The sequence below is a fragment of the Flavobacterium gelidicaeli genome, from assembly GCF_013294005.1.
Taxonomy (GTDB): domain Bacteria; phylum Bacteroidota; class Bacteroidia; order Flavobacteriales; family Flavobacteriaceae; genus Flavobacterium.
Genome location: NZ_JABSNK010000004.1, coordinates 173,015 through 230,685, shown reverse-complemented (window position 1 = coordinate 230,685; position 57,671 = coordinate 173,015). Strand labels below are relative to the sequence as shown.

General features: G+C 32.8%; 47 protein-coding genes and 2 tRNA genes (2 of these 49 running past the window's edge). 26 read left to right on the top strand and 23 right to left on the bottom strand.

Translation table 11 applies throughout. The features are described 5' to 3' along the window. Window positions 1-761: the 3' portion of a 2-hydroxyacid dehydrogenase gene (locus HNP99_RS07740; RefSeq protein WP_173852804.1), read on the top strand. It extends 265 nt beyond the left edge of the window; 761 of the gene's 1,026 nt are visible here — the last part of the coding sequence; the start codon falls outside the window, past its left edge; it ends in the stop codon at window positions 759-761. Between the two features lie 98 nt (window positions 762-859). Here the strand turns inward: HNP99_RS07740 and HNP99_RS07735 are convergent, their stop codons facing one another. From HNP99_RS07735 to lysS, 3 genes are all read right to left on the bottom strand, one after another. Then, a complete protein-coding gene (locus HNP99_RS07735) occupies window positions 860-1,375 on the bottom strand; it encodes a hypothetical protein (RefSeq protein WP_173852803.1) in 516 nt (171 codons plus the stop codon). Between the two features lie 248 nt (window positions 1,376-1,623). After that, window positions 1,624-2,568, bottom strand: coding sequence for a hypothetical protein (locus HNP99_RS07730; RefSeq protein WP_173852802.1), 945 nt, complete (start codon window positions 2,566-2,568; stop codon window positions 1,624-1,626). Window positions 2,569-2,916: 348 nt separating this feature from the next. Beyond that, a complete protein-coding gene (lysS, locus tag HNP99_RS07725) occupies window positions 2,917-4,620 on the bottom strand; it encodes a lysine--tRNA ligase (RefSeq protein ID WP_173852801.1) in 1,704 nt (567 codons plus the stop codon). Window positions 4,621-4,910: 290 nt separating this feature from the next. On the opposite strand from lysS, the gene HNP99_RS07720 reads away from it, so the two are divergent. From HNP99_RS07720 to HNP99_RS07700, 5 genes are all read left to right on the top strand, one after another. Next, complete coding sequence (locus HNP99_RS07720) at window positions 4,911-5,639, top strand: hypothetical protein (RefSeq protein ID WP_173852800.1); 729 nt, start codon at window positions 4,911-4,913, stop codon at window positions 5,637-5,639. A 53-nt stretch (window positions 5,640-5,692) separates the two neighbouring features. Continuing rightward, on the top strand, window positions 5,693-6,466 hold the full coding sequence (locus tag HNP99_RS07715) for a hypothetical protein (protein ID WP_173852799.1): 774 nt from the start codon (window positions 5,693-5,695) through the stop codon (window positions 6,464-6,466). A 1-nt stretch (window position 6,467) separates the two neighbouring features. Further along, window positions 6,468-7,166 carry a lipoyl(octanoyl) transferase LipB gene (gene lipB, locus HNP99_RS07710; protein WP_173852798.1) on the top strand — a complete coding sequence of 233 codons (699 nt, stop codon included), beginning with the start codon at window positions 6,468-6,470 and terminating at the stop codon, window positions 7,164-7,166. Window positions 7,167-7,756: 590 nt separating this feature from the next. Further along, window positions 7,757-10,825 (top strand): SusC/RagA family TonB-linked outer membrane protein, encoded by a 3,069-nt coding sequence (locus tag HNP99_RS07705; RefSeq protein WP_173852797.1) that lies wholly within the window; start codon window positions 7,757-7,759, stop codon window positions 10,823-10,825. A gap of 3 nt (window positions 10,826-10,828) precedes the next feature. After that, window positions 10,829-12,229 (top strand): RagB/SusD family nutrient uptake outer membrane protein, encoded by a 1,401-nt coding sequence (locus tag HNP99_RS07700; protein WP_173852796.1) that lies wholly within the window; start codon window positions 10,829-10,831, stop codon window positions 12,227-12,229. A 118-nt stretch (window positions 12,230-12,347) separates the two neighbouring features. Here HNP99_RS07700 and HNP99_RS07695 read toward each other — a convergent pair whose 3' ends face one another. The 6 genes from HNP99_RS07695 to HNP99_RS07670 all read right to left on the bottom strand — a co-directional run bounded on the left by HNP99_RS07695 (window position 12,348) and on the right by HNP99_RS07670 (window position 19,756). Next, entirely contained in the window at window positions 12,348-13,274 is a 927-nt protein-coding gene (locus HNP99_RS07695; protein WP_173852795.1) for a magnesium transporter CorA family protein, read from the bottom strand. A gap of 218 nt (window positions 13,275-13,492) precedes the next feature. Further along, window positions 13,493-14,377, bottom strand: a complete 885-nt coding sequence (locus HNP99_RS07690; RefSeq protein ID WP_173836869.1) for a bifunctional 5,10-methylenetetrahydrofolate dehydrogenase/5,10-methenyltetrahydrofolate cyclohydrolase — start codon at window positions 14,375-14,377, stop codon at window positions 13,493-13,495. 144 nt (window positions 14,378-14,521) lie between these two features. Next, complete coding sequence (ffh, locus tag HNP99_RS07685) at window positions 14,522-15,877, bottom strand: signal recognition particle protein (protein ID WP_173852794.1); 1,356 nt, start codon at window positions 15,875-15,877, stop codon at window positions 14,522-14,524. Between the two features lie 196 nt (window positions 15,878-16,073). Then, complete coding sequence (locus tag HNP99_RS07680) at window positions 16,074-16,538, bottom strand: DoxX family membrane protein (RefSeq protein ID WP_173852793.1); 465 nt, start codon at window positions 16,536-16,538, stop codon at window positions 16,074-16,076. A 4-nt stretch (window positions 16,539-16,542) separates the two neighbouring features. Next, window positions 16,543-17,625 carry an HmuY family protein gene (locus HNP99_RS07675; RefSeq protein ID WP_173852792.1) on the bottom strand — a complete coding sequence of 361 codons (1,083 nt, stop codon included), beginning with the start codon at window positions 17,623-17,625 and terminating at the stop codon, window positions 16,543-16,545. Between the two features lie 16 nt (window positions 17,626-17,641). Continuing rightward, window positions 17,642-19,756 (bottom strand): TonB-dependent receptor plug domain-containing protein, encoded by a 2,115-nt coding sequence (locus tag HNP99_RS07670; protein WP_173852791.1) that lies wholly within the window; start codon window positions 19,754-19,756, stop codon window positions 17,642-17,644. A 108-nt stretch (window positions 19,757-19,864) separates the two neighbouring features. Between HNP99_RS07670 and HNP99_RS07665 the strand changes: the two genes are divergently transcribed. Beyond that, window positions 19,865-20,776, top strand: a complete 912-nt coding sequence (locus HNP99_RS07665; RefSeq protein WP_173852790.1) for a DUF6607 family protein — start codon at window positions 19,865-19,867, stop codon at window positions 20,774-20,776. A 78-nt stretch (window positions 20,777-20,854) separates the two neighbouring features. Here the strand turns inward: HNP99_RS07665 and HNP99_RS07660 are convergent, their stop codons facing one another. The 4 genes from HNP99_RS07660 to argS are packed head-to-tail and all read right to left on the bottom strand — an operon-like array spanning window position 20,855 to window position 27,304. After that, the gene (locus tag HNP99_RS07660; RefSeq protein ID WP_173852988.1) at window positions 20,855-22,519 is read right to left on the bottom strand and encodes an MBOAT family O-acyltransferase; all 1,665 of its coding nucleotides are present in this window, start codon (window positions 22,517-22,519) and stop codon (window positions 20,855-20,857) included. Between the two features lie 39 nt (window positions 22,520-22,558). Beyond that, complete coding sequence (locus HNP99_RS07655; protein ID WP_173852789.1) at window positions 22,559-23,983, bottom strand: LysM peptidoglycan-binding domain-containing protein; 1,425 nt, start codon at window positions 23,981-23,983, stop codon at window positions 22,559-22,561. Continuing rightward, window positions 23,973-25,490 (bottom strand): SGNH/GDSL hydrolase family protein, encoded by a 1,518-nt coding sequence (locus HNP99_RS07650; RefSeq protein ID WP_173852788.1) that lies wholly within the window; start codon window positions 25,488-25,490, stop codon window positions 23,973-23,975. Before HNP99_RS07650 ends, HNP99_RS07655 begins: the two co-directional genes overlap by 11 nt. A 35-nt stretch (window positions 25,491-25,525) precedes the next feature. Next, on the bottom strand, window positions 25,526-27,304 hold the full coding sequence (gene argS / locus HNP99_RS07645) for an arginine--tRNA ligase (RefSeq protein ID WP_173852787.1): 1,779 nt from the start codon (window positions 27,302-27,304) through the stop codon (window positions 25,526-25,528). 445 nt (window positions 27,305-27,749) lie between these two features. On the opposite strand from argS, the gene HNP99_RS07640 reads away from it, so the two are divergent. Then, window positions 27,750-30,164, top strand: a complete 2,415-nt coding sequence (locus tag HNP99_RS07640; protein WP_173852786.1) for a TonB-dependent receptor — start codon at window positions 27,750-27,752, stop codon at window positions 30,162-30,164. 97 nt (window positions 30,165-30,261) lie between these two features. Here HNP99_RS07640 and HNP99_RS07635 read toward each other — a convergent pair whose 3' ends face one another. The 4 genes from HNP99_RS07635 to HNP99_RS07620 all read right to left on the bottom strand — a co-directional run bounded on the left by HNP99_RS07635 (window position 30,262) and on the right by HNP99_RS07620 (window position 33,870). After that, a complete protein-coding gene (locus HNP99_RS07635; protein ID WP_173852785.1) occupies window positions 30,262-31,269 on the bottom strand; it encodes a 3-oxoacyl-ACP synthase III family protein in 1,008 nt (335 codons plus the stop codon). 323 nt (window positions 31,270-31,592) lie between these two features. Next, window positions 31,593-32,537, bottom strand: a complete 945-nt coding sequence (locus tag HNP99_RS07630) for an ABC transporter ATP-binding protein (protein WP_173852784.1) — start codon at window positions 32,535-32,537, stop codon at window positions 31,593-31,595. A gap of 142 nt (window positions 32,538-32,679) precedes the next feature. Further along, the gene (locus tag HNP99_RS07625) at window positions 32,680-33,375 is read right to left on the bottom strand and encodes a YiaD family glycine zipper/OmpA-like lipoprotein (RefSeq protein ID WP_173852783.1); all 696 of its coding nucleotides are present in this window, start codon (window positions 33,373-33,375) and stop codon (window positions 32,680-32,682) included. Window positions 33,376-33,393: 18 nt separating this feature from the next. Continuing rightward, window positions 33,394-33,870 carry a lipocalin family protein gene (locus HNP99_RS07620; RefSeq protein WP_173852782.1) on the bottom strand — a complete coding sequence of 159 codons (477 nt, stop codon included), beginning with the start codon at window positions 33,868-33,870 and terminating at the stop codon, window positions 33,394-33,396. A 180-nt stretch (window positions 33,871-34,050) separates the two neighbouring features. Between HNP99_RS07620 and htpG the strand changes: the two genes are divergently transcribed. The 8 genes from htpG to HNP99_RS07580 all read left to right on the top strand — a co-directional run bounded on the left by htpG (window position 34,051) and on the right by HNP99_RS07580 (window position 44,483). Beyond that, window positions 34,051-35,940 carry a molecular chaperone HtpG gene (htpG, locus tag HNP99_RS07615; protein ID WP_173852781.1) on the top strand — a complete coding sequence of 630 codons (1,890 nt, stop codon included), beginning with the start codon at window positions 34,051-34,053 and terminating at the stop codon, window positions 35,938-35,940. Window positions 35,941-36,308: 368 nt separating this feature from the next. Next, entirely contained in the window at window positions 36,309-36,923 is a 615-nt protein-coding gene (locus HNP99_RS07610; protein ID WP_173852780.1) for an AbiV family abortive infection protein, read from the top strand. 406 nt (window positions 36,924-37,329) lie between these two features. Further along, window positions 37,330-37,980: a peroxiredoxin-like family protein gene (locus tag HNP99_RS07605; protein WP_173852779.1), complete on the top strand. Its 651-nt coding sequence runs from the start codon at window positions 37,330-37,332 to the stop codon at window positions 37,978-37,980. A 308-nt stretch (window positions 37,981-38,288) separates the two neighbouring features. After that, window positions 38,289-38,882 carry a hypothetical protein gene (locus HNP99_RS07600; RefSeq protein ID WP_173852778.1) on the top strand — a complete coding sequence of 198 codons (594 nt, stop codon included), beginning with the start codon at window positions 38,289-38,291 and terminating at the stop codon, window positions 38,880-38,882. Between the two features lie 638 nt (window positions 38,883-39,520). Next, window positions 39,521-40,198, top strand: coding sequence for a hypothetical protein (locus tag HNP99_RS07595; RefSeq protein ID WP_173852777.1), 678 nt, complete (start codon window positions 39,521-39,523; stop codon window positions 40,196-40,198). 288 nt (window positions 40,199-40,486) lie between these two features. Then, window positions 40,487-41,107 carry a hypothetical protein gene (locus HNP99_RS07590; protein WP_173852776.1) on the top strand — a complete coding sequence of 207 codons (621 nt, stop codon included), beginning with the start codon at window positions 40,487-40,489 and terminating at the stop codon, window positions 41,105-41,107. A gap of 126 nt (window positions 41,108-41,233) precedes the next feature. Then, complete coding sequence (locus tag HNP99_RS07585; protein WP_173852775.1) at window positions 41,234-41,773, top strand: hypothetical protein; 540 nt, start codon at window positions 41,234-41,236, stop codon at window positions 41,771-41,773. Between the two features lie 64 nt (window positions 41,774-41,837). After that, window positions 41,838-44,483 carry a toxin-antitoxin system YwqK family antitoxin gene (locus HNP99_RS07580; protein WP_173852774.1) on the top strand — a complete coding sequence of 882 codons (2,646 nt, stop codon included), beginning with the start codon at window positions 41,838-41,840 and terminating at the stop codon, window positions 44,481-44,483. Window positions 44,484-44,545: 62 nt separating this feature from the next. Here the strand turns inward: HNP99_RS07580 and HNP99_RS07575 are convergent, their stop codons facing one another. Then, the gene (locus tag HNP99_RS07575) at window positions 44,546-44,869 is read right to left on the bottom strand and encodes a winged helix-turn-helix transcriptional regulator (protein ID WP_173852773.1); all 324 of its coding nucleotides are present in this window, start codon (window positions 44,867-44,869) and stop codon (window positions 44,546-44,548) included. Between the two features lie 112 nt (window positions 44,870-44,981). Here HNP99_RS07575 and HNP99_RS07570 point away from each other — a divergent pair, with 112 nt between their 5' ends. Beyond that, window positions 44,982-45,494: a VOC family protein gene (locus HNP99_RS07570; RefSeq protein ID WP_173852772.1), complete on the top strand. Its 513-nt coding sequence runs from the start codon at window positions 44,982-44,984 to the stop codon at window positions 45,492-45,494. Window positions 45,495-45,585: 91 nt separating this feature from the next. Then, complete coding sequence (locus tag HNP99_RS07565) at window positions 45,586-45,975, top strand: DUF2721 domain-containing protein (RefSeq protein ID WP_173852771.1); 390 nt, start codon at window positions 45,586-45,588, stop codon at window positions 45,973-45,975. A gap of 97 nt (window positions 45,976-46,072) precedes the next feature. Here HNP99_RS07565 and HNP99_RS07560 read toward each other — a convergent pair whose 3' ends face one another. Beyond that, window positions 46,073-48,187: an outer membrane beta-barrel family protein gene (locus tag HNP99_RS07560; protein WP_173852770.1), complete on the bottom strand. Its 2,115-nt coding sequence runs from the start codon at window positions 48,185-48,187 to the stop codon at window positions 46,073-46,075. A 262-nt stretch (window positions 48,188-48,449) separates the two neighbouring features. On the opposite strand from HNP99_RS07560, the gene HNP99_RS07555 reads away from it, so the two are divergent. The 8 genes from HNP99_RS07555 (at window position 48,450) to HNP99_RS07520 (ending at window position 56,630) form a co-directional block, all read left to right on the top strand. Further along, window positions 48,450-49,250, top strand: coding sequence for a hypothetical protein (locus tag HNP99_RS07555; RefSeq protein ID WP_173852769.1), 801 nt, complete (start codon window positions 48,450-48,452; stop codon window positions 49,248-49,250). Between the two features lie 15 nt (window positions 49,251-49,265). Beyond that, window positions 49,266-50,675 carry a DUF1800 domain-containing protein gene (locus HNP99_RS07550; RefSeq protein ID WP_173852768.1) on the top strand — a complete coding sequence of 470 codons (1,410 nt, stop codon included), beginning with the start codon at window positions 49,266-49,268 and terminating at the stop codon, window positions 50,673-50,675. A gap of 24 nt (window positions 50,676-50,699) precedes the next feature. Beyond that, on the top strand, window positions 50,700-51,866 hold the full coding sequence (locus HNP99_RS07545) for a DUF1501 domain-containing protein (protein ID WP_173852767.1): 1,167 nt from the start codon (window positions 50,700-50,702) through the stop codon (window positions 51,864-51,866). Between the two features lie 67 nt (window positions 51,867-51,933). Beyond that, a complete protein-coding gene (locus tag HNP99_RS07540) occupies window positions 51,934-52,854 on the top strand; it encodes an EamA family transporter (protein ID WP_173852766.1) in 921 nt (306 codons plus the stop codon). Window positions 52,855-52,910: 56 nt separating this feature from the next. Then, window positions 52,911-53,264, top strand: a complete 354-nt coding sequence (locus HNP99_RS07535; protein WP_173852765.1) for a DoxX family protein — start codon at window positions 52,911-52,913, stop codon at window positions 53,262-53,264. Between the two features lie 281 nt (window positions 53,265-53,545). Next, on the top strand, window positions 53,546-53,824 hold the full coding sequence (locus tag HNP99_RS07530) for a DUF2805 domain-containing protein (RefSeq protein ID WP_173852764.1): 279 nt from the start codon (window positions 53,546-53,548) through the stop codon (window positions 53,822-53,824). A gap of 113 nt (window positions 53,825-53,937) precedes the next feature. After that, window positions 53,938-55,800: a M61 family metallopeptidase gene (locus tag HNP99_RS07525; RefSeq protein WP_173852763.1), complete on the top strand. Its 1,863-nt coding sequence runs from the start codon at window positions 53,938-53,940 to the stop codon at window positions 55,798-55,800. Between the two features lie 122 nt (window positions 55,801-55,922). Then, on the top strand, window positions 55,923-56,630 hold the full coding sequence (locus tag HNP99_RS07520; RefSeq protein ID WP_173852762.1) for a DUF4369 domain-containing protein: 708 nt from the start codon (window positions 55,923-55,925) through the stop codon (window positions 56,628-56,630). A gap of 117 nt (window positions 56,631-56,747) precedes the next feature. On the opposite strand, the gene HNP99_RS07515 is transcribed toward HNP99_RS07520, so the two are convergent. The 4 genes from HNP99_RS07515 to HNP99_RS07500 form a co-directional block, all read right to left on the bottom strand. Beyond that, window positions 56,748-56,821 (bottom strand) — tRNA-Thr (locus HNP99_RS07515). Window positions 56,822-56,970: 149 nt separating this feature from the next. Further along, a tRNA-Thr gene (locus HNP99_RS07510) sits at window positions 56,971-57,044 on the bottom strand. A gap of 78 nt (window positions 57,045-57,122) precedes the next feature. Continuing rightward, window positions 57,123-57,389 (bottom strand): hypothetical protein, encoded by a 267-nt coding sequence (locus HNP99_RS07505; protein WP_173852761.1) that lies wholly within the window; start codon window positions 57,387-57,389, stop codon window positions 57,123-57,125. 55 nt (window positions 57,390-57,444) lie between these two features. Beyond that, a protein-coding gene (locus HNP99_RS07500; protein ID WP_173852760.1) for a type I phosphomannose isomerase catalytic subunit crosses the window boundary here: on the bottom strand, window positions 57,445-57,671 show its 3' end. The gene runs 742 nt beyond the window's last position; only the last 227 of its 969 coding nucleotides appear in the window; the start codon falls outside the window, past its right edge; its stop codon occupies window positions 57,445-57,447.

The following is a 57,671-nucleotide window of genomic DNA, read 5'->3' as shown; positions in this document are numbered from 1 at the left end:
ACAACGTAGATTTAGATGCTGCTAAGAAGCTCGGAATTCACGTTTGTCGCGTTCCCTCCTATTCTCCTGAGGCCGTCGCTGAACATGCTATGGCAATGATTTTGACTTTAAATAGAAAAACTCACAAAGCTTACAACAGAGTTCGAGAGCAAAATTTTTCTTTAAACGGATTGTTAGGTTTTGATTTGCACGGTAAAACCATTGGTATAATAGGAACAGGAAATATTGGAAAAGCATTTGCTAAAATCGCAAAAGGTTTTGGCTGCAAGGTCTTAGCGTTTGATGTGGTTGTTGATCCAGAAATGGAAAAAGACGGTGTTATCTTCACCAACCTCAACTCCCTCTTTCAAGAAGCTGATATTATTTCATTACATTGCCCGTTGAACGAAAAAACAAAACACCTTATTAATGAAAATTCTCTCTCCCTAATGAAAGAAAATATCATGATAATTAATACCAGTCGTGGCGGATTAATTCAAACTTCGGATGTGATCGAAGCCTTAAAAAAAGGAAAAGTAGGTTATTTAGGTATTGATGTCTACGAACAAGAGGAAAAACTATTTTTCAAAGACCTCTCAGATGATATTATTCAGGATGATGAAATTCAGCGATTGATGAGTTTTCCAAATGTTCTTGTAACAGCACACCAAGCTTTTTTTACTAAAGAAGCATTGACACAAATTGCTCTGACAACTTTAGGAAATATAGAAACCCTATTGCGCAATAATGAATTAGAAAACAAAATGGCTTTTTTAGCTTAAGCTTTAAAAAGTTCAACAGTAAATCAAACACTATAAGTAATCTAAAAAAAAATCGGTTTAAAAATTTCAAACCGATTTTTTTTTAAATAGTTCTACTATTAAAAATGTAATGCAAAACCAACATTCAATTGGAATTTATCATCGTAATATTGATCATTAATTGCTTTATTATATCGTAATCCTGGCTCAATACTTACATTTTTACCTATAAACCATGCGTAACCTGCTTGTAAACCTAAATACGTTGGATTTGCATCTGCATCTCCAAAACCTACTCCATTATAAGAAAGTTCGATTGGGATCATTTTTTTCAGATAGTACTTTGCACCAATTTTATAAGCAATAGGGTCTCCTTGACCGTCTACTTCGCCATAACCCAAACCTAACTTTAAAGCTAAGTTATCTTTGATAAAATAACCACCTTCGGCACCAATGTTGTACGAAGTCACGCCATCAGATGAATTAAAATACAATGCTGTTGATCCTACATTAGAACCAAAACCAGTATTAACTTCTACAAGCCATTTTCCTTTTGAAACTTGACCCTCAGTAGCTTGAGCACTGGCAAATACAAAAGCAAATAGCGCAACCGCCGATAAAATAATTTTTTTCATGATTTTTGTTTTAGTATCTCAAAAATAGCAGTTTAAATTAATTAAATAAGAATTTTAGGACTTATTTAACGAAAGAAAATAGGTACAAGGAAATGTTGAATAATTTTTTAAGCAAAAAAAAAGGAACATCTTATTGAAGTTCCTTTCCAAAAATATTGAATTGAATTTTTTAAGTTTTCACCTTTTTATACATTGAAATTGTGTTTGCCCTTCCAAACAGATACAACAATTGCTTATTTCATTATGGATTACCTTACGAGGTTTGGATTTAAAAAGTTTATTTGTTCCAGATTTACTATCGAATACTCTTTTTCGGAGTCTTCATCAAATAAAATCTTTATTTCTTGGTCAGATACAAAAGTTACTATTTTATTACATCCTGTCGCACAGCTTTCTATATGAATAGGAAAGTACAATTGTTTGCGTTTATCAAATCCTAAAACATTGTTACGAGAAAAATTGACTATTTTATAATACTCATTTTCGATAGTTTCTCGACCATCTAGATCACCTGTAAAGTCAAAAATATTTTCTTTATAATAAGTGCTATATATAGTATCATTAATGCCCGAATAGCCATTAGCCAGATCATTGTCTGTTTTATTGTCAATATACCATTTTGAGTCGTAATTTTTATAATAGGAAATATCCAATTCTTTTTTTGAAGGATGGTATATAAATTTACTATTATTAGCTACCTCGTATAGAGATTTTTTTATTTCTGGTTTAGCATCTAATTCTTTATTTGAAGATAACTCTCCATCTATACAGTCGTCACAATGCGTTGCTCTTACAGTGCCGGAACCACTACATACAAGAGTATACACTTTAAAATTTTCTAAAGAAACCATATAAAAAATCACATTCCTTTCAGTAACGGCTGTCCCTTTATATTCTTGTTTTATAACTAGGGATACATAGTCTTTATTTCCAATTTTCTTTTTACTTAAGCTGGCAGAATCTATGTGAGCATAAGTATATTCGTTGGTAAGCAAAGTGTCTTTTTTAGAAAGAATAAATTTTTCATTCCTTTTTAAGTATTTAGAAATAAGGACATAATTGGTATCGGCAACAAGAAGAAACTTATCATATTCACTTGATTGATAGGCTGAAATTCGAATCTCTTCGGACTTATCGTCATTCTGAACGCTGAACAATGTAGTTAAACTATTGTTGTCGTCATCTACTGCCACGAAGTCGTTTGTACTCTTAGCTATGACTTGCTTTGAAGTTTTGTCGAGAAATACTTTTTTGGGTCCTTTTTTTTCACAGGAATAAAGCACTATCAACAGTAAAATAGTAATAAGTATAGTTTTTTTCATTTCGTAAAATGTATAATTTTTCTAAAATTCGCCAAATCTTGAACTAATATACTTTTTTTACTACAAAAAGATCCTATTTATTTTTAAAATACAATCAACCATTTCTGTTGCTTTTCGAAATAAACACCTATTTAGTCTTTATAAAAAATTACTCTAAAATAAAAAACCCTCAAAAAGTTTAAAACTTTTTGAGGGTTGCTCAATACTATAATTTAATTTTTATCCTTTCAATCTACAAGCCTTCACATCGCCTTCAACAACAACTTCTGTCATTCCAAGAGCTGATAAATTCTTCATGGCTTTGTCCCATTTTTTACCGCTTAATTCTGATTTTATTTTCAGTAAACCAAAATCCATTTGGTTCTCATTCGCTTGTAAAATAGCCACAATTGTTTTCTCGTCTGCTTCTAGTTCTACTGTGATTTGTTTTTTCTCCGGTCTCATTTGCGGGAAGAACAATACTTCTTGAATAGAGGCATTGTTTGTCAAGAACATCATTAAACGGTCCATTCCTATTCCTAATCCAGAGGTAGGTGGCATCCCGTATTCTAATGCTCTTAAGAAATCTTCATCAATAATTCCCGTTGCTTCATCATCTCCTTTTTCAGCCAAACGCATTTGATCTTCAAAACGTGCTCTTTGATCAATTGGGTCATTTAATTCAGAGTATGCATTGGCAACCTCTTTACCACAAACCATTAATTCAAAACGCTCTGTTAACTCCGGATTGTCACGGTGCTCTTTACAAAGTGGCGACATTTCCTTAGGATAATCAGTAATAAATGTTGGTTGAATATAATTTCCTTCACATTTTGCTCCAAAAATCTCATCAATCAATTTTCCTTTACCCATTGTAGCATCTACTTCGATACCCATTCCTTTTGCAGCTTCAAAAAGCTCTGCTTCTGTTTTACCAGAGATATCAAATCCTGTAAAATGCTTGATAGAATCAGTCATCGTTACACGAGCATAAGGTGCTTTAAAGTTGATTTTATTCTCACCAAAAATCGCTTCACTAGTCCCATTAACACTCACAGCGCAATGTTCTAATAAGTTTTCAGTGAATTCCATCATCCAGTTGTAGTCTTTGTAGGCTACATATATTTCCATGGCAGTAAACTCAGGATTGTGCGTTCTATCCATTCCTTCATTTCTGAAGTTTTTAGAGAACTCATAGACTCCGTCAAAGCCACCTACAATTAATCTTTTTAAGTACAACTCATTAGCGATACGCATGTACAATGGCATATCTAGCGAGTTGTGGTGTGTAATAAATGGTCTTGCCGCAGCACCACCAGGAATCGATTGTAAAACCGGAGTTTCAACCTCTAGATATCCTGCATCGTTAAAGAAACCACGCATGGCGTTGAACAATTTTGTTCTCTTAATAAAAGTCTCTTTTACGTTTTGGTTTACCGTTAAATCCACATAACGCATTCTATAACGCAATTCAGCATCATTAAAAGCATCGTGCACTTTTCCGTCTTCATCTACCTTTGGTAAAGGCAACGGACGTAATGTTTTACTTAAAAAAGTAAATTGATCTACACGTATACATTGCGCACCTACTTTTGTAGTAAATAATTCCCCTTCGATACCTATAAAATCACCTAAATCGGTTAATTTTTTAAATACTTGGTTGTACAACGTTTTATCATCACCTTCACAAAGTACATCGCGATTCACATACAATTGAATACGGCCTTCGCTATCTTGAAGCTCAGCAAAACAAGCTTTTCCTTGATCACGCACACTCATCAAACGTCCGGCTACAATAACCTTCTTACCTTCTTCAAAGCTTTCTTTTATCTGTTTCGAAGTATGATTTACAGGGAAAAGATTTGCTGGATAAGGGTTAATACCCAAATTACGTAAGGACTGTAGTTTTTCTCTACGGATGATTTCTTGTTCTGATAATGCCATTTTACTCTAATTTTAAGAGCGCAAAGATAGTCTTTATGTGTTAAAATAACAAAGTGAACAATTGCTAAAATAATGTATCGATAAAGTAGCATTACAGGAGCACAACTATTCCGTTTTCAATAGCAATCTCTCCCGCTTTCCGCTTTATCCACGCCAAAAAAAGGCGCGGGATACCGCATACAATCGGGGCTAGGCCTGAACGAACTGCTATCTGTAAGAATATTTTGTTAAAAAACAACAAGCATTATAAAAGTCTTGTATATTTAAACCTTAAAAAACAAACTTAAAACATGAGAAAAATTTTCCTTTTATTATTTGCACTATCCTTGTTCACAAGTTGTGAGATAACTGAAACGGTACATATCAATCCCGATAATTCAGGAACAATTGAGTACGACAGTCACAGAAACGAAAATAGTTATATGCAAATTGCAAAAGAAGAGTACTCTAAAGAAACAGTTTTTAAAGATACTACCTATGTTTTTCAGGGCTATATAGATAAATATAATGCCAATTTTGTTAAATATACACCACAAGAACAAGAGCTTTTTAATAGGTTCAAAAATGTAAAAGTACACATCAAGAAAAGTGCTTTTGATAAAGAATTCAGAAATACTATTACACAAGAATTTAGTAATGTCGAGGACATTGCCGATTTGACTAAAACAGAACACTATGTTGATGATATTATCCATAATTATGCTTTAACTGCCGAAGAACATTATTACAACATTCGTTTTACATTAAAAGACAATACGTTCAACCGAATTGTAACTATTACTGACGAAGCAATTTATAAAACCGAAAAAGAAAAATTACAGAACTTCAAAAAACAGTTAGCCAACTTTAATTTAGTTCAGAGTTACATTATAAAGTATCATTTTCCTCGAAAAATAAAAACCGTTTCAAATCCCAATGCCGTTATTAGTGCTGATAAGAAATCATTAGAATTAAATCTAAAAATAATTGATTTCCTGGAAAATCCCACAAGTACAAATCTTGAAGTAACCTTAGAGTAATCCAAAGAACCAACCAATCGTTTCAACTAGAGTTTGTATCTTTGTAAAAAAAGATGAAGAAATTCTATCCTCTATTACTATTAATTTTTGTTTTTACAAGTTGTACAATTAAAGAGAAAATGGTCTTAAATGAAGACGGATCAGGTACGTTTTCTTATGGATTTGATGTTTCTGCTTTAATGAAAATGGGTAAATCTACTGACTCTACTAAAGTCCCTAAAGTAATGGATTCTACTTTTACTTTTAAAGAACTCCTTGCTCCAATGAAAGACAGTATTGCTCAATTATCGGATGTTGAGCAAGCACAATTCAAATTGTTAGAGAATTTTCGAATCAGAATGAAAATCGATGAAATCGATAAGGAATTTAGCTATGATATGGCCTTTGATTTCCCTGTAACAGATAGTTTGTCTAATATGGTTTCACCCACTAAAGCAGCTTCTTTATTAGCATTGACTGATAAAAAAACAGCTTCAAAAAAAGTCTCAGCAGAAAAAGAAAAGAGTAATAGTAGCTTTAGTTACGACGGAAAGTATTTTATTAAAACTGTAACTTTAAATAAAGAACTTAAAAAATCTAAAAACAAAGAAAAAGTAAAACCTAAAAAAAATAAAGACGAAGAACCAGAGGATGATTTGTCTAAAAAATTAGATGATTTATTTAAACAATGCAAATACACTATAGAATACCACTTCCCTAAAAAAATAAAATCACTTTCTTTAGATGGTGCAACGATAGCAGAGGATAAAAAAAGTTTTGTTTTGGATATTCCAATGGAAAACTTACAAGAAAACATGGATTTAAGCTTTAAAGTAGAATTTGAATAAAATGAATAAAAAAATACAGCTTCAGGATCTTGGAAATAAAGATTACCAAGCAACTTGGGAATACCAAGAAGAATTATTTAAAGGTATTGTAGATATCAAAATAAGAAACCGCAGAGAAGAACTAGAACTAGAAACTCCTAATTACTTTCTTTTTGTAGAACATCCACATGTATACACTTTAGGAAAAAGCGGCGATTTAAGTAACTTACTTTTATCTGAAAAGCAACTAGCTGAAAAAGGAGCTACTTTTCATAAAATAAACCGTGGAGGAGATATTACCTATCACGGACCAGGACAAATTGTAGGGTATCCTATTTTAGATTTAGAGAACTTCTTTACTGATATTCATAAATACCTGCGTTTCCTTGAAGAGTCAATTATTTTAACCTTGCAAGAATATGGATTAGAATGCGGTCGTAGCGAAGGTGAAACAGGTGTCTGGTTAGGCGTAGGAACACCATTTGCTAGAAAAATATGTGCTCTAGGTGTTCGTGCTTCACGCTGGGTTACTATGCACGGTTTTGCTTTGAATGTAAATGCTGACTTAGGTTATTTTGACAATATCATACCCTGCGGAATTCGCGGAAAAGCAGTAACCTCATTAAACGTAGAGTTAGGTATCGAAAAAGTAGACGAAGAAGAAATAAAAATGAAAATCAGAAATCATTTCTCTAAACTTTTTGAAAGCGAATTTATATAATAAGATAGATTATAAACTAAAAAAATAGATTGCGACGGAAACGTTTCAATCTATTTTTTTTTGTGAAAATCTTAAATTTCAACTAAATAATTTCTAAAATTACTACAATAAAGACCAACCTAATTTATATCAAATCAAGAACTGTTTAAATACAATACTTGTTCTACAATCCGTTTGAATTGATAATTGGACTACTGTATAAATTGTATTGGTAAATAAAAACTTTAAATCCTGTATTACATAATATTATTATGCTTAAAATAGGATTAAAAAATCAGTTTAAAACTCTTAATTTAATATTATAATTTAACAGGTAACGACTATTTCATAACTTAATAATATAAGTTAGTTAACAATAACTTAACATTAAAACCTCGTCAGCAAGTGCAAATACAAGGCTTTTGCTAAAAACATAATTTCATTTTAATTCAGTTTTATTATAAAAAAATAATTTTTAAATTCTTTTTTAACCTTTTTAACGTTTAATATTTACACGAATGTTAAACTTCATTTTTTAACACCTACCTGGGGAGTAAAATTCAACGTTTTATTGTGATTTTTGTATTCAAATTAATTCAAAAATCAGAATAATGAGATTAAAATTCAAATGGATTTATGCGCTTTTGATGGCGTTATCTATTCAGTTTGCTTTTGCACAAGAGCAAACAATTAAGGGTGTTGTTTCGGATGCTATAGGGTCTATACCTGGAGTTAATGTACTCGTAAAAGGAACAAAAAAAAGTGCACAAACAGACTTTGACGGTGGTTATGTTATTAAAGCAAAACCAGGTGATGTAATTGTATTTTCATTTGTTGGAATGCAAGATTTCACTGCTACTGTAGGAACTTCTTCAACTATCAATGTAAAAATGAAAGAGGAAGGTAAAGTTCTAGAAGAAGTAGTAATATTAGGATATGTATCCAGAGGTAAAAACGAAGTAACAGGAAGTGTGAAACAAATATCTGGAGATATCTTAAAAGGAGTTCCAGTAGTTTCTGTAGATCAAGCTTTACAAGGTAAGGTTGCTGGTTTACAAATTTCGCAATCATCTGGAACACCGGGATCTGTACAAGATATCCGTATTAGAGGTGTGGGTTCTGTATCTGCAAGTAACCAACCTTTATATGTGATTGATGGTGTACCCGTTATTAACGATGCTTTTGCAGCTAGTGATAACGTATCTACATTATCTCCGCTTGCGTCTATCGCGAGTAGCGATATTGAAAGCATGACAGTACTTAAAGATGCTTCTGCAACTTCAGCATATGGAGCTAGAGGATCTAATGGTGTAATCATTATTACAACTAAAAAAGGAAAATCAGGAAAAACAGTATTCAACTTGAATACGTCTATTGGTTTCCAAAACAATGCCGTTAAAGGGCAAACTCCTTTAACAGGAGAACAAAGAAAAGAACTATATCTTGACGCTGTATACAATACTTATGGTGCAGATAACGGTTTTACAAGAGCAAATGCTGAAACATTTTTATTAGGTACTGCTCAAGGATTAAATATTGACAATAACTTTGCTGGATTACAGTATTGGGATGGTAAAGAAGGAAACTGGCCTGAATTGTTACAAAACAAAGACGCTATTTTAAGATCTTATGATATCTCTGCTAGTGGTGGTGACGAAAAATCAACTTTCAACGTGTCGTTAGGATACAACAAGACAGAAGGTACCGTAATTGGATCAGAGTTTAGACGTCTTACAGCTAAGATTGGTATGTCAAGAAAATTAACTGAAAACGTGAAATTTTCGACAAATAATAGTTTTGCAGACTCAAAACAAAATGGTGTACTTGAAGGTGGTGGATTCTTTTCTAACCCACATTTAGCGCGCTATTTCATGACTCCATGGGCTAACCCATACAATGCTGATGGTTCATTAAACATTACCGATATTCAAGACTATACAGGGGTGCCAAATACACTGTATGTTGTTAAAAACAATTTAATCGAAAATGATCTAGCTAGAATTATCTCTAACAATACATTAGAATGGAGAATTTCAGATAGATTTAAATACAAGTCAGTTTTTGGAATTGATTACAACTTAGCAACATTTCACCAATATGATAATCCAATTCATGGTGATGGAGCAAACGTAAATGGTGATGCACAACAAACGGTATCTCGTAACTTAAATTTAGTAGCTCAAAACTCTTTGAACTATAACTATAGATATAAATTACATAGTTTTGACGCAACGGCATTATTCGAATACCAAAAAAATACCTTTAGTCAATTAGGCGCTTACGGAGAAAATTTTGCTTCGGAAGGATTACAATATGTTGACAACGTGGTTAGAAACATTAGTGTAAACGGAAGCTATGACGACTGGTTAAACGTTTCTTACTTAGCGTTACTTAACTACAACTACAACGGTAAATATGTACTTGACTTTACCTATAGAAAAGAGGGATCTTCTCGTTTTGCTCCAGGAAAACGTTTTGGTGATTTCTGGTCTGTTGGTACTGCTTGGAACATCAACAAAGAGGAGTTCATGAATGACGGAATCTTTAGCGAATTAAAACTAAGAGGTTCTGTAGGTTCTTCTGGAAACAACGCTATTGACTTGAATCAATACCAAACATTGCTTGCATACAATACAAATTATGCTGGAGACCCTACGATCTATCCTTCTACATACGGTAACTTAGACTTACAGTGGGAGAAAAACAGAACAATCGACTTAGGAGTTGATTTTGCTATATTAAACAACCGTATTTCTGGTAGTTTAGGTGTATACAATAAAAAAACATCTGACTTATTGCAAGACGTTCCTTTATCTAGAACAAGTGGTTTTACAACAGTATCTTCTAATGTAGGTGAAATTGTGAACAAAGGAGTTGAAGCTGATTTAACTTTCAACGTGATTCAATCTAAAGACTTCAATTGGAACGTATCTACAAACTACGCTTTCAATGACAACGAAGTAACTAAACTTGCAAAAGATCCAGCCGGAAACGATATTAATATCGCTACAGGAACAAAAATCACTAAAGTAGGTGAAGCTGTTGGAACTTGGAATATGAGAAAATGGGCTGGTGTAGATTCAGCAAACGGTAACCCACTATGGTTTGTAAATGGTAAAGATGGCGCAACTACAAGCAACTATAACGAGGCTCAAATTGCTATTCAAGGTAAATCATTACCTACTTACACAGGTGGAGTTAGTACGCATTTAGATTTCAAAGGAGTGTTTTTTGACGCAAGTGTATACTTTGCAGGTGGAAACAAAGTTTTTGAAGACTGGGCTTCTTACACACAAAGTTCTGGAACAAGAACTACAGTAAACTACAATGGAGTTGAAGCTTTATTAAACAGATGGCAAAATCCTGGAGACATCACTGATGTTCCTAAAATGGATCTAACATCTACAGGAAATAACTCTGCTGCTACTTCTACACGTTTTTTATATGACGGAGATTATATCAGAATTAAAGATTTAACTCTTGGTTACTCTTTCAACAAAGAGGTATTAGAAAAAATTAGTTTAGATGGATTAACATTATCTGTAAGAGGAACTAACTTGTTCACTTTTGTTAAAGATGGTCGTCTTAAATATGACCCAGAGGTAAGAGCTGACGGTTTTACTCGTTTGTCTACTCCTCCTGTTAAATCAGTAACTTTTGCAATGAACTTTAAATTTTAAGAAATGAAAATAATAACAAAAAGCATATTAGCATTGTCCCTACTGCTTACAGTAGCTTCATGCGATGATTCAGATTTAGACCCAACATTGACAGTTAATAAAGAGGTAACAACAATTAAATCTGCTAACGACTTGAGATTAGTACTTTCTGGAGCTTACAATAGAATGACTAGTGAGTTTTACTATGGTCGTGACATGTTAGTCTTTGGTGACGTACGCTCTGATAATGCCTTTTCAACTGGAAACTCTGGACGTTTTGTAACTCCAGGATCTATGGATATGGTAAACTCTGACGGCTACGCTAGAGATACTTTTACTCAAATATATGCCGTAGTATCAAGTACTAATCTTGTAATTAACACAACTATTACAGGAGCAAATGCGGAGGAAACTGCTCAAATCAACTATTACAAAGGGCAAGCTTTAATGTTAAGAGCTTTAGCTCATTATGATTTACTTCGCTTATATGGTCAGCAAAACGTAAACGGTGGCGGATTATCTGCTGATGGTGTTGCGTACATTACTGAGTTTAAAAGCGCTAATTTAAGTCCGGCTAGAAATACGGTAGGAGAAGTTAAAAACTTCATCTATACTGATTTAGACAAAGCCTTAACTTTGATGGATGCAGAACTAGATGACTCTACAGAAACGGTGACAACACCAGCTGTAAATGGTCTTAAAGCGAGAGTAGCATTGTATTTTGAGGATTGGGCAATTGCTAAACAAGCATCAAGCGATGCAATGAAGCAAGCAACAATAAACGGTAAACGTATTGCACAAGCTAGTGAGTTTGTAAATACCTACACTATCCCTAAGCCTATCAACACTATTTTTGAATTGGCATTTAGAGATAACGATAACAATTCTATCGATGGGTTGTACAACATCTACGCATCGACTACTTACGGAGACATTGTTGTTTTAGACAACTTCAAGAATCTTTTCAGTAAAACTGACGTTAGAGGAACTACAGCAATGTTAGCTATTGATGGCAAAAACAGATTAAGAAACGTGGGTAAATTTATCGCTTTCGAATCAAATGTTCCTTTAATTCGTTTTGAAGAAATGGTATTAGTTAATGCTGAAGCTTCTTTCATGATTAACAATGCAGATGCAACCGTTTTAACTTCGATCAACTCAATTGCTACTAATAGAGGTGCTGCTGCTTACACTACAGTGACTCGTAATGACATTTTAAATGAGCGTCGCAAAGAGTTAGCTTTTGAAGGGTTTAGATTTGATGATATCGCTAGAACAAAGCAAAACATGCCTATTGTTGATGCGTTAAAGCAAACCTATGATGACAAAGGGGCAATTCTTTACGGAAGTTATAAATATGCTTTCCCTATTCCATTAGTGGAAACTAATGCTAATGCAAACACAAAACAAAATGCAGGATACTAATTTAAAAAAGTAGTTTCTGTTTTAAATACAAAGAGAGGATATAGCAATATATCCTCTCTTTTATTTTATATTAATTTTTATTTTTTATTTTTCGAAAACAAAGCTAAAGTTCCACCTTTTAAAACCATCTTCTTCTCTTAAAAAGAAACACACCCACAGCAGATAACAAAATCGAAATCAACACCAGAATCCATAAACCCATAGGATTATCTTGTAAAGCATTAGGAACGTTCATACCGTAAAAACTAGCGATAACTGTAGGAATCATTAGTATGATCGAAATCGACGTCATCTGCTTCATTATGTTATTCATATTATTAGAAATCACAGACGCGTAAGCATCCATGGTTCCTGTCAAAATATCACTATAAATATTAGTAGTTTCTTGTGCTTGTCGCAATTCGATTTCGACATCTTCTAATAAATCAGAATCGTACGTTTCTCTCTGTGATTTTATATTTTTTATGCGGTGTAGTAAAATATCATTCCCTTTTAAAGAAGTCATAAAAAATACCAAGCATTTCTCAATTTGCAGTAAAGCTTGTAATTCTTGATTTTTTATGGATTTCTCTAAGTTGTCTTCGGCTAGCCTAATCTTCTGGTTGACTAATTTTAAATATTTCAAGTACCAGACGCTAGAGGATAATAAAAGACGTAGAACCAAATCAAAATTATCTTTTAAATCAATGTTTTTTCTCTTAGTATAAGCGACAAAGTCAGTGAGCATTTCCGTTTTATAAAAGCTAATTGTCACGCATACCTCTCCTTTAAAAACCACGCCTACTGGAATGGTATGAAAAGGTAATTTTATATCATTACTTTTCACTGGTATACGCATAATAATAAGCGTCCAGCCGTTTTCAACCTCAATACGTGGTCTTTCGTCTATGTCTTCAATATCGTTGTAAAAAGCTTCTGGAATTTGTAGTTCTTCCAGTAAATATCGTTTTTCATCAGGAGATGGACACTCAATATTTATCCAGCTGTTAGGAAACCAGTCAGCCACCTCAATTAATCCATTGTTGTTTTTGTAAAAAGCTCTCATTTCAAAATTCTATAGTATTAGTATAGCCTCTTGAAATTGATCAAGGGCCACATTTAGTTAAACATTTCCGAATAATAATCGTCCATTAGGTAAGTCTCTTTTTTTAAGTGGCACAAAAGTATTGTTTATTTCTAAGGCCAACTCTGTACTGTTGGTTTTTTATGTTTTATTTAATACCAAAAAAAAAACCTACTCGTTTGAGTAGGTTTAGGTATTTCTTATAATTTAGCCATTTTCATTTCTCTAGCTAATAAAGTATTTTTCATTAACATCGCAATGGTCATTGGTCCTACACCTCCAGGAACTGGTGTGATAAAACTCGCTTTTTTACTTACATTTTCAAAGTCAACATCACCAGTAATAACATATCCTTTTGCATTTGTATCATCACTTACACGTGTAATACCCACATCAATTACGACAGCACCATCTTTAACCATTTCTGCTTTAAGATAATTAGGAACCCCTAACGCTGTGATGATGATGTCTGCTTGTGTGGTAATTTGAGCAATATTCTTTGTATAACTATGTGTTAATGTCACTGTAGAGTTTCCAGGAAAACCCTTTCTACCCATTAAGATACTCATTGGTCGTCCTACAATATGGCTACGCCCTATAACAACAGTGTGCTTTCCTTGAGTTTCTACACCATAACGTTCTAATAATTCTAAAATTCCAAAAGGTGTTGCAGGAATAAATGTACTCATATCTAAGGCCATTTTCCCAAAGTTCTCTGGGTGAAAACCATCAACATCTTTGCTTGGATCAACTGCCATCAATACCTTTTGCTCATCAATTTGAACAGGTAAAGGCAATTGAACAATGAATCCATCGATATTATCATCTTCGTTTAATTCCTTAATTTTTTTAAGCAATTCTGTTTCAGATGTTGTGCTAGGCATTTTTACTAAAGTAGATTCAAACCCTACTCTTTCGCAGGCCTTCACTTTACTTCCTACGTAAGTTAAACTTGCGCCATCATTCCCCACAATAACTGCGGCAAGATGAGGCACTTTTTCCCCGTTTTTAATCATTTTTTGTACCTCAATAGCAATTTCGCCTTTGATGTCTTCTGCAGTTTTTTTTCCGTCTAGTAGTTGCATTTTTTAATGTAGTTTAAAATTTTAGAAATTTAAAAGTCCTCCCTCATAAGTACCTAAAAATTGTAAAACCGAATAGTAGTTGTTGTAATTTGTAGCAAAAATTTAAGGTTTAAAATTCCGTACAGAATCTTAAACCTTAAAATATTATTTTGGCATTCCTCCAGGCATACCGCCTTTCATTCCGCCCATCATTTTCATTAAATTTTTTCCTCCCGGACCTTGCATCATTTTCATCATTTTGCTCATTTGCTCAAACTGTTTCATCAACTGATTAACTTGCTCGATTTTTGTCCCAGAACCTTTTGAAATTCTCGCTTTCCTTTTCACATCAATAAGCGAAGGCTTGCTTCTTTCTGTGGGAGTCATCGAGTGGATAATTGCTTCAATGTGTTTGAAAGCATCATCTTCTATTTCTACATCTTTCATGGCTTTAGAAGCACCTGGTATCATTCCGACCAAGTCTTTCATATTACCCATTTTTTTCACTTGTTGAATTTGTGATAAGAAATCATCAAAACCAAATTCGTTTTTAGCAATTTTCTTTTGAATCTTTCTTGCCTCGTCTTCGTCAAATTGCTCTTGTGCTCTTTCAACTAAAGACACCACATCTCCCATTCCCAGGATACGTTCAGCCATACGTACAGGATAGAATACATCAATTGCATCCATTTTTTCACCCGTACCTACGAATTTAATTGGTTTATTAACTACAGTTTTGATCGAAAGCGCTGCTCCACCACGTGTATCTCCATCTAATTTAGTCAAGATTACTCCATCAAAATTCAAAATATCGTTGAACGCTTTTGCTGTATTTACCGCGTCCTGACCTGTCATAGCATCCACAACAAATAAAGTTTCTTGTGGTTGTATTGCTTTGTGAACGAGTGCAATCTCGTCCATCATTTGTTTATCTACTGCTAAACGACCTGCGGTATCGACAATAACAACATTAAAACCGTTTGCTTTTGCGTGTTTGATTGCATTTTGAGCAATTTCAACTGGATTTTTATTCTCTGGTTCTGAATAAACTTCAACACCTATAGAATCTCCTACAACGTATAACTGCTGGATAGCCGCCGGACGATAAATATCACAAGCAACTAAAAGTGGTTTCTTAGCTTTTTTTGTCTGAAGGTAATTAGCTAATTTCCCAGAAAAAGTTGTCTTACCTGATCCTTGTAAACCCGACATCAAGATAACAGTAGGTGTACCAGAAAGGTTAATTCCCGCAACATCACCACCCATCAACTCTGTTAATTCATCTTTTACAAGCTTCACTAACAATTGCCCCGGTTGCAAAGTAGTCAATACGTCTTGTCCAATTGCTTTTTCTTTCACTCTTGTAGTAAAATCTTTGGCAATTTTAAAATTCACATCGGCGTCAAGTAAGGCGCGACGTACTTCTTTCAAAGTTTCGGCTACGTTTACTTCAGTTATTTTTCCGTGCCCTTTTAATATATGAAAGGCTTTATCTAGTTTATCGCTTAAATTATCGAACATGTAATTGTTGTTTTAGGAATTGCAAATATAATACAAACTTCTGTAGGTACAAAGAGTCAAAGTAGCAAAGAAACAAAGTTTTACCCACTTAAATTCTCTTAAAAACAAGCTTAAATAATAATTGACTGACTATCCAAACCAAAAAAAGGCTAGACGAATCTAACCTTTTCAAAAATAAAAATAAAAAACACTGAAACTAACTCAATCGTAATATGTTCCTATTAATCAAAATAGGTTTCCATAATTTATAACTAAAGCCTATTATTGCTAAGTTTATGATTAACAATCCTAACATCTGGAATAACTCTCCAATTTCATTAGGTTCTAGAAACAAATGAAATAAGAATATATTAATGGTTACAGGTAACGCCACTATTGCCCCCAATAAAGAGAAAAACTGACTTATTAATAATACCCCAGCTAGGATTTCTACAAAACCTAAAAATTCCCAGAAGTAATTAGTTTGTTTCATCCCGAAAACGTAATTTTTAATCTTTAGGATCTCGGTATTAGGAGCTACTTCTTCTCCTTTCTTTACAGTCTCAATAATTTCGGTAGGTGATGGAGCTGGTTTATCAAATTTCTTGATTCCTCCAAAAATCATCATCCCTCCTAATATCAGGCTAAATAGTACTTTAAGTACAGGTAGTATCTTTTTCATAATTTTAATTTAAAATTGCATATTCTAAAATAGGATTTCCTCTTTCTCCAGCATCATTGGTCATGCTTAGAAATTTTATTTTATAATAATTATCAGCAGCATCTTTTACCACATAAAAACGATCTGTTTTAATACTTGGTAAAGTTCCCGGTCCGCCACCGCTCCTCCAACTAGAACCAATTACTCTTTGATCAGTACTTGAAAAAACAAAATTATCTTCAACTACATTTGCTTTGGCGAAAGCCAAATAAGATCCCCCATCAGCTTCTAGCACTTGGTACACTTTTGTACCTCCATTGGTATTTGAAACAATAAAATCAGAATAACCATAAGTCACTTCTGAACCAAAGTTCACATAATTTGTAAAAATGGTAAAGTTCAAATCCCATTTTGTTTTTAATGGCTCAACTGCAACATTTTTTTCAGTAATTAAACTAAAAAATGAAAAATTGAAATTCGCATCTTTAGCAATTATTTTTTCTTCAAAAGTTGTAGCTGTTAAATCTGCATACTGAATTTTATAACCTGTACCGTTTCTTAAAATTCTAACTTTTTTCCAACCTCTTGCAATCCCATCAACACTAACAGAACCTACAACTGGAGTTTCTGTTGAAACTGCGTATCCTAGATTAACTAAATACACTTTATTGTCAGCTTCTGTAGCTGAAATTTCAGCAATAGCAGTTCCAAGTCCTGCTCCATCTCCTTGTAAAACTCCTGTCGGGTTGTCTACATATCCGTTTGAAGAAGCGGTAGTTCCTGCCCCTACTGTTACTGCACTGTTTATTTCTTGTGGCAAACTAATATCTGAAGTAGCTAGTTGTTTTACGGCCATTTTAAGGGCACCATTAATGACTACTCTAAAATCAGAACCGCTTGAAAACCCGAAATCCCATGATGCTCTATCAACAACATCCATTTTTGCTGTGCTTAAATCTAAATAAACTTGATTGGGTTCGTTAGGACCGCCCACATTGGGTTGTAAAGTCTCCCCAACGGTAGCTATCTCGATAGGGTCTGCTTCATTATTTGAGCACGAAGCAAGTGTTAATAAGGCGAATGTCAAAGAAAAAATTGTCTTTTTCATAGTATTAAAATATATATTAAAAATTAAGGTTATACGTAAATTTGATAAAATAAGAGCGCCCATAAGCAAGCATTACATTAGAGGATGTTGCATGACCAGCTGCTAAATTTGCACCTGACTGATTAACATTACCAACATTAAATAAATTTCTAGATCCTATGATGGTGACTATTTTTTCATTGAAAAAACTTTTTTGAATAGAGGCGTCCAACCAGTTGCTGTCATCAATTTCAGACACCACGTACGTTGAATTACCTTCTATAAACTGTTGCGTTTTTCCGTTATATTTATAATATGTCGCTACTGTAGTTTCCCATTTTGGAATTGTGTAAGAAAGGCTACTATTGATATTAAATGAATATAAAAAACGATCATCTGAACTATAAACTTGATTGTCTATTTCCTGTGAGATCCCAATAAAAGAAGCGCCTACATTAAAATTGAAACTTCCTTTTTTAAACTGATTCATCGTTGAAACATTCCACATTTTATACGTACTGATATTAATGTATTGGTACATGGGATTGCCAGTGTCTTCATTAAAGCCAATTAATGCCATATCAATTCGATCCTTAACATTTAAAAAACTAGCAGTTACTGTATTTGAAAGTTGCACACCTGAATACAAATTAGTAGTTTTCTTAAGACTCGTTTCATAAGAAGTACTTTGCTCAGGAACTAGACTCTCGTTACCTGTAAAGAAATGACCGTCAAAAATTTGTTTGGAATAAAGCTCGTTAAAAGTAGGTGTGCGAAATGATTTCCCGTATGACATTCGAAAATCAATTCCTTTTTCAAAAGAATAGCGCAATCCTAATGAAGATGCATATTGATTTTCAAATTGTGATTGAGATGATATTCGGATACCTGGTCGTATAGCCATTTTTTCAAAAATATTGATCTCTGAAGAGACAAAGAAATCATAATTATTTAGTCTTTTTCGAATAGGAACAATGCTATTATTTGCTTCTTGTATCAGTGAAAAGCCATTGTTATTAACTATTTCATAACCTAATTGTAGATCAATAATTTTACTATTGAAAATATTACTTAATGTTCCCGTAGAATACAATACTTCCATGGATTGATCTTTAATACTACTATTATCCGCTTCCGTTTGAGAAAATAAATAATACTTAAAATCAGCAACTTCTCTTTGTTGTTTTTGATGAGAGAGTGACACGTTATAATTCAATTTAGAAAATATTTTCCCTGTAGCATTCACATTATGAAAATACCTATTTGTCATATACCTTTTATCATTCGTATACCGATAGGATCCCAATTGAGCATTGTATCCTGATTGTACGGTGCTATTGTAATACGCTACTGTTTCGTCTAAAAATTCAAATTTGTAAAAAATTCTGAAAGCATCTTTTTTATATGCAACAAGTGCTGTTCCATTCAATTGTTCTTTAGGAAGCCAACTGTATCCACGGTTAAAATCAGTCTCAGAATAATCTTTACCTTTTTTATTGTCTAAAAATCCCTGAAAATCATTCCGATTAAGTGCAGCACTTGCAAACCAATATTTATCAATAGAATGATTTATACTTAATGATTGTATGTGCCTGCCTTTATCAAATAAAGCAAATTCATTCCCTACAGTTTCTTCCTGAACAGCTGCAGATATATTCCATTTGTTAATTGCTGATTTCTTGGTTATAATATTCAATACACCGCTTACTGCATTTGCCCCATAGGCAACTCCCATTGAACCCTCGACAATCTCTATTTGCTCCACATCATTCAAATTTATTTGTGATAAATCAGTATTATTTCCTAAACCGGCCTCGCTTACAAGAGGTACATTATCAATCAAAATTTTAAAATATTGCGCATCTAAACCAAATAATGAAACAGTAGATCGTCCATCAGTTCCGCTTGGTGTTACGGTAATGTTTAAATACTGATTTAAAACATCTGATAAATTAGTTGCCGCTAATTGCTTGATGTCTTCTTTTGAAATAACACGAACATTAAAAACTGCCTTTTTTATTGATTGTGGTTCAAATTGACCAGTAACTACGACCTCAGATAATTTCTCTATTGACGAGATACTATCCCTGACTTGACCGAAAGTTGTTCCATATAAAAAGAGAGTCACAAATAAAGTTATTTTTAATTTCATTATTTTTATTTAATCTTAATAAGACCGCAAATGTATATATTATTTTTATTTATTCTAAATAAATATAATATATTTGTAAAAAAATTTAATTAAATAATTCTAAAAATTATGATTACTAAAAAGCTACTCCTTGCAGCAACCATCTCTTTAAACTGTTTAATAAGTCACAGTCAAAATGATAAAAAACAAAAAGACATCCAATCAATAAAAGCTATGTGTGGTTGTTATGAGGTGAAATTTAATTTTGCAGAAATCTTCCAATATTCAAAAGATACTGCCAATTATAAACCCTCAAAAACTAAGCACGATTATGGTTTAGAATGGGTAGAATTAGTCGAGGAAACACCAAACAAGTTAATGCTACAGCACCTATTAATTGTAAGTGATGACATGATTATAAAACACTGGAGGCAAGATTGGTTGTTCCAGAATACAGATTTATACAGCTACAATAAAGAGAACAATTGGAAATACATAAAATTACCAAAAGAGCAAGTAAAAGGACAATGGACTCAAAAAGTATTTCAAGTAGACGATAGTCCAAGATATGAAGGAACCGCAAGTTGGGTTCATATTGACGGTAAAGATTATTGGAAGAATACTACCGATGCGCCGTTACCAAGAAGAGAATATACTAAACGTGATGATTACAACATCTTAAAAAGAAGAAACATTCATGAAATTACAGCTACGGGATGGTTACACGAACAAGATAATGATAAAATAGTACGTAATGAAAATGGAAAAGATGTAGTACTAGCTCAAGAAAAAGGGATTGATACGTATACAAAAGTAACAGATGCTAAATGTATTGCGGCGCAAAACTGGTGGAAAGAGAATAACGATTTATGGAAGAATGTTAGAACTAAATGGCAAACTGTTTTTGCAGAAAACAAAGATCTTACCTTAGAGAAAAAAGTTTCTAACAAACCCCTTTACGCCCATTTATTTGATTTAAAACCTACCGCTACTAAAGGAGAAACTGATGCCATCATTGACAGTTTTATTGCAGATAAATAATCATTACAACTGAGTTAGTTACTAAAACACCCGATAATTTTGTAATTATCGGGTGTTTTTATATATTATTATCAAGTATTAAAACTGGAAATAAATAAATGGTTGTGGCCCACTTGTAGAGGTTGCATACACCACCCAAAATGTCATAGCTAATGCAAAAGCTTTAAATACAATAGGCATTTTATCAAAGATTGATTTATTGAATTCGACTATTCTTGCAGGAAGAAAATGCCAAGCAAAACCAAAAAGCATTACAATAAATACGTTTTCATATCCTTGAGCAATAACCCACCACTGTGATGGATCAAAAGTTACTTGCTGTATAGAATTTAATACATCTAATGCTATTGCAAAAGTCCCTGCACGGAAGAAAATCCAACAGAAAGCAACAAAATGAAAGGTGATTAAAACAGAAATCACATGAAAAAACCCCTTATTAATTGTCCACTTTGCTCCTTTTTTATCAGGAAAATATTCGGCAAAAACTTTATTTACTGCCAAAGCCAAACCATGCAAAGCACCCCAAACAATAAAACGAACACTGGCTCCATGCCAGAAACCGCCTAACAACATTGTGGTCATCATATTGACATTGGTATACATTGTCTTTTCTGAATTTTTAGAAAAAACTATTGTCAGGATAAAGACAATTGCAGCAACAATACCTATAATTAATGGAATAGGTGAAACAGCAAATTGTAAAAACCCATAAATTAATAACCCTCCAAAAAATACTGATGGGAATAAAAATCCAGCAAATGAGCCGCTGCGATTCCCTCCTATTGTGATGTATAAATAATCACGCAACCATGTGGATAACGAGATGTGCCATCGTCTCCAGAATTCAGTAATAGAAGCCGACTTATAGGGAGTTACAAAGTTTGTTGATAATTTAAAGCCCATTAACAAAGCAATACCAATGGCCATATCAGAATATCCTGAAAAATCACAATAAATTTGTAACGTATATCCATAGGCAGCCATTAAATTTTCAAAGGCGGTATAACTCTTTGGCGCATCAAAAACACGATCAACAAAATTCAACGAGATATAATCAGAAACTACTGTTTTCTTTATCAATCCTCCTATAATCATAAACAAGGCATTATTAACGTCAGAACGAGATAGTGTTGTCTTTTTATAAATTTGCGGAATAAACTCAGATGCTCTTACAATAGGCCCTGCGACTAATTGTGGAAAGAAAGACACAAAAAACATGTAGTCAAAAAAGTTCTTTGTAGGCTCTAGTTCTCTTCTATAAATATCAATAATGTAACTCATTGACTGAAAAGTATAAAACGAAATCCCAACAGGAAGAATAATATTCTGCAACGATAAATGTCCTTCAAATAGTCCATTATAACTCACAATCATAAAGTTAGCATACTTAAAATAACCTAGGAAACCCAAATTAAAAAGCACACTGACGATAATGAAAAATTTCCGGAAACGCTCGTTTGTTTCTTGGTATAAAAACTTGGCTAAAGTAAAATCTATTACTCCCGAAAAAAGTAATAATAAAAAATAAACACCACTTGACTTATAATAGAAAAATAGCGAAAAGGCAAACACATAGATATTACGATATATACGTGAACTTACTTTTGTCGTTAAAATATAAATAGGATAAAAAACTAAGAACACTCCTAGAAAGAAAGCCGTATTAAATAAAATAGGCTCTTTAGGATTGTAAACAAACCAATTCCCAATTTCATCTAGTGAAATTTGTCCATAAGTTTGCATGAACCAATTTTGTAATGCTGATAAAATATCCACTTATTATTACTTATTATAATTATGAAATGTTTTAATAATCTCTTCTGAAACTAAGGCACCTTGTAATTGATAACCCGCAACAGTATAATGCACTCTATCTGCGGCTATTATTCCGTTTTTAAAGTTTTTCTCTACTCCGTGCAAACCTCCTAGTTGGGAATACAAATCATATACTGCATATTGATTTTGAATCGCTCCTTTTTTAATTTCATCACAATAACCATCAACAATTGTATTTAATTTATGATGTGCTAAAAAGGACGGTGGCGGCGTCAAAACTAAAATTGCTGAATTAGGATTGGCCTTTTTTACATTTTTTATAAACAGTTCTAATTGGCTCATGAACTCCTCATTGGTAAATTTCCCGTAAGACTCATTAGTACCAAAAGAAACAACTATTAAATTAGGTTGTAATCCTTTTAACTGCTCAAAAAACAAAGGGTATTTATTGTAATCAGAAAATTTAGCTCCGTTAACCCCTAGGTTATGATATAGTATCCCAGGTTTGTCATTTTCTAACACAACACCGCTTAATACATAATCTGATTGTTCTTTATTAGGTAACAAATATATTTTACGCAAAGCTTCATCAGAGTGGTAATAATGGTAATTATTAGTAGCTAATAAATCTAACGGCTTAAAATAAGACTCTGAAACTGACACTTCCTTAGTTTCCTTAGTAGGGATTTTTAAGGTTTTACCAAAAGCGATTCGGGTTGATTTTAATCCGTTTGCTTTTTTTAATTGTGCTGCAGTGACACCATATTTCTCAGCAATTTCTGATATAGTTTCGCCTCTTTTAATCTTATGAACAATCACTTTAGGCGCAGTAGATTTTAAAATAATGGCTTCTTTAGAAGTTGCTATTTCAAATAAATCTTTATTCTCTGGTGTAATGATTTTTATAGTATTAAAATCATTTGCAGCTTCTTTAGCATTTAACTGCAATACTAATTTTTTAGAATTAGTACTTAATAAAATCCCGCTCAGTCCAATGGGATCTCCATTATCAGGGAAAATATTTCTATAGTTTTTCCAGATTACATTTGATGAAAATCGAAAATCAGATGATCCATTGGTTTTAGCCAAATTATGCGGAAAAATAAAGCCCCTACCTGCATTTCCAAAATAATCTTGCAAATTCTCCCGAATCTCATTGGTCATCAAATCTGCTTGAATATGAGAGTCCCCAATATGTACAATATTAATTTGACCTGAGTTATCGTGTTTTAACTGCTTTAGCTTGGCTAAAAAAGAGGCTATTTCAATACTATTCTGAATTCCATTTTCATCGTTATATGAATGAGAAACCGATTTGTTGCTAATGTTTTCGTCCATAGTTACAGTAGTGTCAGTGGTATCCTTTGTTTGTGAACAGCCTTTAAAGCTAATGAACCCAATTAAAAATAACAGATATAATTTATTGCCCATTGGTACTTTCTTGATTGTTTGTAATACTATCTGATTTGATTTTCACAGCAGTAGTATTTTGATTTATTGGATTTGCTCGCTTTCGCAAAAGCTTGTATTTTTCGTATCCTTTATCTAATTCTTGGAATAACATACCGCCAATTTTTTTAGCTCCTCTAAAATTAAAATGGGTATAATCCTTATTTGCTAAAGGTGGATCTTGCTCTACCCATTTTGCCATAGAACCATCACCTCCCATTAATTTATACAAATCGATATATGCTGATTTTGTTTTTGCGGCATACCTCTTTTGAGAATTGGTAAGTGGTACTACAGCGGAATCTGTTTTCATAACTGCATCATATTTAGACGACTTATCTGCTGTAGAAATAATTAAAATAGCCGCTCCAGGAAAACTTTTTTGCAAACGTTCAACCGTTCTAGTCATACTTTTATCGTACCAACTAAAATCTAACGTTCCGTATTTTAAAACATTAGTCCCATAATGCAATACAATCAGGTCGTAACCTAACTTTTGCTGAAAAGCATTCATTAAAGGCACATCAAATTTAGATATTGGGATTCCAGAATTTCCACGTTGCGAAAAATTATCAACGTGAACTCCCTTTCCGTTATCAAAATTCACTCCGTAAATAGGAATCGATTTTGCTTTCTTAAAAGCAATAGTTACCGCTTGTAAGTTATTTGGCGCAAGCTGAATAGTATTTAAAATCTTAGTAGGATTTAATTTTTTAATAATCGTATCGTTCTTAATTTGGTACGAAATAAAACCATTTTGATTGGCAGCACTTCCGTAGAACAACGTAGGGTTATTTAACTGTGAGGTATTTTTACCTCTTCCTGCTTGGTATTTAACCCAGGTTTTATTTATTGTATCATTTGCAAAAAACACATGACCATTTACAGCAAATGGCCTAATGGGATTTTTAACATTCAAGTACGATTGCATTTTCCAGTTTTTAGAATACTGGTGCGTTACAGAACTACGCGATGATGCTGACTCAGAAGTTATCGCAACAAAACCAACTCCTTCACCGCCAAATTTATTTTGATATTCACTACGGAAATCTTGAACGATAAAATCGCCATCAGTCATTGAATCGCCAAAATAAGCAATGCGAACTTTTCCTTTGTGGTTGGTTTCTATTTGGAATAACTTTTCATAGAACGCGCTTAAAAATTGCGTTCCATTGTAGTTTTCGTAAGATTCACCCGAAAATACAACTCCTAGGTTTGAACTACTCGCAACTTGCTGATTAAGGATAGGATTACCCAGAGAATCAGTAGCACCAGGAGTAATAGAATCACCCATTACTCCTTGTTGCTCTATATTCTTATCTGCATTTATTGCATCAATTAACATACTATCGATAAGTACGTTTTTAGTACCAGCTTCCTTTTCAGAAAAAAGTTGTTTGGGTAATACTTCTTTTATTCCTATAAAAAATAGTGTGGCTAAAAGAATAATCAAAAATGATTGAAAAAAATAACTTTTCGGTGTATTCACTTTAAAACATTAAACAGTTAAATAGTATGTAATAATTACATGCGTTCTGGAACATTGATTCCAAGTAATCCAAAAGAAGCAGCAATAATATTAGCTACTTTTTTAGAAAGTTGTACTCTAAAAACTTTTTTACTCATTTCCTCTTCTCCTAAAATAGGTACTGCTTGATAGAAAGAATTATACTCACGAACTAAATCATAAGTAAAATTAGCTAATAAAGCAGGACTATGATTATGAGCTGCATTTTGAATCACCTCAGGGAATAACTCAATTTGTTTCAACAATTCCTTTTCTTTTTCATGAAGGCTTAGCATTCCTGAATTGTTAGAAAAATCAAAATTAGCTTTACGAATAATCGACTGAATTCTTGCGTATGTATATTGAATAAAAGGCCCTGTGTTTCCAGCAAAATCTACAGATTCTTCTGGGTTAAAAAGGATTCTCTTTTTAGGATCAACTTTTAAAATGTAATATTTTAACGCTCCTAAACCAATTGTATTGTACAAATTTGTTTTCTCTTCATCAGAATAACTATCAAGTTTTCCTAAATCTTCAGAAATTTTTTGAGCTGTACTCGTCATTTCTTGCATTAAATCATCAGCATCTACCACTGTACCTTCACGACTTTTCATTTTTCCAGAAGGTAAATCAACCATTCCATAGGATAAGTGATACAAGCTTGAAGCCCAATCAAAACCTAATTTTTTAAGGATTAAGAACAACACTTTAAAGTGATAATCTTGCTCATTCCCTACTGTATAAACCATTCCGCCTACATCAGCCATGTCTTTTACACGTTGAATAGCCGTTCCTATATCTTGTGTCATGTAAACCGCAGTTCCGTCAGAACGCAGTACAATTTTACGATCTAAACCTTCATCACTCAAATCAATCCAAACTGAACCGTCAGGATCTCTTTCAAAAATACCTTTCTCCAGACCTATATTTACTACATCTTTCCCTAATAAATACGTATTACTTTCGTAATAATATTTATCAAAATCAACGCCCAAATTTTTATATGTAATAGCAAAACCATCATAAACCCATTGGTTCATTTTTGCCCACAATTCTTTTACAGCAGCATCTCCAGCTTCCCATTTTTGAAGCATTTCTTGCGCCTCAATAATAATTGGTGCTTGTTTTTTTGCTTCTTCTTCTGTTTTACCGTCACTCATTAACTGAGCAATTTGTTCTTTATAAGCTTTATCAAATGCAACATAATAGTTCCCTACTAATTTGTCCCCTTTTAAACCAGTACTTTCAGGAGTTTCTCCGTTACCAAATTTCTGCCAAGCCAACATCGACTTACAAATATGGATTCCACGGTCGTTAATAATTTGGGTTTTGTACACTTTTTTACCTGAAGCCTTAATAATTTCAGCAACAGCATAACCTAATAAGTTATTACGTACGTGACCTAAATGCAAGGGTTTATTGGTATTTGGCGAAGAATACTCCACCATAATCGCTTTGTCATCTGGATTAGGAGTAACAAAACCATATTTTGATTCGTCTTTGATTCCGTTGAAAAAATTCAGATAATAAGCATCTGATATCACTATGTTTAAAAAACCAGAAACAACATTAAATCTACTTACCTCATCAAGGTTTTCGACTAAGTAGTTCCCTATTTTATTTCCTAATTCTACAGGATTACTTTTAATTACTTTCAATAAAGGAAAAATAACCATTGTTATATCCCCTTCAAATTCTTTGCGAGTAGTTTGAAATTCAACTTTGTCAATAGTAACGTCAAATAAAGTCTGAATTGCTTTCTCAATAGAAGGTGTAAGAATTTCTGGTAATGTCATGAATATAATTTTAGAGTGCAAAGATAATTCTAATTAACTAATATGTTCGCAAAAAAGTAGTATTAGGCTTCAAAAAAGTAAAAAAAGCGCCTTTTATTTATCGAAAGTTACCCAGCCACTCTTTAGGATTGGCTTTTCAGCCAAATTAAATTTAAAAACAGCATTGCATTTCGTTTCAATTTAAAAGTCATTTGCTGACTTTTATTAATTCCAAATCTACAAAAGACAAACAAAACTGTAATCCTTTTCCTTTTTTATTAATTTATTTTCATTTTTACTTTTTTATTTTATAAGTAACAAAGCGTTGTAAAAACAGTCTTTGAAGTAAATAAGCGTACAATTTTAAAAATAAATTATATAAAACAGTACTATGCAATACATAATATTATGATAAAAACAATACCTTTGAAAAATCAATCAAATATTAAATCAAAAATCATCAATCATGAAAATCAAACTATTATTAGTATGCTTTTTTGGAACCTTAGTTTCCATGCAAGCGCAAAATGCAGTCACAACCAATCTTTCAGAAAAACAAGGAAGCGTTTCAGGGAAAATTATCGACTTAAAAACAAGTGAATCGCTTCCTTATGTGAACGTTGTAATTAAAGAAGCTAACCAGTTAATCACAGCTGGAGTCACTTCTGACAAAGGATTTTTTTACATTAAAAATTTAGATTTAAAGAATTACAATGTCGAAATTCAGTTTATGGGTTACAAAACGATTTTAAAAACCATCACTTTATCAAGCGATAATAAAAACCTGGATTTGGGTACCATTTCACTTCAAGAAAATGCGATTGAATTGCAAGGAGTTAATATCGTAAGTGAGAAATCGACTATTGTTCAAAAAATAGATCGAAAAATCATTAATGTGGGCAAAGACTTAATTTCGACTGGAGCAACAGCCAGCGAAATAATGAATAACATTCCCTCAGTAAGTGTTGATCCGCAAACAAACGCGATTAGTTTAAGAGGAAACTCAAATGTAAAAGTTTTAATAGACGGAAAACCATCTACGATTGACGCATCGCAAATACTGCAACAAATTCCGTCAGCATCTATCAAACAAATTGAGTTGATTACCAATCCATCGGCAAAATACAATCCAGAAGGAATGAGCGGAATTATCAATATCGTATTGAATAAAAACAGCAAAATAGGTTTTAATGGCAGTATCAATAACGGAATCACATTTGGGAAAACACCCAAAGTAAATTCAGCTTTCGACCTAAACTATCGCAACGGAAAATTTAATTTTTATGGTAATTATGGGCTTAATCACGGCAAGCGCCTTAATAGAGGAGTAATTGTAAGCGAGGAAGAAGACAAAGAAAACACACAGCATTTTCAATTTGATAACTTAAACACCTCTCATCTTGCTAAAGTAGGTGTAGATTATTACCTCAACGACAACAATACCTTATCATTTTATACCAATCAAGTGTTTTTTAATTCAAAAGGTTTAGGAAGTACCTCAGTAGATTATGTTTCTAACACCACAAATGTAGACTTGTTACAACCCTATCAAAATAGTCAAGACAATCAAGGTCAAACGTATAATTTTGATTACAAAATAAATTTCAAAAAAGAAGGACACAATCTAGAGCTTGAAGCTAATTATGGTGAAGATGACAGTCGTGAAAATGCAATTTACACCAACTTAAATAAAGACAGCAATACACTTATTAACTCTTTCATTAATGATGTGCGTGTACTTAGCAAAAGTACCATTGTGAATCTTGACTATGTGAATCCATTGAGTGAAACCATAAAATTAGAATTGGGTTTAGAACTTAGAGAAGAAACTACAGATAACAATTTATTTAGAGACCAAGTCTATGGTTCTAATTTTACTTATGATCGAAATATCTACTCAGGTTATGCTACACTGGGTAAACAGTGGAAAAAATGGAGTTTTCAAGCAGGAGCGCGTTTGGAGCAATATAATGTTGATGCTTTATTTCAACAAGTGGCTGAAGCTAACGGAAAATTTAACGACGACATTTTAAGTATATACCCTTCTACTTTCTTGAATTACAACCCTAGTGAAAACAACTCCTTTAATTTAAGCTTTTCACGACGCGTAGACCGACCAAGTATTGATCAAGTGAACCCAATTAGAGAATGGAGTACTGCAACATTAGATTCAGAAGGAAACCCAAATCTTGTACCGCAATTTACCAACTCCTTTGAATTGAATTATACTAGAAAAACAAAAATAGGTTCGATTACTTCAGGCGTTTTTTATAGAAAAATTGAAAACGAAATCAATAGAGTACTTTTTACCAATTTAGAAAATCCAAACAAACAAGTGTTATCCTATGCCAATTTTGACAATAACAACGCCTACGGAATTGAGGTGTCAGGAAATTTAGATTTTAAAAAATGGTGGAGCGCTAACGTTAGTTTAGATGCTTATCAAAGGAAAATTAAAGGAACTATCGAAATTACTCCTGGAAACTACGAATTTGAAACAATAGATGCCACCACTTTTAATGCCCGAATCAACAATACTTTTAAACCAACCAAAGATTTGCGTGTGCAGTTGTTTGCCATGTACAGAGGAAGAGAACGCAGTATTCAGTTTAACGTTGCTAAAATGTGGAAAATGGATATTGGAACAAGTTATACTGTTCTAAAAGGAAATGGAACGGTTAGTGCTCGTTTTAGTGATGTATTTAACACCATGCGTTTTGCTTTTAATAATGACAAACCCTACAAAACAAACGGGCAGTTCAATTGGGAAAGTCAAACAGTGTATTTAGGATTTAATTACCGTTTTGGAAGTGGAAAAAATAAAGCCGCTGAAAGAAAACAAAGAGACAAAAATGAAAGCCAAGGAGGCGGCGTTCTATAAACTAACTATAAAAATAAGGTTACCCAAAGAAAAACCCGAAGTCATGATGACTTCGGGTTTTTTTATATTTCAAAAGGATGTTTTTATTGGTATAAAATTACCATTTAATAACCGCACTTGCCCAAGTAAATCCACTTCCAAAAGCAGCCAAAACTACAGTGTCTCCAGATTTAATTTTTCCTTTTTCCCATGCTTCGGTTAAAGCAATTGGAATAGAAGCAGCAGTGGTGTTTCCGTATTTTTGAATGTTATTAAAAACTTGGTCATCCGTAAGCTCAAATTTCTTTTGTATGAACTGAGAAATTCTCAAGTTTGCTTGATGCGGAATCAACATATCAATATCAGATACCTTTAGATTATTGGCTTCAAGCCCTTCATTAATTACCTCAGCAAAACGAACTACAGCATTTTTAAATACAAACTGTCCGTTCATATGTGGAAAATAACTATCATCATCAGGATTATTGTCTGCAATAATATCCGTCACCCATCTTGCTCCCATTCCTGGTGCAATAAGTGCTAATTCTTCGGCATGTTGCCCTTCAGAGTGTAAATGTGTAGAAAGAATTCCTTTAGTCAAGTCTTCTTCTCTACTTAAAACAGCTGCTCCAGCTCCATCACCAAAAATTACTGATACACCGCGTCCACGAGTCGTCATGTCTAAACCTGTAGAATGCACCTCAGAACCAATTACCAAAATATTTTTATACATTCCGGTTTTAATATACTGATCTGCAACAGATAACGCATAAATAAATCCCGAACATTGATTTCTTACATCAAGAGCACCTATTGTTCTTAAACCTAAATCACGTTGTACAAGTACACCTGGCCCAGGAAAATAGTAATCTGGACTTAATGTAGCAAAAACTATAAAATCAATATCTTCTTTAGCCACACCAGAGCGTTCAATAGCTACTTCAGCAGCCTTAACTCCCATAGATGTAGTTGTATCCTCTCCTCTTATAATGTGTCTTCTCTCCTCAATACCAGTTCGTTCCTGAATCCACTCGTCTGTTGTGTCAATGATTTTTGTTAAATCATCGTTAGTTACAACATTGGAAGGAACGTAATATCCTAATCCCGCAATTTTTGAATGATACATATTGTTGTTTTATTAAAATAAGATTGCAAATTTAAAAATACTTTAAAATATAAACGTACAAATTACTGATTTTTTAACAAATAGCAATTTTTTAAGAGAAACTAGTGAATTTACCCCTAGTTTTTCAAAAGTAACAAATTGCTTATTCAACCAATAAAAACAACTATAATCTTACTAATCTACTACGCTTTCAGTAAAATAATTATTGTCTAAAATTTTGTTCATTTGAATTATTTTCGATAAAAATAGTACCGATAATAATTTCATTTTAAAATGTAGTTTAAAACACCCACAGAATACTCGTTTCTGAAAGCATTTTATATTTATGAAATCATTAGTGTCACTGTTTCATTGACTGGCAACGGACGGTCATGTTCAAAGAAAATTACTTTTCTATCAAAGACTGCTTTTATTAAATAATAACCGCCTTTAAAATACGACTGTTTCACCACCGCATTAAGCATCCCGTTATCGACCACTTTTAATTGGTTAGGATATAACAAAACTGTTTCATCGGCACCATCAACAGGAACTAACTGAGATAATTTCAACTCGTTTACCTCTCCAAAAAGAGAAGCAACATATTTATTTATTGGGTTGTTATACAAACTAAATGAGTTGGCTTTGTCTACCATCATTCCGTTTTGTAAAACGATTGTTTCATCAGCATAGGACAATGCATCTGTGCTATCATGAGTGGCTACAATACATGTAATTCCTTTGGTCTTTAAATAAGCAAACAAATTACGTCTTAAAGCGTTTTTTCTAAAGTTATCAATATGACTAAAAGGTTCGTCTAGCAATAAAATTTCAGGTTCATTAGCAAGAACTCTTGCTAGTGCCACACGTTGTTGCTGTCCTCCACTTAAATATTTGGCCTGAACGTTTGCGAATTCGGTCATTTCGACCATTTCTAATAACTGTTCGACACGTAGTTTTTTCAAGGCGTTAAAACCATTAGATAAAAACTTACCCACGTTTTCAGCAACTGTAGTGTACGGCATTAAATCAAAATCCTGGGCAAGATATTTTATAAAAGGCATTCCAGGAACCAAGTTATATTTAGGCCCAGTAACCTTTTTATCGCCCCATGTAATTGCTCCTTCATCTAAATCATACAAGCCATAAACTAGTTTTAGTAAAGTACTTTTACCACAACCACTCTCACCAATAACAGCAATATTCTGTCCTTTTTCAATAGTGAAATTGATGTTTTTTAAAACGGGTTTTTCGTTATAACCAAAAGAGATGTTTTGAACTTGAAGCATTTTTATGATATGAAATTTTAAGGATACAAAGATAGATTTCTTTACTAGAAATAACGGAAATGAAATGATAATTAAAATAAAAAAAGTCGTTTCATCCTAAAACGAAACGACTTTTTTATGTTATAAAAAAAAAGCAAATTGCTTAGTTTCCTGATTCTTTTTGAGCGTCTTGTTGCATTTTTTCATTTGCAGTAATAGCAAATTCAACACGACGGTTTTGCGCTTTACCAGCTGAAGTTTCATTTGTTGCAATTGGGTCAGCAATACCTAAACCAGTTACTGTAAATCTACCTAAAACTAATCCTTTAGACACTAAGTAATCTCTTACTGAAGCTGCTCTTTCACCTGAAAGTTTCAAGTTAAAATCAGCAGGTCCTGAACTATCAGTATATCCAAAAATAGTTATGTTAGTATCAGCATATTCTTGAAATACCGGTATTAATTTATCTAAATTCGCTTTTGCAGCAGCAGTTAGACTAGATTTGTTAGTATCAAAACGTACTGCATTTTCATTCAATACTAATTTGATCCCTTCTCCTACTCTTTCTACCTCTGCACCAGGAATTGCTTGATCAATTTGTCTTGCTTGTTTGTCCATTTTATTACCAATAACACCACCGGCAACTCCACCAACAACTCCACCTAGAACAGCACCTACAGCAGTATTACCACCTTTACCTAAGTTGTTTCCTAGAACTCCACCTAGCACCGCTCCAGCTACGGCACCTATTCCAGCACCTTTTTGAGTGTTATTTGTGTTTTTTACAGCATCACAGCTTGTAAACAGTGAACCCATAGCCATTACTAAGGCCATTGAAAGTATAGAAATCTTTTTCATAATAGATTATTTAGTTTATTAGTTTGATTTTTGAAATTGGTAAATAACATCCGTTAATTTTCCACCCACGTTGATTTTGTCAACCAATTGAAAAGAAGTTTCCGTTTGGTTCGCCACTGTTAAGATATAACCATCTCTAACTTTTTTAGCCTTTTCACCAGCATCTAAAATTTTAAGAATGAATTGCCCGTCCTTATTAATGTACCATGTGATTGGAGAATTAAAAGCAGGACAGTCATAACTAGTTAAAGCCATTTCTCCTTTATTGTTATTCGAAATAAACTTCCAAGTACTACCTACAAAACATTTTGAATCGGCAATCTGGAATGAATTTACTTTTATTACTTCTGATCCTGGATAATTTACAGCGGTAATTGTCCACTCCCCTTTTACTGCTACTTGAGACCCTTTATTTAACTGTGTATTGGCAACTGATGCAGGCTTGCATGAGAAAAGCATTACTGCTATTGCTGCTAAGAAAATTAGTTTTTTCATTTTGGTTTTCGTTTTAATATTTAACTGATGCAAAGATACAATCCATTATGAATTGTACAGTAGTAATATTCTAGAAATTTGTTGTAAAATTAACATTTACGCCAATTTGTCACATTATAAGTAAATGGTATCTTATTTGAAAGAATTGTACGAGATTGTAAAACCCTAATAAATTTAAATATGACAACAGGAAAAATTAATGTATCGGTAGAAAACATCTTCCCATTAATCAAAAAGTTCCTTTATAGCGATCACGAAATATTTTTACGTGAATTGATTTCGAATGGGACAGATGCAACTTTAAAATTAAAACACCTAACCAATATTGGCGAAGCTACAGTAGAATATGGCAACCCAATGATTGAGGTAAAAATAGATAAAGAAGGCAAAAAACTACATATTATAGATCAAGGAATTGGTATGACTGCTGAAGAAGTGGAAAAATACATCAATCAACTTGCTTTTTCTGGTGCCGAAGAGTTTTTAGAAAAATATAAGGATACCGCTAAGGATTCTGGTATTATTGGTCATTTTGGTCTTGGTTTCTACTCGGCTTTTATGGTAGCTTCAAAAGTGGAGATTATCACTAAGTCATATAAAGACGAGCCAGCTGCACACTGGATTTGTGATGGTAGCCCAGAGTTCTCTCTTGAACCAGCTGACAAAACAACACGTGGTACCGAGATTATCTTGCACATCGCTGAAGATTCATTAGAATTTCTTGAAGAGTCAAAAATCAAGGAACTTTTAAATAAGTACAACAAGTTCATGCCTATTCCAATTAAATTTGGAACAAAAACAGAAACGTTACCTAAAGCCGATGACGCTCCAGAAGACGCTGTTGCTGAAACGGTAGAAGTTGATAATATCATCAACAACCCTAACCCAGCTTGGACAAAACAACCTACTGATTTAAATGACGAAGACTATAAAACGTTCTACCATGAATTGTATCCTATGCAATTTGAAGAGCCTTTATTTCACATTCACTTAAATGTAGATTACCCATTCAACCTTACTGGTATTTTGTACTTCCCTAAATTAAGCGGGGACTTACAAATCCAAAAAGATAAAATTCAGTTGTACCAAAACCAAGTTTACGTTACAGATAACGTAGAAGGAATTGTGCCTGAATTCTTGATGATGCTACGTGGAGTAGTAGACTCGCCAGATATTCCTTTAAATGTTTCGCGTTCAGGATTGCAAGCAGATGGTGCGGTAAAGAAAATTTCGAACTATATCACACGTAAAGTAGCTGATAAATTGAAATCTTTGTTTACTGAAAACCGTGCTGACTTTGAAGCAAAATGGAATGACATTAAAATCGTTCTTGAATACGGAATGCTATCTGAAGATAAATTCTATGAAAAAGCTGGTGCCTTTGTTCTTTACCCAACGGTAGACAATAAATACTTCACACTTGAAGAATTAAAAGAGAACTTAAAAGACAAGCAAACTAATAAAGATGGTAAGCTAGTTGTTTTATACGCTGGAAATAAAGAAGCGCAACACTCTTACATCGAGACAGCGCAAGAAAAAGGATACGAAGTATTGTTACTTGACTCTCCTATTATCTCACACTTGATTCAAAAAATCGAAGGAGATAACAGCGATATCACTTTTGTACGTGTAGATTCTGACCATATTGATAACTTAATCAAGAAAGACGAAACTACAATTTCGAAATTATCAGAAGAAGAGCAAACAGGCTTAAAAACAGTTTTAGAAACAATCGTTCCAAAACAAACCTATACAGTACAACTAGAAGCTATGGACAGCCAAGCAGCTCCTTTTATCATCACGCAACCAGAATTCATGCGTAGAATGAAAGAGATGAGCCAGTCAGGTGGTGGTGGCGGAATGTTCGGGATGGGTAATATGCCAGAGATGTACAATCTAGTGGTAAATACCAACTCGCCATTAGCGTCTACAATTTTAAACACAACAGACAAACCAAGCCAAGAGCACTTAGTAAAACAAGCGCTAGACTTAGCTAAATTATCTCAAAACCTACTTAAAGGAGAAGCATTAACTGCTTTTGTGAAACGTAGTTTTGAAATGATCAAATAATACCAGCATCATGCTATACTAAAAGCTGTCCTTCATTGGGCAGCTTTTTTTTTGGAGCAGAAAGAATGATTTTCACAAGAAGCTCCCTCCCGCTATTCGTTACAATCTTTACTTTTGGCTAGCGCCACAGCAAAGGATTTCCACTGCTATCGGGGCTATTTTTGAACGTCTTGCATTTCAAATTTCGATTATAATACAAGGAATTACAACATCATTTTTATACCTTTAACATTGGAATTATTTAAATAACTCTATACCTATCTTACTGTATCAGCAATCTAGGAAGCAGTTCGATTTTTAAATGAAATTATGTTTAAATTGCTTTTTATAATAGAGCATAAAAATATTTATTTTTAAAATAGTATATCATGGAAAATCCATCTATGTTGATAAACGATTCAACATTAATTTCATCAGAAAATCTTATCGGTTTCAAGGGGAAAGTTGAATTTGAAAAAATCTTAAATCATTTGCGAAATTTAATTTTAAGTTCAAAAAAACTTCTAGATTCTGAGTTCTTCACTCAATCTCTATTTTTAAGTATTACAGCTTTAGAAGAAATTGCCAAAATTGAAGTTTGTGTATACAGAGGTTTTCAAAATCGTGAATTAATTAAAAAGGCTAAGGATCCTCTATTTAGTCATAAATCAAAGCATTTTATAGCAGCGGATCCAATTATTCTAATTGGTAACAGACTACAGAATAGTATTGGAGAGGAAAGGATCAAAGAAATATTAATTAACCTCCAATCTGGTAAATTCGTTGAAATACGTGAAAATTGTCTCTACTTTCAAAGAAATCAACATTCACTCAAAGTACCAGATGATGTGATTGATATTAAATTAGCTTTCGAAATACTACTGGTTGTAATAGAAATGACAGGTGATAAATTTTGGGGTTTATCTAAGAATGCTTCTACTATTTCAGACGAGTTATATGAAATCTATCCTGATATTGAAAATCAAATGAAATTAAAAACTTAGTATAGGACTTTTAATAAATCATGTAAGTCAATAACAAAAAGGTAATTATTGCAAATTTAAAACCTTTAAACACATGACTCAAAACTAACTTTCGCAGCTAACCGATCAAGAATTAATAATCGAGGTAAATAACCAATAGTTTATTCATTGGTTTCTTGGTTGGTGTTATTTGTTATAGTATTTTCAAAAATAGCTGGGGATTTTTTACTTTGATTCCATTATTTTTTATTTATAAATTGGTAACCAATGCCAAAAAAGACAAATGGTTTGAAGAAGAAATGAAAGCTCGAAATTTGAAGGTCAAGTAAATAGTCTCCCATTTCAAACAAACATTCTTAGTTGGTTACAATCTAGTGTAGCATATAGGAGAAGCAACCAAATAACTCCAAAATAAAATAATAGGAGCATGAAAACATTAAAAGAACAAACCGACGCAAAAATTGAAGCAGGACGCCAAGCCAATCCTGATTTTATGAAAGGAGTCGATATCGAAATTGCCAAAGCAAAAGAATTTGAGCAAGGAGCCAACGCTTTAAAAGTAGGAGATGTAGCAGTAAACTTTGAACTACCTAATCAACAAGGAAATCTAATCTCACTAAGCGATTTGTTAGGAAAAGGGCCTGTTGTTGTTACTTTTTACCGTGGCGATTGGTGTCCGTATTGTAATTTACAGCTTCGAGCATTGCAAGCACGATTGGACGAAATTCATACCTTGGGTGCGACACTTGTTGCTATAAGTCCGCAAGTTCCTGATGGTTCTTTGACCAAATCTGAAATTAGCGAAATGAACTTTACTGTTTTATCCGATCAAAATGCAACAGTAGCTTCACAATATGGCGTAGCTTGGGAAGTTCCAGAGTTTTTGCTCGAGCACATGCGTAAGGATAGAAACTTAGACTTGCAACAAATCAATAACGGAAACGGAACGGTTCTCCCTATTCCAGCCACTTTCATCATAAACAAAGATGGCATCGTAGTTTGGAACTATGTCAATGTCGATTATAGAACCCGCTCTGAACCGGAAGAAATTATTGAAGCGTTAAAAAAAATTACTTAATTTTTCTATAATAAGCTCAGTAGTGTGTTTGAATATAATTGTTGATTTTCAACTATAAAATCCATTTCAAAAGACTTGTTCAAAAATCACAAAATTTACTGACCTAATATATTATTTCTATAATAATGTATTTCTCCTAATTAAAAGTATTTATATCAAAATTTGAATAAACTGCAACAATTATAAATAAATGTCTTCAAAATTATTCTATTCTCCAACAAATTTAATTGTAGTTTTGAAGTTCATGGGTCAAGTATAAAAGAGTATTATTACTTGTTTAATTAACTTGGCTATAAAATTTCAAACACATGTGGTGGCATTATCTATTAGTTTTTTTTGGCGCGTTATTATTTGACATAGTTCCTTTTCCGTTTGCTCCAGCTTTTACAATAATGGTATTTTTTCAAATTCTTTTTGAGTTGGATGTTTGGATAGTTATTATTGTTGGAGTTATTGGATCCGTATTAGGTAGGTACATTCTTCTACTATATGCACCATTAATGGCCGATAAATATTTAAAAGCATCTAAAAATGAAGACATTAAATTCCTTGGCGATAAAATGGATCAAAATAAATGGAAAGGAATTTTAGTCGTACTTGCTTATTCTTTACTACCTCTACCAACCACACCACTTTTTTTAGGTGCGGGAATTTCTAAAATAAAACCGATCTATATCATTGGTCCTTTTTTAGTAGGGAAATTCACTAGCGATGCTATCGCTTTACATTTAGGGAAGTTTGCATCAGAAAACCAACAGAATATCATTGATAATATTTTTTCTTGGCAATCTATTGCTAGCTTTATTTTAGGATTTGTAATGCTCTTTTGTCTGTTTTTCATCAATTGGCGTACCTTACTTCGTACTAAAAAATTAGCTTTTGATTTTAAAATCCTAAATTAAATTTTTATCTGCTTTTAAAAGAAAAGGCTCAGTCGTTTTCCTGATATAATTATCCTTAAAATCATTGAAAGCGTATTATTACTTGGAAAATAAATACAGTCTAAAGTAAAAAAAATAATATTTTTACATCTTAATTGTTAGAAAAATTTTACTAAAGAAGTCTAAAAAACAAAACAACTTTCATACTAATTTCTAAAACGTGATAAATTATAACTTCCCACAATATTATTATTTAAAAGCACATTGAACATATAGTAAAAATAATAAACAGAAAAGACCACCTAAATTGATTAAACATAACGACAACAGAAATGATCAAAAAAAAAGAGCTCATGCATTTGTTTTTAAGAATAGTATTACTCGTACTATTAATTCCAATAGCCTCAATTATTGGGTTATCAACATTAGATAAAAACAGACGATGTGGAACTGGAGATGGTTTAGCTGTATTCTTTTACATTTTTATCTTATATTGTATTTGGGTATTGGGATTATTGTATGAAGCTTACTTTTTAAATAAAAAAAAGGAAAATAGAAAAAGAAACCTCAATTTTATTATGGCTTTCACTATTCCAACATTGTTTTTTCTGCTTTACTTATATTTTCAAATAATAGAATTATTTAATTAGAATAACACTATGAAAATTACTTTTGTCCTTTTTACATTATTACTGATCTCTTGTTCTTCAAAAGAAAAAAAGGATAAAGTGGACAAACAGTGGAATATTTTGACTGAGAAAACAATGCCTACTAAAGCTAAATTGAGTTTTGAAGAGACACAAGATTCTTTAAGAAAGCAACTTTTAAAGTCAAAATCAAACAAAAATCTAAAATCCAGTCTCTTACAAGAATTATATATTAGAGACCTGGTAAATCAAGTTGATAATAAAATCCTATTTGATCTAAATTTCAATCTTCACGGCTTTGATTGTGGCGCGCCTGACTGTTACTCAACCAACATCTCATTTGAAATTGCAGCTAAAGAGCCAATTGAATTTCCTGATAAAATTAATTTTGAATTATTAGAACAAGGATGCGGAATTGAAAATAAAAATCTTACTAATGGACTGTTTGAACTTGTTGAAGTAAGCACAAAATATGTGAATTATTATTCTAAAAAACAACAGAGCAATTTGGTTATTCTGGGCGAGGAAAAAAAGCTTTATTATTTTCCAAATACAGAGCCCAATGCAATAAAAGTAAAACTGTTAGATCAACTATTTGAACAGTACGATGATGAAGATCCTAATGCAATTGTTCCATATCAATCAACAATAATGACCACAAACGAATACGAGAACTTTTTAGTAAAGTAATCAATCAATTTTGTTTCTTTGAATTAGCTGCGATAATATTTAATTGTTGTGTAACAATAAACTATACCGATTTGAATAAGTACACTTGAGATCTTTGATTTATTTTTCTTACTTTATTTTATTTTTGTCGTTATTTACAACAAACTTGGTTTATAATACCCAGACTGTTGTAAATCGGTACAATTATCTGTTCGAGCGGAGTCGAAAACCACTATTGCATCTTAGCTGTGCTACATCTAACAAAAATTAAGTTGGACTTTGTTGTACCAGTTTGATAAAATCAAAATCATGAAAAACCGCTATCTATACCCTATATTCTTTTGTGTTTTATTACAAACAAGTACCGCTGCGCAAAACAAGACAAATCATTTTAGCGAACTGATAAGAGACGTTACAGGCGACTTAAATAATGACGGTTTCCCAGATAGCGTCATTGTTATGATGGACATTATTAATGAGACGAGACCATTAAGACTACAACTCTTTTTATCACAACCAGATGGAAAACGGAAGTTAATAGTGACATCTAACCAAATAATTGAAGCTATGTATCCTATAGAAAAAAATGGCGCCTACAACGGATATCAAATCCCTGATTTTTTTATTGAAAACGGAATTTTATCAATGTGGTCAGAGATAGAAAAGGGCAACATCAGTTATGAGTTTAAATACCAAAGAGGAAATTTTGAATTAATTAAACTGCATAAAATCACGCACAATTCAACAATAGTCATAGATGAAAACACTGTTTTTACCGAAACTAATTTCAACCTCATCACGGGGCTTAGAACTGAAGTAGATCAATTATTAGGTTCTGACAAAATAGTAAACAAAAGGACAAAAACAGTACTTATTAGACCCTTGCCAAAAATACAGAATTTCAAATTTACTGATAAGTACTTGTATTAGCAAACTCAATAGCTAGTTGAGAGTCGTAATTTAATTGTATTTTTGATAATCAATAAGCAACTTTTTGCAAGATAAAAAGCTGTCTTACGTGTTGACCTTTCGACTTTAATTATATCAAATTATACTATGCCAAATTTTATAAAACTCGTACAACTCACACTATTTATAATTCTTTCGATAACGTGTAATGCTCAAGAAAAAAAAGACTCTAATTACTTTTTCGACCCCGTCAATGAGGAGTACCATGTAGTATTAAATAAAAAAATTCTACAAATACAGTCCGTTCAAAATGAATACCCTGCAGTTGCTATCAATATGACTAGCAACAAGTTTGTCAAAGTGCTTCCTAATATTATTTCTAAAGGAGATACCTCTGAAAGAGAAATTAGAAAATTAGATGCTGATTTATTTATTGAACCACGAGATCCAGAAATCGCAATTTTTCCTGGAAAACAAACCAAATTAAAAATAGTTGATCAAAAATGGAATTATTACAATCTCAAAAACGCTCAAGACATCATTTTTGATGAAGATAGTTTAAGAAAAATAAAATCAGGAGTTATTTTTCTACTAAAAATGGAAACTAGTATAATATTCAAGATCAAAATCGAACATTTCAGTAGTGAAAATGAGGAGATGACACTAATTTATAAACTATTAAAATAAATAATATTAAATCCTTTTTTTTAATCAGAATAATTCAACTCTCAAAACGAGAAAAAATCCGCAAATGCAAGTACATCAATTTTTAAAAATAAAATTCGTTTTAATTTTTAGTTTCTTCACTATTAGTGCTCAATCGCAAGAAAAAGATACCCTTTATTTTGATGCCGATTGGAAACCGTCAAACAAAGAAAATCATGCTTTTTATAGACCGATGCCTCTAAAGCAGATTGGCGAGCTAGTATTGATAGAAGATTTTTACAAAAATGGAAATAGACAAATGCAGGGTTATGTCCTGAAAGATAATCAGGAAAACTATGTTGGTGATATTTATTACTACAATGAAAACGGAACAGATGCTAGTTCTTCTCAATATTACAATACCACTCAAAATCAGGAACTCACTTACTATTATCCTGATGGGAAACTTTGGAAAAAAATACATTATAAAGATGATGTAAAAGACGGCAATACCCTCATTTATAAAAAAGACGAAACTATTTTAATGACGAGTACTTACGAAAAAGGACAGCCAATTTCTGGAGATTTTATAACAGTTAAAAATGTTGATGATTATTACGGTGATTCTCTCGCAGAAGAAATTGAGAATGAAAAATTAGCAGCTACAGTAGCTCCAGCAAGAATTGTAGTAGACACCGATTATAAAGACGAAGAAGTTGAGAACGCAACCCATAATGAAGAAGAATATTCCCCATCCATAATAACAGAAGCCGAAGAAGTAAAAGAAGCGGAACTGGTTGAAGGTATGGAAGAAGTTGAAGAAGAAGAAGATATTGCTATCCTATTTGAAAAAAAATACTGGCTGGATTCAAATCTATTAGCACAAGTAAAAGGATATAAGCGAACTGCATATGGTTACAAAGAACTTGAACTTATTTCTCAAAAAAATTATGACAAATCAGGTAAATTATTGCAAGATTTAAAAAAAGGAAGCCTCAATTATGGTAATCAAGTTACAAACGGAATTGACTATGAGTATTACACTCAGAATGAGTTTATAACTGGAATTAAAACTACTACTCCATACGTAAACGAACAGATATCAGGCAAAGTTATTTCGTACTTCCCAAATGACAAAACGAGTACTATAACTAATTATAATGAAGGTTACAAGAATGGTGAAACCTTAGAGTACAGTCAACTTGGAGTACTCCTTAAAAAATTAGTTTACAAAGATAATGAACCCTTTGATGGTCATTTTAGCATTCCATTTGATCGTGATATTACTATAGAATCAACTTATAAAAATGGTTTGCAAGAGGGTGAAGCGATTGCTAAAACCGATTCTGGAGCTGTAGTTGCAAAAGGAATTTATAAAAACGGAAAACCATTTCAAGGCACTTTCTTTATTAAAGACTATGAAAGCTACAGAGATGATAAATATGAGATTATCAATGTAGTAAATTTCGAAAAAGAAGGCAAACAAACAACTTATGACTTTGACTATTTGCAACCTGTGGAAACTTACACCTTAAAAAATGGTAAGAAAAATGGAGAAAGCGTATTTTATAAAGACGAAAAAGTAGTCTCTACAATCATCTATAAAGACAACAAACCTTATGAAGGGGTACTAACAGAAAAAAACGAGATCTCAACATATAAAAACGGAACTATGACACAACTAGTGACATCTAAAAGTTTTCAAAATGAGGATCAAAAAATAACAAGTCAATTTGAAAATAATTTACCAACTATAGCTACTTACAAAAATCAATTTATAATTACCGAAGATCCACGAGAAGAATATATAGGGATATATAAAAACGGACTTCCATTTGATGGTTACTTTTATGATAATGAAAGTGAATTTAAGAGAGTAAACCTCTATAAAAATGGCGCTTTGATATACCAATATTCCAATGACTATTTAAAAAACATGGAGCGTTATGTGCTTCCTGAATATGATATAAAGTCAACTTATAAGGATGGTAAAATCGTTGACGGTTTAGAGTATATTCTAATGGATAAAAGTTTAATCATTAAAAAATGGAATAAAGGTATTCTACAAACGATAGATTGGGATTTATTTGCAGTTAATTATTTTAATAGAATTCATTTTGCGTTAATCAAAGACCGAATTGAAATTACTGAATATCAATCTAAAGGTAAAATTATGATCTCTAAAAAGGACAACGAACTGCTAAGTGAGCTATTCTTGAAAGATAAAATTATTGCATCAAAAACTAGTCGTTCGGTAGCAGTAAATGACTCTCTACCTAAAAATGGAAATAGAATATATGTTATTCAAGATAACTCCTTAAAAGTTTATGACCAAATTAATAACGAAATCGAGAACAACAGAGCCAATCGTTACAACTCACAAGACATAGATTTATTAGATAAATTTTATTTTAACGCAAACTTTAATGCAAACTCTGTCAAAGGTTGTTTCTTAGAAATTAGTAAAAACTTCACTTCTAATGAAACTCAACCTTCGCCACTAAAGTTATTAGGGATGTCAGATGATAGCCCCATGGAATTAGGTCTACAAACAGATAAAAATAACAAGGTAGCTAGGGGAATTCAAATCACACAAAACGTTGACAAGACATATAACTTACAATCATTTTATGATTTAAAGTCTATTCAAAAGTTGAAGAACGTTCCATTTTCAAAAATCGAAAGTGAAGTAGAAAAATTATATCAAACTTTACAAAAAGTCATGAATGACAAATTTAATTCTAGTAAATAAACAATTCATAAACACAAATAGCTCACATCATATAGTTGCTTCATCTATCAACGGTTTAGCAACTATTTTTTTTTCTCATCATCTACTCCCCATTGATCTAAGCTTCTTAAAATAGCTTCTAGTGATTGGCCTCTTTCCGTAAGTGCATATTCTACTTTTGGTGGAACGACCGGGAAAACTTTTCTAGATAGGAGTCCGTCCTTTTCTAATTCACGCACGGTTTCTGTAAACATTTTATTCGAAATTCCTTTTACTTCCCCTTGCAAAACACCGGAACGTAATGCACCATTTAATAAATGAAATAGCACTAACGGTTTCCACTTAGTACCTATTAAGTTCATTGTGTAATGAAGCGGACAGCTATTATTTTCGATTATTTTACTCATATAAGTTATTGTAAATTAGCAAATTACTCCTTTAAGTAACTATGCTACTTTTGTGTAAGTTATTGTGGCTCTTGCAAATGTAATGTAATTTTGTACTCTAAAACAATACATTATGACAACAGATAACACTTATCCAAAATCTTTTTCACATATTGGAATCACTGTTCCTGATATTAAAAAAGCCGTTCAATTCTACTCTGAAGTAATGGGCTGGTACGTAATCATGGAACCTTCGACAGTAACTAAAGAGAAGGAAACTGCTATTGGCCAAATGTGCATTGATGTTTTTGGTGAGGATTGGGAAACTTTCGAAATTGCACATCTATCGACTTCTGACGGAACTGGAGTTGAGTTATTTTCGTTCCCAAATGGCGTAAAAGAAGCCGTTCCATTTAATCCGTTTCAAACCGGTCTTTTCCACTTTTGCATTCAAGATCCAAATATCGAAGCATTAGTTGAAAAAATTGTCGCTAACGGTGGTAAACAAAGAATGCCTATTCGCTCCTACTATCCCAATGATAAACCGTACCAAATGTGTTATGTCGAAGACCCATTTGGGATTGTATTTGAAGTATACACCCACAGTTACGAATTAACCTATTCTTCTGGCGCTTACGCAAAATAAAAACCTAAAGAGCTGTTCTATAATTGTTAAAGAAACTATTTATAATAATTGATAGAAAAAACTATCTTTGATTGTAACCAAAAAATAGTTTATGACATTACATATTGAAACTCCTGCCCTACTGTTCTCTGCAACCTCATTAATTCTATTAGCATATACTAATCGATTCTTGACAATTGCAACAATAGTGCGGGGATTAAAAAAAACCTATGATGAGAAAGAAAACAAAAGTATTCTTATCGAAATAGCCAACCTCAACTTGCGACTCACCTTGATTCGCTACATGCAACTTTTTGGAGTAGCAAGCTTATTTTTATCAGTGTTTACCATGTTGGTTTTGTTTTTTGACTTTCAAATTGTCGGGCTCTATTTTTTTGGTTTTAGTCTCTTTAGTTTGCTCGTTTCTCTGGCATTATCCTTCTGGGAAATCAGTATCTCTGTAAAAGCCTTACGAGTACATTTAAGCGATTTGATTTCGTAACAACAATTGAGACAAATCATCTCAAACCATTTTAATAAAAAAAAGAGCTGTGAAATAATTTTACAGCTCTTTTCTATTTGTCGTTCTACTAAGAAGCTTAGTTTACAAGGCCGCTTTCTTCTTTTTTCTCATTGTTTAGCAAACTTGGTGTTTCTTTAGCTAATTTATTTTTTGTTGGAATCTTGTAATTCAAACTAAAACCAAATTTCCTTGTGTCCATCTTATTATTGATTAGCAATGGTGTTTCATAAGAATTAAAGGCGTTACTATTTGAATTCAAAACATCATCAGCATAAATAGAAAGTGTCAATTGCTCTTTTAAAAACTTTTTTGAAAAACTTAAGTCCAATGCGTTTCTAAACGGCTTCACCGCAATAAAATAAAAATAGTTCCCTTTTGGGATAATATAATTGTAATTAGCCACAAACTTTATTTTTTTAGGCAACACAATTTGCGACATGAAGTTGAACATCCAAAATCCTTTAGTATCTACCTCAGGAATTTGGTGGTATTGGTATCCTGAATACACATATAAAAAATTCATGGTATCAGGATTCACGTTCATTTTCATGGTTTCGGCTAGCCCTTTGGTAAACAACATATAAGGAATTGGCATTCCAACACTAAAGTTATGGATCTTAATTTCTGGTAAATTCTCGTTAGTATTGACCACTAAATTATTTTCTAGACCTACTCTATTAATCACTTGATTTTTAGCCGAACTAATATTATAGCTCACAAAAGCATAATCAAAAGCACTCAATTTTACTTCGTAATTATTATAAATCGTTGGTTGCAAGTTAGGGTTACCTGAGTAATCAATATTTGGATTCTGGTAATTGGTATTATTTGGGTTCAAAGATGACGTACTTGGAAGCGTGATTTTTTTATTGTAATTCACATTAAAATAAATCATTTTATTAAAGTTGTACTGTGCACTGGCATTAGGAAAAAATCTAAATTGCTTGAAAGCCGTTAATTCAGCCACATCTGTCTTACCCGTAATATTGTAATCTTCGGCTCGACCGCCAAGAATAAAATTTAATTTATTAAACTTAGATTGCAACTCAACATAAGAGGCCGCCGTTGTACGTTTGTAATCTAAATTAGTAACGCCTTTACTGGCTGCATCAAAAAGCAACTCTTCATACAAAGCACCAACACTTATTTTTCCTTCATCTGAGAATTTAAGTGGTTGCGAATAATCTCCTTTGATATTGTATAAATTCTGGTTGGATGAATTGGCTAATGTAGCTGTCGAAGTACCAACAGGATTTAATTCAAAATCGTTAGTATTGTTGTTGTAATTAAATTTGAACTCTAATTTTTTGGCTGTATCATCAAATTTTTTCTGGTAGGTTACTACGGCATCTTGGCGTAAGCCTGTACTTACTGAAGCATCGTTAGAGGTAAAACCGGGTCCGTTTCCAAACGTATAACTGTCATTGTTGTTTTGAGTTAAATCATAATTTAGTAACAAACGGTCTTTCCCAAGATCAAATGTCAATGCCGACTTGATAAAATTATTTCTCCCCACTCGATCCGCTTCTGTTTTTGAAAGTAAGCTGTTCAATCCATTTTCTTGTTTCTCTAAACTGTTCCAAATAGCACTTTCTCTATAATTTTGACCTAAATTTAACTGCCATCCAAAGTATTTATTTTTAGCATTCAATAAAATACTATTATTTAACCTCCAGCGTACGTCATCATAATTAGTAAAGCTCGTACTATTAGTATAGGTTGCACTCAGATAATTTTTAGCATTTTTATTAGTAATGATATTCAATATCGCTCCACCAGAAGTTGCTGGAAATTCGGCTCCAGGTTGGGTAATGATTTCAATTTTTTCAATTGCATTTGCAGGCATTCCTTCTAGAAAAGCATTTAGTTCATTAGATGAGATATTAAGCGGTCGCCCGTCCATAAACACATCTAACTGTTTCCCTTGGTACATCATTCCCGCAATGTCAGAGGCGATTAATCCCGGTAACTTTTTTATTCCTTCTAGAACTGATCCCGTATTTAAACTAGGTTGATCCGCAAAATTAAAAATAGTACGGTCAGCTTTTTGTTCTATTGCTTTCTTGGTTTTTATAATAGCAACCTCTTCTAATTCGGTTGATTTTTCTACCGATTTCTCAGGGGTAATTTGTGCCGAAAGTGTGTAAAAACTTCCCAAACTAAACAGGGCAATCAAATATGTTTTCTTCATGGTTATTTTTGTAAGACATACCATAAGTCAACTTTATGGAGTATATGTTACAAGAATGCATAAAATAGTCGTTTAAAAAAACTTTACTCAGCTAATAGATTTAAATACAAATACATAAAACACAAATAAAAATGCATTTTTCAGCTTACAAAAAACTAAAAAGGAATTCTTACATTAAATAAAAAGTTAAAAATAGTAGTTTTAACTTTTTTGCAATAAACCTTTTAATGTTTTAAAAGTCTTACAACTAAAATTAATTATCATGAAAAAAATAACCACCGCCCTTTTAATTATTCTAGGAGTTACAATTGGGTACTCACAAGAAAATGATTTACCAGAAAATACTGGTGATAATTTTAGTTTAGAAGGCGCACTTGCCTTATTTAAAAAATCAAGTTCTATAGCCGAATTTGAAAAACTGATCAATGAAGAAAACAATAATGTCAACAACCTCGATCTTAATAATGATGGCAACGTAGATTATATTACGGTAGACGACATTAAGGATAACGACACACACGTTATTGTTTTGAGTACGTATTTAGACCAAAATGAAAAGCAAGATATTGCTACGATTGGCATCGAAAAAACGGGCAACGAGCAAGCTATATTGCAAATAGAAGGCGATACTGATTTGTATGCCGAAAACACCATTATAGAACCATTTGAAACAGAAAGCAGCATGAATCAAGTTCAACACGGTCCTGCAATAGCAGCAATTAACACTAACAGAGTAAGTGTAAATGTATGGTTCTGGCCTAGTGTGCGGTTTATTTATGCGCCTAGATATGTTGCTTGGACATCGCCACACCACTGGGGATTTTATCCTAAATACTGGAGTACTTGGCATCCTTACCGCCATACTATTTTTTATGCTAAGGCTGCTCCTCACCGTTCCTATTTTCACCGAGTGGCATCCCGTCGCGTAATTGTGGCCCGAAATGTGTACTTACCTAAAAGACGCCATTCTACAATTGTGATTCATAATAATCGAAAAACAGTTGTGATAAAAGAAAGTAAAAAAGCTAAAACAAGCAAAGTTTATAAACATAAAAGACGTTAGTCTAAATACATTATTATGAAAAATAACACACTGTGGTCTTTGCGATTGGGTTTTTCTAATAAAGAAAACGACCAAATTGCGCAAAAAGGAATGACTGCTTTTCTAGAGGATTCTTTTACTATTCCTTTTGACAATACTATCCCTGATTTTTTAAGTCAGGGTCCAAGAACAGCAGCACAATTAAAGGCACAACGGTTAATGTTTAAAAACGCTACTGCAGAAGAAAAAAAGGAAGCCCGACAAAAAGAAAATCAAATTTCAGAGGCAATGAAACAGTGGTGGGTAGACCGAATGATTAACTCCCAATATCCTTTGCAGGAAAAAATGACCTTGCTATTGCACAACCATTTTGTGGCTACCTATCAAAAAGTAAAAGTGAATTATTGGGTATTTCAACACAACCAGATTTTGCGTAAAAATGCCTTTGGAAACTTTAAAACTTTAACTAAAGCCATTTTAAAAAGCAATGCTATGGTGCGTTATCTAGACAATACTGATAATAAAAAAGGAAAAATAAACGAAAACTTAAGTAGAGAATTACTGGAGCTTTTTACACTTGGTATAGGAAATTATACTGAAGAGGATATTAAAAATGGCGCTAAAGGATTGGCTGGGTTAACTCTTGGCGACGACGGGGCGGTTTATAAAAAACCATTTGAAGACAACTCTGTTATTACTTATTTCGGAAAAACTGGTGTATTCAAATCAGATGAGTTAGTTGATATTATTTTCGAACAAAAAAATATTCCGTATCGCATGACCCGCAAAATACTCGAATGGTTTATCTATGATGATCCAAAAGAGGAATTGGTGCGCTATTACGGTGATTATTTTAGAGAAGTCGATTTTGAATTTCAACCGTTGTTATTAAAAATTTTTACAGAAGAATTTGATAAAAACACCGCAGGTTCTAAGATTAAAAATCCAATAGAATACAGTTTGCAACTGCTTGATGAACTGCAAGTCAAAAATGTAAAAAGCAATGTAATTGTCAATTTTATAAAACAACAAAGCATGGATTTATTCAACCAACCTAATGTAAAAGGTTGGGAAGGAGGAAAATCATGGTTGACAACTCAAATTTATTTACAACGCGCCACGGTTGCTGATGCCTATTGTCAAGGAAAAATATTCAATAAACAAAAGGTCGAACAAGACATGCAGGGAAAAATGGAGGAGAATAGGGAGCGAAAAAACAACAAGCAAAAAGAAAAATCGGTTGCTTTAAATTGGCAAAAAGCTAAAAACAAAGCCATCATAACAGAACTCACAGACCGTTTGTTATTTGGCGTAAGCCCAGAGTCACAAACGGATTACGAAACGGTTATAAAATATGATTTTGATCCCAATAGCCCTAATGCTGATCAAGTTGTCTTGCGTTTATTTAACACCATTATTAAGGAACCTGAGTTTCAATTAATCTAATTACAGCGTTTAATTCCATATATTATGAACAGAAGAAATTTTTTATCCTTAACAGGTACTTTTACAGGTGGATCGCTGCTATTACCCGATTTTTTATTCTCTTTTAGTAAGCAGCAAAACCTAATTATAGGCGAGCAATGTGTCGTTTTTATTCAATTAAACGGTGGTAATGACGGTCTAAATACTTTCATACCCTACTTGGATCCTTTGTATTATGAAATGCGTCCTAAAATTGCGCTTTCTAAAGACGAAGTGATTGCTGGAAATAAGGAAATGGCTTTTCATCCTTCACTAAAAGGCTTTGCGCAAATGCAACAAAATGGTGATTTATCAGTGATTCAAAACGTGGGCTATCCCGAGCCCAATCGTTCGCATTTTAGAAGTCAGGAAATTTGGCAAACCGCATCTAACGCTGATCAATATATAAATGAAGGTTGGCTAGGACGTTATTTAGATTTGCAATGCGCCACTCACACCCCTACTGCAGGAATTAATATTGACAACATTGACAACCTATCGTTAAAAGGAGAAGTCCCTAATGCGATTACGATTAAAGATCCTGAGAAATTCAAAATAAAAAATGGTAAGGAAGAGAACAACCAACTATCAGATAATTCCGAACTAGATTTTGTTCGAAAAATAGCCAATTCTGCTGTAGAAGGATCGGAGCAAATCCAGAAAGCTTTGGCGCAAGCAAGCCCAGAAAATGCATATCCCAAATCTGGATTAGGAAAAAACCTTGCTTGGATAGGCCGATTAATAAAAGGAAACTTGAATTCGAAAGTATATTATACTTCCTTAAATGGCTTTGACACGCATGACAATCAATTAACGCTTCATAAAAACAAACTCACTGAGTTAAATGATGCACTATTTAGCTTTTATAGCGATATGAAAAATGCTAAGCTACTTCAAAATGTGACCATCGTGGTTTTTTCAGAATTTGGCAGAAGAGTCCACGACAACGGGAATGGAACAGACCATGGAACAGCGGCCCCTATGTTTATTATTGGCGGAAGCAATAAAGGGAATGTTATTGGGAATAACCCTAATTTATCTGATTTACAACAAGGTGATTTAAAGCATCAAGTCGATTTTAGAAGTGTGTATGCAACTCTTTTAAAGGACAAACTCAATTTTGATCCAACAAAAATTGGGATTAAAACCCCACTAGTAACCGACTTATTTTAAAAATAATCCCACTGTTAAAGTAAGCTTAGAGATGAAAGTGTATCTTTGCCCCTCTAAAAAAATAACAATGTCGAATAATACAGTTTTAAAGGGAGTTTTTCTAGTGGGTCTAGGCGCTACAAGTTATGGTATGCTAGCCACTTTTGTGAAGCTTGCTTATGGTGATATAGGAATCACCGGAAATCCATATACCACTGCAGAGGTTACCTCATCTCAGTTTATCTTAGGAATCATAGGGATTCTTTTGATTAATTTATTTCAAAAAAGTAAAAATAAGAATACAGTAAAAAAGGCGAGTTCGCGTAATATTTTCCAGTTAATGTTAGCCGGAACTTCATTAGGGATGACTAGTGTTTTCTATTATTTAGCTGTGCGTTACATTCCTGTATCAATAGGAATCGTTTTATTGATGCAAACCGTTTGGATGGGAGTTATTCTCGAAATGATATTAGAGAAAAAACTACCTTCTAAGCAAAAAGTGATTTCAGTATTCATTGTTTTGATTGGTACTGTACTTGCTACAAATCTTTTGAAAAACGAAGTTCAATTAGACTGGCACGGACTTATGTGGGGAATGTTTGCAGCAGCATCATTTACAACAACCATGTTTACGGCAAATCGTGTAGCCACAGAAATTTCTTCGGCACAACGTAGTCTATACATGTTATTAGGTGGAGCGGTAATCGTTTTTGGTTTTTCAATTGCGACACAAACTACACCCTTTAATTATGATATTTTTTACAAATGGGGAATTATAATGGCTTTGTTTGGAACGATCATCCCACCTTTGTTGATGACTGCAGGATTTCCTTTGACGGGAATTGGCTTAGGTAGTATTGTCTCTGCACTAGAATTACCTATTTCAGTTATGATGGCTTTTGTGTTATTAGGCGAAGAAGTTATTGCAACACAGTGGATGGGTATTGCATTAATCATCATTGCCATAGTAATTATGAATGTTAATTTTAAACGTAAACAAATATTGTAATCTTAGTTGATGCGAAAAAAGAGTACTTTAGGTCTTCTTATTAAATACAGAACAATATGACTTTTCCTTGGCTTTTATATTTGATGGCTTTTATTTACACATTAGCTGGAATAAATCATTTTAGAAACCCTAGAATGTACCAAAAGATAATACCTGATTATTTCGGTAATCCTAAATTACTAAATGTAATAAGCGGAATTGCCGAAATCATTTTGGGAATCGCATTACTAATTCCTGTCTTGTCAAATTATGCCGCTTGGGGAATTATTGCTTTATTAATTGCTGTTTTTCCTACACATATTTATATGTATCAAAATCCAAAAGCACGTATGGGATTACCTACATGGATATTATTGCTTCGCATGCCTTTACAACTAGTACTAATTTACTGGGCTTACTTATATACTTAATAAAAAACACTAAAGCACTTGTTTCACTAGTTGTCACAAGTGTTTTTTACACTATAAATAGAAGAGGATTTCACCTCTTAAAATAGCCATTAGAAGAAACAATTAATCGCAAAAAACAATTGTTATTCTTCAAAAAAACAAGGCTATTTAAAAAATAATTAGATACTTTAAAAAAAAATACTTTTTTCATGCGAAGTAATTATTATTTTTATTAATATTGGTATCTAATTTAGAATCAATTATATTAATCATTAAAACCTATTTGAATTAATTTTCACGTGATGAAAAAGAGTAACCGCAAAGAACTGAACTGGGATCAAACAGAAAAACTTGTTACATTGGCTTTAGAAGAAAAAAATCCTTTTGAAATTATTAAAAAAGAATTTGGTCTAGCCGAGAAAGAAGTTCTGGAAATAATGAAGAAAAAGCTTCCTGCTGAAAAATTTGAGATGTGGAAAAAGAAAGCTACAGCGAATAAGCCAAAGCCAAAACCACTAAAAATAGATGAATTTGATGAAGATTTAGACGGAAAATATTATATAAAAAATAAATTTGATTAATCAAATTAATAGAAAGACACTCTTTACCGAGTGTCTTTTTTTTTGAATAAATTAAGCTAATAAATCTGTAACACTATAGTTGTTTTTGAGTCTAATACTGAAAACTACAACAAATGAAAAGAATATTTTTAGTACTAACTGCTTCAATGGTACTTTGGGGTTGTAATACAACAAGCTCAACTACTCAAGTTACGGCAAAAAAAGAGGTTCAAGTAGCCATAAACTTGACTGATATCAAAGATGACAAAGTAATGGTGACCGTAAACGCACCTACTATTTTAACAAACGAAATAACGTATCACATCCCAAAAACGGTTCCAGGTACTTACTCTGAAGACAACTACGGTAGGTACATTGACGATTTAAAAGCTTATGATCAAAAAGGAAACCTTCTTGACGTAAAAAAACTGGATGACAACTCTTGGTCTATCTCAAAAGCTACAACTTTAAGCAAAATAACGTATTTAGTAAACGATACATTTGATACTGAAAAAGGAACGCAGTTTGGACAAGATGATATTTTCTCTCCTGCTGGTTCTAATATTGATGCTGGAAAAAATATCCTATTAAACACCCATTGTTTTGTAGGTTATTTTACAAACTTCATGACCATTCCTTACCAAGTTACTGTTTCGCATCCAGCCGATATGTGGGGAGCGACTTCAATGACTGACACTGATGACAGCACAACTTTGGACGTGTTTACCACGGGGCGTTATGCTGAATTAGTAGAAAATCCTATTATGTACTCTAAACCTGATCACACATCATTTACCGTAGACGGAATGGAAATAAATATTGCGGTATACTCCCCAACAGGAAAGGTTACTGCAGAAAGCATCACGCCTGAGATGAAAACTATGATGACGGCGCAAAAACATTTTTTAGGAAAAATAAACGCTACTAAAAAATACAGTGTTTTATTGTATTTATCTACAATGACGGATACGGATGCAAAAGGTTTTGGAGCATTAGAGCACCCAACGGCAACTACAGTTGTTTTACCAGAAATAATGCCTAAAGAGGAATTAGTAAAATCAATGATGGATGTGGTATCACATGAATTTTTCCATATCGTGACGCCATTAACTATTCATTCAAAAGAAATTCAATATTTTGATTATAACAACCCAAAAATGTCTGAACATTTATGGATGTACGAAGGGGTAACTGAATACTTTGCTAATTTATTTCAAATCAACCAAGGTTTAATTAGTGAAGAGGATTTTTACGGTCGTCTATCTGACCAAATTGCACATGCAAATGCAATGAATGATACGATGTCATTTACAACCATGAGTAAAAATGTCTTAGTAGAGCCTTACAAAGCACAATATATTAATGTGTACCAAAAAGGTTCTTTAATAGGCATGTGTATTGATCTAATTATTAGAGAAAAAAGCAATGGAGAAAGAGGAATTCTTGATTTAATGCATAAACTATCTACGGAATACGGTGTTTCTAAACCATTTAACGACGAAGATCTTTTTGCCAAAATTACAAGCTTAACTTATCCTGAAGTGGGTGAATTTTTAAATAAATATTTAGCTGGAACAACACCAATACCTTACGGAGAATTTTTATCTAAAGTAGGCGTTAAGCAATCATCAGAAAAAGTAGCTGGAAACGTTTTCTTAAAAGGGCAAACCCCTTACATCACTGTTAATCCTGAGACCAAAGAAATTATGGTACTTCCTGAAATTGAATTGAATCCATTTTTTACTGCTTTAGATTTAAAAGGAGGTGATATTATTGTTGCCATTAATGACAAACCATATTCTTTAGAAAATATTTATGACATGATTGGTGACAGCCAAAAATGGAAAGAAGACGATGCAATCACTGTGAAAATAAAACGTGGAGACAAAAATCAAACACTAACCGGAAAAGTAAAATTCCCTTACGAAGATAAAGAAACGCTAACCGTTACTGATCCAAGTAAAAGCGAACTTAAAAATGCTTGGTTAAAAAATTAATGCAACTACAATTTAAAAAAATGGCAATCATAACTGATTGCCATTTTTTTTTGAAAAATTACATCAAGACGACGTACCATCTTTCCAACTATTTTCTTTATTTTGCAGCAAAATTATAACTAATGAAAAAATCAATACTTGTATTCGCTTCTCTTGTGCTATTAGCATCATGTAATAAAACCGAATCAAAAGCAGACCTACACATTACAGGAAATATTAAAGGTCTTAAAAAAGGTACTTTATACATCCAGAGAGTGGTTGACACAACCCTAGTTGCTATAGACACCATAAACATTGATGGTAAATCAACTTTTGAAAGCGATATTGATTTAAAGTCACCAGAGGTATTGTACCTTTTTCTTGATAGAGGGGTTACTAATTCATTAGACAACAACATCGCCTTCTTTGCAGAACCAGGAAAAATGACTATTGACACGAACCTAGATGCGTATTTATCTGACGCGAAAATAACAGGTTCTAAAAATCAAGAATTACTTGAGGAATACAAAAAAATCAATAACCGATTTAATGAGGAAAAACTAGATTTGATTGCTAAAAAATTTAAAGCAATAAAATACAAGAATCTTAAAGCCATTGATAGTTTAGGCGCGAAACAAGACTCTAATATCAAAAGAAAATACTTGTTTGCAACTAACTTTGCCATCAACAATAAAGACCAAGAAATAGCCCCTTATATTGCGTTATCTGAAATTTATGATATCAATATTAAATACCTAGATACTATTCAAAAATCAATGACCCCAAAAGTAGCCAAATCACTTTATGGAAAAAAGCTAACAGAGTATGTTAATGGATTAAAAAAACAATAAGTACAACTTTTTGTTTCTTGTTAAAACGTAAAAACGTCTCGTAAATAATACGAGACGTTTTTTTTGGTATACCCACAAAAAAAAACCACCTAACAAAAGTTAGATGGTTTTACGATGAGCCGGCGGAGGGACTCGAACCCACGACCTGCTGATTACAAATCAGCTGCTCTAGCCAACTGAGCTACGCTGGCGTCTCATTTCGAGTGCAAATATACAGATGAATTTTGATTATGCAAACAATATTTACAATAAAATTCATTTATTTTTTAACTACTTATTTATAAGATATTTAGCTTTAAGGCAAAAAAAACCATCTAATAAATTAGATGGTTTTACAATGAGCCGGCGGAGGGACTCGAACCCACGACCTGCTGATTACAAATCAGCTGCTCTAGCCAACTGAGCTACGCTGGCGTCTCATTACGGGTGCAAATATACAGATGAATTCGTGTTTTCCAAAATAAATCTGCTATTTTTTATCGTTTTTTTTGACTACAATTCGTTGATCTTAGCAATCAATTGATTAGCAGTTTGTTCCAATTCAACATTGATTTGTTTGAAGTGTGCTTTTTTGTCTTCAACTTTTTTAGCATTCACTTTTGCGATCAAAACATCAAAAGCAGCGATAGCTTCGTCAATTAAATCGTTAGTTTCTGTTGTTGGTTTCCCAGTTGTAGAAATTTCGAACAAGTAAACTGCTTCAATAATATCTCCTAATACGTAGTTGATGTCTTTTTTTAAATTCTTAACGTTTGCCATTTTTTTTAATTTTAATTTGCGTCTGCAAAAGTACACATAATCTTTCTATTACTAGCTATGAAATGTAAATTTCTAAAATAGAAGCTTTTCCGCTTAACACATAATAGTCCATTGCAGCAGGTATTAATACAGTATCTCCTTTTTTATACTTATAGATAGTCATAGCATACTCTAACTCAAATTCACCACTAACACACATATATACAGTAAAACTATTTCCTGTTTTAGTAATCGTTGTTTCTTTTGATAAAGGAATAAAATTAGTCGTGAAATAAGGGCAGT

What these genes read in the sequence shown, in the direction of transcription:
- HNP99_RS07720 (WP_173852800.1), top strand. Translation starts at nt 4,911, where the DNA reads ATGAGAAAAATTTTCCTTTTATTATTTGCACTATCCTTGTTCACAAGT.
- HNP99_RS07715 (WP_173852799.1), top strand. Translation starts at nt 5,693, where the DNA reads ATGAAGAAATTCTATCCTCTATTACTATTAATTTTTGTTTTTACAAGT.
- HNP99_RS07705 (WP_173852797.1), top strand. Translation starts at nt 7,757, where the DNA reads ATGAGATTAAAATTCAAATGGATTTATGCGCTTTTGATGGCGTTATCT.
- HNP99_RS07670 (WP_173852791.1), bottom strand. Translation starts at nt 19,756, where the DNA reads ATGAAATTAAAAATAACTTTATTTGTGACTCTCTTTTTATATGGAACA.
- HNP99_RS07595 (WP_173852777.1), top strand. Translation starts at nt 39,521, where the DNA reads ATGAAAATTACTTTTGTCCTTTTTACATTATTACTGATCTCTTGTTCT.
- HNP99_RS07545 (WP_173852767.1), top strand. Translation starts at nt 50,700, where the DNA reads ATGAACAGAAGAAATTTTTTATCCTTAACAGGTACTTTTACAGGTGGA.
- HNP99_RS07570 (WP_173852772.1), top strand. Translation starts at nt 44,982, where the DNA reads ATGACAACAGATAACACTTATCCAAAATCTTTTTCACATATTGGAATC.
- HNP99_RS07600 (WP_173852778.1), top strand. Translation starts at nt 38,289, where the DNA reads ATGTGGTGGCATTATCTATTAGTTTTTTTTGGCGCGTTATTATTTGAC.
- HNP99_RS07530 (WP_173852764.1), top strand. Translation starts at nt 53,546, where the DNA reads ATGAAAAAGAGTAACCGCAAAGAACTGAACTGGGATCAAACAGAAAAA.
- HNP99_RS07605 (WP_173852779.1), top strand. Translation starts at nt 37,330, where the DNA reads ATGAAAACATTAAAAGAACAAACCGACGCAAAAATTGAAGCAGGACGC.
- HNP99_RS07555 (WP_173852769.1), top strand. Translation starts at nt 48,450, where the DNA reads ATGAAAAAAATAACCACCGCCCTTTTAATTATTCTAGGAGTTACAATT.
- HNP99_RS07520 (WP_173852762.1), top strand. Translation starts at nt 55,923, where the DNA reads ATGAAAAAATCAATACTTGTATTCGCTTCTCTTGTGCTATTAGCATCA.
- HNP99_RS07700 (WP_173852796.1), top strand. Translation starts at nt 10,829, where the DNA reads ATGAAAATAATAACAAAAAGCATATTAGCATTGTCCCTACTGCTTACA.
- HNP99_RS07550 (WP_173852768.1), top strand. Translation starts at nt 49,266, where the DNA reads ATGAAAAATAACACACTGTGGTCTTTGCGATTGGGTTTTTCTAATAAA.
- HNP99_RS07560 (WP_173852770.1), bottom strand. Translation starts at nt 48,187, where the DNA reads ATGAAGAAAACATATTTGATTGCCCTGTTTAGTTTGGGAAGTTTTTAC.
- lipB (WP_173852798.1), top strand. Translation starts at nt 6,468, where the DNA reads ATGAATAAAAAAATACAGCTTCAGGATCTTGGAAATAAAGATTACCAA.
- HNP99_RS07635 (WP_173852785.1), bottom strand. Translation starts at nt 31,269, where the DNA reads ATGTATCATTCAAAAATTGCGGGATTAGGATATTACGTTCCTTCCAAT.
- HNP99_RS07625 (WP_173852783.1), bottom strand. Translation starts at nt 33,375, where the DNA reads ATGAAAAAGATTTCTATACTTTCAATGGCCTTAGTAATGGCTATGGGT.
- HNP99_RS07575 (WP_173852773.1), bottom strand. Translation starts at nt 44,869, where the DNA reads ATGAGTAAAATAATCGAAAATAATAGCTGTCCGCTTCATTACACAATG.
- HNP99_RS07620 (WP_173852782.1), bottom strand. Translation starts at nt 33,870, where the DNA reads ATGAAAAAACTAATTTTCTTAGCAGCAATAGCAGTAATGCTTTTCTCA.
- HNP99_RS07610 (WP_173852780.1), top strand. Translation starts at nt 36,309, where the DNA reads ATGGAAAATCCATCTATGTTGATAAACGATTCAACATTAATTTCATCA.
- HNP99_RS07565 (WP_173852771.1), top strand. Translation starts at nt 45,586, where the DNA reads ATGACATTACATATTGAAACTCCTGCCCTACTGTTCTCTGCAACCTCA.
- HNP99_RS07505 (WP_173852761.1), bottom strand. Translation starts at nt 57,389, where the DNA reads ATGGCAAACGTTAAGAATTTAAAAAAAGACATCAACTACGTATTAGGA.
- HNP99_RS07525 (WP_173852763.1), top strand. Translation starts at nt 53,938, where the DNA reads ATGAAAAGAATATTTTTAGTACTAACTGCTTCAATGGTACTTTGGGGT.
- HNP99_RS07540 (WP_173852766.1), top strand. Translation starts at nt 51,934, where the DNA reads ATGTCGAATAATACAGTTTTAAAGGGAGTTTTTCTAGTGGGTCTAGGC.
- lysS (WP_173852801.1), bottom strand. Translation starts at nt 4,620, where the DNA reads ATGGCATTATCAGAACAAGAAATCATCCGTAGAGAAAAACTACAGTCC.
- HNP99_RS07655 (WP_173852789.1), bottom strand. Translation starts at nt 23,983, where the DNA reads ATGGGCAATAAATTATATCTGTTATTTTTAATTGGGTTCATTAGCTTT.
- htpG (WP_173852781.1), top strand. Translation starts at nt 34,051, where the DNA reads ATGACAACAGGAAAAATTAATGTATCGGTAGAAAACATCTTCCCATTA.
- HNP99_RS07640 (WP_173852786.1), top strand. Translation starts at nt 27,750, where the DNA reads ATGAAAATCAAACTATTATTAGTATGCTTTTTTGGAACCTTAGTTTCC.
- HNP99_RS07535 (WP_173852765.1), top strand. Translation starts at nt 52,911, where the DNA reads ATGACTTTTCCTTGGCTTTTATATTTGATGGCTTTTATTTACACATTA.
- ffh (WP_173852794.1), bottom strand. Translation starts at nt 15,877, where the DNA reads ATGTTCGATAATTTAAGCGATAAACTAGATAAAGCCTTTCATATATTA.
- HNP99_RS07585 (WP_173852775.1), top strand. Translation starts at nt 41,234, where the DNA reads ATGCCAAATTTTATAAAACTCGTACAACTCACACTATTTATAATTCTT.
- HNP99_RS07630 (WP_173852784.1), bottom strand. Translation starts at nt 32,537, where the DNA reads ATGCTTCAAGTTCAAAACATCTCTTTTGGTTATAACGAAAAACCCGTT.
- HNP99_RS07680 (WP_173852793.1), bottom strand. Translation starts at nt 16,538, where the DNA reads ATGAAAAAGATACTACCTGTACTTAAAGTACTATTTAGCCTGATATTA.
- HNP99_RS07665 (WP_173852790.1), top strand. Translation starts at nt 19,865, where the DNA reads ATGATTACTAAAAAGCTACTCCTTGCAGCAACCATCTCTTTAAACTGT.
- HNP99_RS07675 (WP_173852792.1), bottom strand. Translation starts at nt 17,625, where the DNA reads ATGAAAAAGACAATTTTTTCTTTGACATTCGCCTTATTAACACTTGCT.
- HNP99_RS07580 (WP_173852774.1), top strand. Translation starts at nt 41,838, where the DNA reads ATGCAAGTACATCAATTTTTAAAAATAAAATTCGTTTTAATTTTTAGT.
- HNP99_RS07590 (WP_173852776.1), top strand. Translation starts at nt 40,487, where the DNA reads ATGAAAAACCGCTATCTATACCCTATATTCTTTTGTGTTTTATTACAA.
- HNP99_RS07660 (WP_173852988.1), bottom strand. Translation starts at nt 22,519, where the DNA reads ATGCAAACTTATGGACAAATTTCACTAGATGAAATTGGGAATTGGTTT.
- argS (WP_173852787.1), bottom strand. Translation starts at nt 27,304, where the DNA reads ATGACATTACCAGAAATTCTTACACCTTCTATTGAGAAAGCAATTCAG.
- HNP99_RS07735 (WP_173852803.1), bottom strand. Translation starts at nt 1,375, where the DNA reads ATGAAAAAAATTATTTTATCGGCGGTTGCGCTATTTGCTTTTGTATTT.
- HNP99_RS07695 (WP_173852795.1), bottom strand. Translation starts at nt 13,274, where the DNA reads ATGAGAGCTTTTTACAAAAACAACAATGGATTAATTGAGGTGGCTGAC.
- HNP99_RS07690 (WP_173836869.1), bottom strand. Translation starts at nt 14,377, where the DNA reads ATGCAACTACTAGACGGAAAAAAAACTGCAGAAGACATCAAAGGCGAA.